The 57,260-nt window shown below is 36.0% G+C and carries 64 protein-coding genes, 11 tRNA genes and 2 pseudogenes (1 of these 77 running past the window's edge); 16 read left to right on the top strand and 61 right to left on the bottom strand.

All coding sequences use genetic code 11. The annotated features are described in order from the left end of the window. The 4 genes from IEX29_RS24015 to IEX29_RS24000 form a co-directional block, all read right to left on the bottom strand. A protein-coding gene (locus IEX29_RS24015; protein WP_188737993.1) for an ABC transporter substrate-binding protein crosses the window boundary here: on the bottom strand, positions 1-728 show its 5' portion. Its footprint begins 574 nt before the window's first position; the window shows 728 of its 1,302 coding nt (coding positions 1-728); its start codon is at positions 726-728; its stop codon lies off the left edge, out of view. A 234-nt stretch (positions 729-962) separates the two neighbouring features. Next, positions 963-1,340, bottom strand: a complete 378-nt coding sequence (locus IEX29_RS24010; RefSeq protein WP_188737991.1) for a VOC family protein — start codon at positions 1,338-1,340, stop codon at positions 963-965. Positions 1,341-1,405: 65 nt separating this feature from the next. Continuing rightward, positions 1,406-2,509, bottom strand: a complete 1,104-nt coding sequence (locus tag IEX29_RS24005) for a Gfo/Idh/MocA family protein (protein WP_188737989.1) — start codon at positions 2,507-2,509, stop codon at positions 1,406-1,408. Between the two features lie 315 nt (positions 2,510-2,824). After that, positions 2,825-3,022, bottom strand: coding sequence for a substrate-binding domain-containing protein (locus tag IEX29_RS24000; RefSeq protein WP_188737987.1), 198 nt, complete (start codon positions 3,020-3,022; stop codon positions 2,825-2,827). Positions 3,023-3,589: 567 nt separating this feature from the next. Here IEX29_RS24000 and IEX29_RS23995 point away from each other — a divergent pair. Continuing rightward, positions 3,590-3,829 (top strand): helix-turn-helix domain-containing protein, encoded by a 240-nt coding sequence (locus IEX29_RS23995; RefSeq protein ID WP_188737985.1) that lies wholly within the window; start codon positions 3,590-3,592, stop codon positions 3,827-3,829. Between the two features lie 7 nt (positions 3,830-3,836). Here IEX29_RS23995 and IEX29_RS23990 read toward each other — a convergent pair whose 3' ends face one another. Next, positions 3,837-4,022 (bottom strand): CAT RNA binding domain-containing protein, encoded by a 186-nt coding sequence (locus tag IEX29_RS23990; protein ID WP_188737983.1) that lies wholly within the window; start codon positions 4,020-4,022, stop codon positions 3,837-3,839. Between the two features lie 130 nt (positions 4,023-4,152). On the opposite strand from IEX29_RS23990, the gene IEX29_RS23985 reads away from it, so the two are divergent. Together IEX29_RS23985 and IEX29_RS23980 are read left to right on the top strand one after the other, a co-directional pair. Next, positions 4,153-4,386, top strand: a complete 234-nt coding sequence (locus IEX29_RS23985) for a helix-turn-helix domain-containing protein (RefSeq protein ID WP_188737981.1) — start codon at positions 4,153-4,155, stop codon at positions 4,384-4,386. Between the two features lie 127 nt (positions 4,387-4,513). Then, positions 4,514-5,026, top strand: coding sequence for an MATE family efflux transporter (locus IEX29_RS23980; RefSeq protein WP_229720365.1), 513 nt, complete (start codon positions 4,514-4,516; stop codon positions 5,024-5,026). Between the two features lie 211 nt (positions 5,027-5,237). Here the strand turns inward: IEX29_RS23980 and IEX29_RS26915 are convergent, their stop codons facing one another. From IEX29_RS26915 to IEX29_RS23960, 4 genes and pseudogenes are all read right to left on the bottom strand, one after another. After that, positions 5,238-5,396, bottom strand: a complete 159-nt coding sequence (locus IEX29_RS26915; protein WP_229720364.1) for a hypothetical protein — start codon at positions 5,394-5,396, stop codon at positions 5,238-5,240. Then, entirely contained in the window at positions 5,359-5,838 is a 480-nt protein-coding gene (locus IEX29_RS26910; protein WP_229720363.1) for a phosphoglycerate mutase family protein, read from the bottom strand. Before IEX29_RS26910 ends, IEX29_RS26915 begins: the two co-directional genes overlap by 38 nt. Before the next feature lie 26 nt (positions 5,839-5,864). Further along, positions 5,865-5,981 (bottom strand): annotated as a pseudogene (locus tag IEX29_RS23965) (helix-turn-helix domain-containing protein); the annotation flags it as partial. Between the two features lie 7 nt (positions 5,982-5,988). Next, positions 5,989-6,465, bottom strand: coding sequence for a DUF2975 domain-containing protein (locus IEX29_RS23960; RefSeq protein ID WP_188737977.1), 477 nt, complete (start codon positions 6,463-6,465; stop codon positions 5,989-5,991). A 368-nt stretch (positions 6,466-6,833) separates the two neighbouring features. Between IEX29_RS23960 and IEX29_RS23955 the strand changes: the two genes are divergently transcribed. The 4 genes from IEX29_RS23955 (at position 6,834) to IEX29_RS23940 (ending at position 10,286) form a co-directional block, all read left to right on the top strand. Continuing rightward, positions 6,834-7,547, top strand: a complete 714-nt coding sequence (locus IEX29_RS23955; RefSeq protein WP_188737975.1) for a response regulator transcription factor — start codon at positions 6,834-6,836, stop codon at positions 7,545-7,547. Beyond that, positions 7,537-8,568: a sensor histidine kinase gene (locus IEX29_RS23950; RefSeq protein WP_188737973.1), complete on the top strand. Its 1,032-nt coding sequence runs from the start codon at positions 7,537-7,539 to the stop codon at positions 8,566-8,568. Before IEX29_RS23955 ends, IEX29_RS23950 begins: the two co-directional genes overlap by 11 nt. An 85-nt stretch (positions 8,569-8,653) precedes the next feature. Next, on the top strand, positions 8,654-9,574 hold the full coding sequence (locus IEX29_RS23945; protein WP_188738033.1) for an ABC transporter ATP-binding protein: 921 nt from the start codon (positions 8,654-8,656) through the stop codon (positions 9,572-9,574). Continuing rightward, positions 9,567-10,286 (top strand): ABC transporter permease, encoded by a 720-nt coding sequence (locus tag IEX29_RS23940; protein ID WP_188737970.1) that lies wholly within the window; start codon positions 9,567-9,569, stop codon positions 10,284-10,286. The genes IEX29_RS23945 and IEX29_RS23940 overlap by 8 nt, the downstream gene beginning before the upstream one ends. A gap of 218 nt (positions 10,287-10,504) precedes the next feature. Here IEX29_RS23940 and IEX29_RS23935 read toward each other — a convergent pair whose 3' ends face one another. From IEX29_RS23935 to IEX29_RS23900, 8 genes are all read right to left on the bottom strand, one after another. Further along, entirely contained in the window at positions 10,505-10,714 is a 210-nt protein-coding gene (locus IEX29_RS23935; RefSeq protein WP_188737968.1) for a hypothetical protein, read from the bottom strand. Positions 10,715-11,195: 481 nt separating this feature from the next. After that, positions 11,196-12,203, bottom strand: coding sequence for a ketoacyl-ACP synthase III (locus tag IEX29_RS23930; protein WP_188737966.1), 1,008 nt, complete (start codon positions 12,201-12,203; stop codon positions 11,196-11,198). 240 nt (positions 12,204-12,443) lie between these two features. Beyond that, the gene (locus IEX29_RS23925) at positions 12,444-13,085 is read right to left on the bottom strand and encodes a DUF2306 domain-containing protein (protein ID WP_188737964.1); all 642 of its coding nucleotides are present in this window, start codon (positions 13,083-13,085) and stop codon (positions 12,444-12,446) included. 58 nt (positions 13,086-13,143) lie between these two features. Beyond that, complete coding sequence (locus tag IEX29_RS23920; RefSeq protein WP_188737963.1) at positions 13,144-13,908, bottom strand: SDR family NAD(P)-dependent oxidoreductase; 765 nt, start codon at positions 13,906-13,908, stop codon at positions 13,144-13,146. 44 nt (positions 13,909-13,952) lie between these two features. Further along, positions 13,953-14,795, bottom strand: coding sequence for an SGNH/GDSL hydrolase family protein (locus IEX29_RS23915; protein ID WP_188737961.1), 843 nt, complete (start codon positions 14,793-14,795; stop codon positions 13,953-13,955). Positions 14,796-15,185: 390 nt separating this feature from the next. Beyond that, positions 15,186-15,914, bottom strand: a complete 729-nt coding sequence (locus IEX29_RS23910) for an ABC transporter ATP-binding protein (protein WP_188737959.1) — start codon at positions 15,912-15,914, stop codon at positions 15,186-15,188. Continuing rightward, the gene (locus IEX29_RS23905; protein WP_188737957.1) at positions 15,904-16,299 is read right to left on the bottom strand and encodes a GntR family transcriptional regulator; all 396 of its coding nucleotides are present in this window, start codon (positions 16,297-16,299) and stop codon (positions 15,904-15,906) included. Before IEX29_RS23905 ends, IEX29_RS23910 begins: the two co-directional genes overlap by 11 nt. A 4-nt stretch (positions 16,300-16,303) precedes the next feature. After that, positions 16,304-17,119, bottom strand: coding sequence for a hypothetical protein (locus IEX29_RS23900; RefSeq protein ID WP_188737956.1), 816 nt, complete (start codon positions 17,117-17,119; stop codon positions 16,304-16,306). Between the two features lie 243 nt (positions 17,120-17,362). On the opposite strand from IEX29_RS23900, the gene IEX29_RS23895 reads away from it, so the two are divergent. Then, entirely contained in the window at positions 17,363-18,046 is a 684-nt protein-coding gene (locus IEX29_RS23895; protein ID WP_188737954.1) for a nucleoside/nucleotide kinase family protein, read from the top strand. Positions 18,047-18,089: 43 nt separating this feature from the next. Here IEX29_RS23895 and IEX29_RS23890 read toward each other — a convergent pair whose 3' ends face one another. From IEX29_RS23890 to IEX29_RS23855, 8 genes are all read right to left on the bottom strand, one after another. Next, positions 18,090-18,785, bottom strand: coding sequence for an ABC transporter ATP-binding protein (locus IEX29_RS23890; RefSeq protein WP_188737952.1), 696 nt, complete (start codon positions 18,783-18,785; stop codon positions 18,090-18,092). A gap of 35 nt (positions 18,786-18,820) precedes the next feature. Continuing rightward, positions 18,821-21,331, bottom strand: coding sequence for an ABC transporter permease (locus IEX29_RS23885; RefSeq protein WP_188737950.1), 2,511 nt, complete (start codon positions 21,329-21,331; stop codon positions 18,821-18,823). A gap of 538 nt (positions 21,332-21,869) precedes the next feature. Continuing rightward, the gene (locus tag IEX29_RS23880; protein ID WP_188737948.1) at positions 21,870-23,315 is read right to left on the bottom strand and encodes an MDR family MFS transporter; all 1,446 of its coding nucleotides are present in this window, start codon (positions 23,313-23,315) and stop codon (positions 21,870-21,872) included. Positions 23,316-23,535: 220 nt separating this feature from the next. Continuing rightward, the gene (locus tag IEX29_RS23875) at positions 23,536-23,772 is read right to left on the bottom strand and encodes a hypothetical protein (protein ID WP_188737946.1); all 237 of its coding nucleotides are present in this window, start codon (positions 23,770-23,772) and stop codon (positions 23,536-23,538) included. Positions 23,773-24,410: 638 nt separating this feature from the next. Next, positions 24,411-25,427 carry a C45 family autoproteolytic acyltransferase/hydrolase gene (locus IEX29_RS23870; protein WP_188737944.1) on the bottom strand — a complete coding sequence of 339 codons (1,017 nt, stop codon included), beginning with the start codon at positions 25,425-25,427 and terminating at the stop codon, positions 24,411-24,413. Further along, positions 25,424-26,188 (bottom strand): MerR family transcriptional regulator, encoded by a 765-nt coding sequence (locus IEX29_RS23865; protein ID WP_204799069.1) that lies wholly within the window; start codon positions 26,186-26,188, stop codon positions 25,424-25,426. Before IEX29_RS23865 ends, IEX29_RS23870 begins: the two co-directional genes overlap by 4 nt. A 150-nt stretch (positions 26,189-26,338) precedes the next feature. Further along, the gene (locus IEX29_RS23860) at positions 26,339-26,854 is read right to left on the bottom strand and encodes a ClbS/DfsB family four-helix bundle protein (RefSeq protein ID WP_188737941.1); all 516 of its coding nucleotides are present in this window, start codon (positions 26,852-26,854) and stop codon (positions 26,339-26,341) included. A gap of 36 nt (positions 26,855-26,890) precedes the next feature. After that, the gene (locus IEX29_RS23855) at positions 26,891-27,844 is read right to left on the bottom strand and encodes a phosphotransferase enzyme family protein (RefSeq protein WP_188737939.1); all 954 of its coding nucleotides are present in this window, start codon (positions 27,842-27,844) and stop codon (positions 26,891-26,893) included. A gap of 200 nt (positions 27,845-28,044) precedes the next feature. Between IEX29_RS23855 and IEX29_RS23850 the strand changes: the two genes are divergently transcribed. Continuing rightward, complete coding sequence (locus IEX29_RS23850) at positions 28,045-28,620, top strand: nucleotidyltransferase family protein (protein ID WP_188737937.1); 576 nt, start codon at positions 28,045-28,047, stop codon at positions 28,618-28,620. Positions 28,621-28,786: 166 nt separating this feature from the next. Here the strand turns inward: IEX29_RS23850 and IEX29_RS23845 are convergent, their stop codons facing one another. From IEX29_RS23845 to IEX29_RS23835, 3 genes are read right to left on the bottom strand one after another with little or no spacing between them, the layout of a single operon-like run. Then, positions 28,787-29,002: a DUF3923 family protein gene (locus IEX29_RS23845; protein WP_188737935.1), complete on the bottom strand. Its 216-nt coding sequence runs from the start codon at positions 29,000-29,002 to the stop codon at positions 28,787-28,789. Between the two features lie 5 nt (positions 29,003-29,007). Then, positions 29,008-30,483 (bottom strand): ATP-binding cassette domain-containing protein, encoded by a 1,476-nt coding sequence (locus IEX29_RS23840; protein ID WP_188737933.1) that lies wholly within the window; start codon positions 30,481-30,483, stop codon positions 29,008-29,010. 27 nt (positions 30,484-30,510) lie between these two features. Beyond that, positions 30,511-31,179, bottom strand: coding sequence for a Pr6Pr family membrane protein (locus IEX29_RS23835; RefSeq protein ID WP_188737932.1), 669 nt, complete (start codon positions 31,177-31,179; stop codon positions 30,511-30,513). A gap of 583 nt (positions 31,180-31,762) precedes the next feature. On the opposite strand from IEX29_RS23835, the gene IEX29_RS23830 reads away from it, so the two are divergent. Beyond that, positions 31,763-33,031: an aspartate aminotransferase type Ic gene (locus tag IEX29_RS23830; protein ID WP_188737930.1), complete on the top strand. Its 1,269-nt coding sequence runs from the start codon at positions 31,763-31,765 to the stop codon at positions 33,029-33,031. A gap of 177 nt (positions 33,032-33,208) precedes the next feature. On the opposite strand, the gene IEX29_RS23825 is transcribed toward IEX29_RS23830, so the two are convergent. Continuing rightward, a complete protein-coding gene (locus IEX29_RS23825) occupies positions 33,209-33,844 on the bottom strand; it encodes a TetR/AcrR family transcriptional regulator (RefSeq protein WP_188737928.1) in 636 nt (211 codons plus the stop codon). Positions 33,845-34,018: 174 nt separating this feature from the next. Here IEX29_RS23825 and IEX29_RS23820 point away from each other — a divergent pair, with 174 nt between their 5' ends. Beyond that, complete coding sequence (locus IEX29_RS23820) at positions 34,019-35,191, top strand: YhgE/Pip domain-containing protein (protein ID WP_188737926.1); 1,173 nt, start codon at positions 34,019-34,021, stop codon at positions 35,189-35,191. 203 nt (positions 35,192-35,394) lie between these two features. Here the strand turns inward: IEX29_RS23820 and IEX29_RS23815 are convergent, their stop codons facing one another. From IEX29_RS23815 to IEX29_RS23760, 12 genes are all read right to left on the bottom strand, one after another. Continuing rightward, positions 35,395-35,562 carry a hypothetical protein gene (locus IEX29_RS23815; protein WP_188737924.1) on the bottom strand — a complete coding sequence of 56 codons (168 nt, stop codon included), beginning with the start codon at positions 35,560-35,562 and terminating at the stop codon, positions 35,395-35,397. Positions 35,563-35,616: 54 nt separating this feature from the next. Then, on the bottom strand, positions 35,617-36,489 hold the full coding sequence (locus IEX29_RS23810; protein WP_188737922.1) for a DNA-3-methyladenine glycosylase family protein: 873 nt from the start codon (positions 36,487-36,489) through the stop codon (positions 35,617-35,619). Positions 36,490-36,518: 29 nt separating this feature from the next. Beyond that, positions 36,519-36,962, bottom strand: a complete 444-nt coding sequence (locus IEX29_RS23805) for a GNAT family N-acetyltransferase (RefSeq protein ID WP_229720362.1) — start codon at positions 36,960-36,962, stop codon at positions 36,519-36,521. Between the two features lie 32 nt (positions 36,963-36,994). Beyond that, positions 36,995-37,444 (bottom strand): GNAT family N-acetyltransferase, encoded by a 450-nt coding sequence (locus IEX29_RS23800; RefSeq protein WP_268239117.1) that lies wholly within the window; start codon positions 37,442-37,444, stop codon positions 36,995-36,997. Positions 37,445-37,532: 88 nt separating this feature from the next. After that, complete coding sequence (locus tag IEX29_RS23795) at positions 37,533-38,432, bottom strand: PhzF family phenazine biosynthesis protein (RefSeq protein ID WP_188737917.1); 900 nt, start codon at positions 38,430-38,432, stop codon at positions 37,533-37,535. A gap of 78 nt (positions 38,433-38,510) precedes the next feature. Further along, complete coding sequence (locus IEX29_RS23790; RefSeq protein ID WP_188737915.1) at positions 38,511-39,764, bottom strand: MFS transporter; 1,254 nt, start codon at positions 39,762-39,764, stop codon at positions 38,511-38,513. Between the two features lie 376 nt (positions 39,765-40,140). Further along, a complete protein-coding gene (locus IEX29_RS23785; RefSeq protein WP_188737913.1) occupies positions 40,141-40,368 on the bottom strand; it encodes an acyl-CoA thioester hydrolase/BAAT C-terminal domain-containing protein in 228 nt (75 codons plus the stop codon). A 4-nt stretch (positions 40,369-40,372) separates the two neighbouring features. Next, a complete protein-coding gene (locus tag IEX29_RS23780; RefSeq protein ID WP_188737911.1) occupies positions 40,373-40,702 on the bottom strand; it encodes an acyl-CoA thioesterase/BAAT N-terminal domain-containing protein in 330 nt (109 codons plus the stop codon). Positions 40,703-40,935: 233 nt separating this feature from the next. Further along, complete coding sequence (locus tag IEX29_RS23775; RefSeq protein ID WP_188737904.1) at positions 40,936-41,379, bottom strand: hypothetical protein; 444 nt, start codon at positions 41,377-41,379, stop codon at positions 40,936-40,938. A 55-nt stretch (positions 41,380-41,434) separates the two neighbouring features. Further along, positions 41,435-41,845: a hypothetical protein gene (locus IEX29_RS23770; RefSeq protein WP_188737902.1), complete on the bottom strand. Its 411-nt coding sequence runs from the start codon at positions 41,843-41,845 to the stop codon at positions 41,435-41,437. Positions 41,846-41,930: 85 nt separating this feature from the next. Then, the gene (locus IEX29_RS23765) at positions 41,931-43,163 is read right to left on the bottom strand and encodes an MFS transporter (RefSeq protein ID WP_188737899.1); all 1,233 of its coding nucleotides are present in this window, start codon (positions 43,161-43,163) and stop codon (positions 41,931-41,933) included. 5 nt (positions 43,164-43,168) lie between these two features. Further along, entirely contained in the window at positions 43,169-44,212 is a 1,044-nt protein-coding gene (locus IEX29_RS23760; protein WP_188737898.1) for an ArsR/SmtB family transcription factor, read from the bottom strand. 593 nt (positions 44,213-44,805) lie between these two features. Here IEX29_RS23760 and IEX29_RS23755 point away from each other — a divergent pair. From IEX29_RS23755 to IEX29_RS27285, 3 genes and pseudogenes are all read left to right on the top strand, one after another. Continuing rightward, entirely contained in the window at positions 44,806-45,573 is a 768-nt protein-coding gene (locus IEX29_RS23755; protein ID WP_188737895.1) for a DUF2087 domain-containing protein, read from the top strand. Positions 45,574-45,585: 12 nt separating this feature from the next. Further along, the gene (locus IEX29_RS23750) at positions 45,586-46,116 is read left to right on the top strand and encodes a DinB family protein (RefSeq protein ID WP_188737893.1); all 531 of its coding nucleotides are present in this window, start codon (positions 45,586-45,588) and stop codon (positions 46,114-46,116) included. Between the two features lie 313 nt (positions 46,117-46,429). Next, a pseudogene (locus IEX29_RS27285) lies at positions 46,430-46,879 on the top strand (GNAT family N-acetyltransferase); the annotation flags it as partial. Positions 46,880-47,350: 471 nt separating this feature from the next. Here the strand turns inward: IEX29_RS27285 and IEX29_RS23740 are convergent. The 8 genes from IEX29_RS23740 to cidR all read right to left on the bottom strand — a co-directional run bounded on the left by IEX29_RS23740 (position 47,351) and on the right by cidR (position 53,364). Continuing rightward, positions 47,351-47,860 (bottom strand): YolC/YozM family protein, encoded by a 510-nt coding sequence (locus IEX29_RS23740; protein WP_188737891.1) that lies wholly within the window; start codon positions 47,858-47,860, stop codon positions 47,351-47,353. Positions 47,861-47,929: 69 nt separating this feature from the next. After that, positions 47,930-48,844: a serine hydrolase domain-containing protein gene (locus IEX29_RS23735; RefSeq protein WP_229720360.1), complete on the bottom strand. Its 915-nt coding sequence runs from the start codon at positions 48,842-48,844 to the stop codon at positions 47,930-47,932. Positions 48,845-48,872: 28 nt separating this feature from the next. Beyond that, on the bottom strand, positions 48,873-49,619 hold the full coding sequence (locus IEX29_RS23730; protein ID WP_188737890.1) for a GNAT family N-acetyltransferase: 747 nt from the start codon (positions 49,617-49,619) through the stop codon (positions 48,873-48,875). A 130-nt stretch (positions 49,620-49,749) separates the two neighbouring features. Then, positions 49,750-50,277, bottom strand: a complete 528-nt coding sequence (locus tag IEX29_RS23725) for a P-loop NTPase family protein (protein WP_188737889.1) — start codon at positions 50,275-50,277, stop codon at positions 49,750-49,752. A 365-nt stretch (positions 50,278-50,642) separates the two neighbouring features. Next, positions 50,643-51,290 (bottom strand): SDR family oxidoreductase, encoded by a 648-nt coding sequence (locus tag IEX29_RS23720; RefSeq protein WP_188737887.1) that lies wholly within the window; start codon positions 51,288-51,290, stop codon positions 50,643-50,645. A gap of 151 nt (positions 51,291-51,441) precedes the next feature. Further along, positions 51,442-51,804 (bottom strand): hypothetical protein, encoded by a 363-nt coding sequence (locus tag IEX29_RS23715; RefSeq protein WP_188737885.1) that lies wholly within the window; start codon positions 51,802-51,804, stop codon positions 51,442-51,444. Further along, positions 51,785-52,333, bottom strand: coding sequence for an acyl-CoA thioesterase (locus IEX29_RS23710; RefSeq protein WP_188737883.1), 549 nt, complete (start codon positions 52,331-52,333; stop codon positions 51,785-51,787). Before IEX29_RS23710 ends, IEX29_RS23715 begins: the two co-directional genes overlap by 20 nt. 131 nt (positions 52,334-52,464) lie before the next feature. Continuing rightward, the gene (cidR, locus tag IEX29_RS23705) at positions 52,465-53,364 is read right to left on the bottom strand and encodes a cidABC operon transcriptional activator CidR (RefSeq protein WP_188737882.1); all 900 of its coding nucleotides are present in this window, start codon (positions 53,362-53,364) and stop codon (positions 52,465-52,467) included. A 1,157-nt stretch (positions 53,365-54,521) separates the two neighbouring features. On the opposite strand from cidR, the gene IEX29_RS23700 reads away from it, so the two are divergent. Both IEX29_RS23700 and IEX29_RS23695 read left to right on the top strand, forming a co-directional pair. Then, complete coding sequence (locus IEX29_RS23700; protein ID WP_188737880.1) at positions 54,522-54,992, top strand: MarR family transcriptional regulator; 471 nt, start codon at positions 54,522-54,524, stop codon at positions 54,990-54,992. 17 nt (positions 54,993-55,009) lie between these two features. Next, positions 55,010-55,414: a nuclear transport factor 2 family protein gene (locus IEX29_RS23695; protein WP_188737878.1), complete on the top strand. Its 405-nt coding sequence runs from the start codon at positions 55,010-55,012 to the stop codon at positions 55,412-55,414. A 271-nt stretch (positions 55,415-55,685) separates the two neighbouring features. Here the strand turns inward: IEX29_RS23695 and IEX29_RS23690 are convergent, their stop codons facing one another. From IEX29_RS23690 to IEX29_RS23635, 12 genes are all read right to left on the bottom strand, one after another. After that, entirely contained in the window at positions 55,686-55,871 is a 186-nt protein-coding gene (locus IEX29_RS23690) for a hypothetical protein (protein ID WP_188737876.1), read from the bottom strand. A gap of 392 nt (positions 55,872-56,263) precedes the next feature. Next, positions 56,264-56,346, bottom strand: a tRNA-Leu gene (locus tag IEX29_RS23685). An 8-nt stretch (positions 56,347-56,354) separates the two neighbouring features. Continuing rightward, a tRNA-Cys gene (locus IEX29_RS23680) sits at positions 56,355-56,428 on the bottom strand. A gap of 8 nt (positions 56,429-56,436) precedes the next feature. Further along, a tRNA-Gly gene (locus IEX29_RS23675) sits at positions 56,437-56,511 on the bottom strand. A gap of 5 nt (positions 56,512-56,516) precedes the next feature. Further along, positions 56,517-56,591: transfer RNA gene (locus tag IEX29_RS23670), tRNA-Gln, on the bottom strand. Positions 56,592-56,628: 37 nt separating this feature from the next. Then, positions 56,629-56,701, bottom strand: a tRNA-His gene (locus IEX29_RS23665). A 5-nt stretch (positions 56,702-56,706) separates the two neighbouring features. Next, positions 56,707-56,780: transfer RNA gene (locus tag IEX29_RS23660), tRNA-Trp, on the bottom strand. A 15-nt stretch (positions 56,781-56,795) separates the two neighbouring features. Next, positions 56,796-56,880: transfer RNA gene (locus IEX29_RS23655), tRNA-Tyr, on the bottom strand. Between the two features lie 19 nt (positions 56,881-56,899). After that, a tRNA-Phe gene (locus IEX29_RS23650) sits at positions 56,900-56,972 on the bottom strand. 23 nt (positions 56,973-56,995) lie between these two features. Beyond that, a tRNA-Asp gene (locus IEX29_RS23645) sits at positions 56,996-57,072 on the bottom strand. A gap of 4 nt (positions 57,073-57,076) precedes the next feature. Further along, a tRNA-Met gene (locus IEX29_RS23640) sits at positions 57,077-57,153 on the bottom strand. Between the two features lie 22 nt (positions 57,154-57,175). Next, positions 57,176-57,251: transfer RNA gene (locus IEX29_RS23635), tRNA-Val, on the bottom strand. Between the last annotated feature and the right edge of the window lie 9 nt (positions 57,252-57,260).

Raw genomic sequence — 57,260 nt, 5'->3', positions numbered from 1 at the left:
TTAATATATTCTCCTGCTTTAACAAAAGCTTCATTTTCAAAACTCTCATTCCCTTCTATTGCCTCTTTAAATAGGTCCTCTCCGGCAATTCGATCTACAAGGTACATATAATAAAAACTTCCCGGCCAACTTGTCTGATTAGCAAATGCATACGGAATATACTCATTTTCTTTCAAGACGTCTATAGTATTTAAGAGATCACTATATGTCTCAGGAGCTTCCAAATGCAGTTTTTCAAATATATCTTTATTATAGAAAGTCAGATGTAAAGTTAAACCCAGTGGTAAACCATATTGACCGCCATTAAATTGAGAGCTCTCTAAAGTCATTTCTAAGAAACGTTCAGTATCAACACCATCTTCAGATAAATCGATTATCTTGTCTCCATCAACAAATTCTCCTAACCAATCCCCACCATAATTAAGGAAGACATCAGGTGGATCCCCTCCAGTCATTGCAACAGTCATTTGTTGTTTAAAATTATCATTTCTTGTGGTAGTGGACTTCACTTTCACACCAGGGTTATCAGCCTCAAAACGCTCTATCGCATTATTTATTACATCTAATTTAGTACCACCAGTATAAGTATGCCAGAGTTCTAAAATAATTTCGTCATCTTTATTATCTGACGATTTTTCTACCTTTTCATTCGTTATAGCTCCACCCCCACAAGCTGTTGTTAAGAATAAAGTAACAATCGAACAAACTAAAAGTAATGATTTTTTCACTTAAAATCCCTCCATTTTTTTGAAGATTATAGTTATAACAAAAACAATACAAAACTATTACCACAACTATCTAATTCTTCTAAGAACTTACATATATTATCCATAACTTACATCAAAACACTAATGTAATCGATTTCTGGCAAAGATCAAAAACTTCAATTTATAACTATTTAAATATTTAAAAATTAGATAAATTTGTTAAAAACCTCTATTTACTTAAATTTCTAGCAACCTTTATTCTGAGCCCTTAAACTCAATTAAATTACCATCTGGATCATTAACATAAACACGTTGACCGCCTACATTCTCCGCTTGAACGATTAATAGCGGAACACCGTACCTATCCATACGCTCAATTAATGCGTCAATATCGTCAACTTGAACAGCAAAATGACCGTCATCTTTATCCAATTTAGACGTTCCGCGGAGCGTCTTTCCTTCTGGATAAACGATTAAATGTACCTGGGTACTGCCTACTTGATACCATGCACCATCCGTGTCAAAATCCGGGCGCTCGATATTTTTAAAACCAAGAATGTCTCCGTAAAAGTATTTTGAACGATCCAGTTGCATTACCACTAAAGAAACGTGATGAATACCGGTATATAACATATTAAATCCCCCTTATCTGCTGTACCTTGTTTAAAATACCTCTTAATATTTCTAAAGTTAAAAAATTATATTTCCAATGAATTTTTCAAAAAATTCATTGGCAAGGATGCAGGTTTTTCACATGTACTTTTTACTTCATAATATTTGCTCTCATTTGATGCTATATGGAATCCATGCATCAGTTCCAAAACATGATAACCTATTTGCCCATTTGCACGGTGCGCTCTATTATTTAGAATGGCATACACCATATCCAGGAGTCCCAGTCCTCTGCTATTCTCGGAGAAACCATGAGTTAGTGGTATGTTCACAAAATCCTCATAATCCTGCCTTTTTACACTTACTGGACCACCGAAGGCATTTGGATCGGGTACAATTAACGTCCCAGTTGTTCCATAAATTTCAATATGCGGTGTTTTGGTTCCCCATACATCAAAGCTTGTGATGATTGTCCCAATAGCACCATTTTGGAATTCGAACACACCCGCGATATGGGTAGGTGTTTCAACTGGAATCTTTTTGCCGTAATCAAGCTCATTTGTAATAGTCCTCTCCGGGAATGTTGCTCTCACTGACCCGGAAAGACGTTGTACCGGTCCAATTAGATTGATTAGCGCCGTCAAATAATATGGACCCATATCAAACATAGGCCCAGCGCCTTTTTTATACAGGAAACCGGGGTTTGGATGCCAACTTTCTGGACCATAAGACATCATAAATGCTGTTGCGGCAATTGGTTCACCAATCCACCCATCATCAATCAACTTTCTACACGTTTGTATCCCCCCTCCTAAAAAGGTGTCTGGAGCCGTGCCAACCAACAATCCCTTCTCCTTCGCCAAAGAAAGGATCTTTTCAGCATCCTCCAGTTCAGTTGCTAAAGGTTTTTCTCCATAAGTATGTTTACCAGCTTCCAAGGTCTTTAAATGCACCTCTGAATGAGCTTCCGGATTTGTTAAGTTGACCACCATCTCTATTTCAGGATCTGATAAGAGTTCATCAACGGTACATGCTCTTGGAACATTAAATTCCTCAGATCTCTTCTTTGCCTTTGACAAAGTCAAATCTGCACAAGCAACAATATCAAGAATGTCAAACTTTTCCCCTGCTTGAAAATAGATTGGACTAATATTTCCACAACCAATAATTCCAACTTTTACTTTTCTCATATTCATTCTTCTCCTCCATGAAATCACTAATACTTACTTCCACACCTGTCATATAAAAATCCTGGATTAATAAGAAGCAATATAAAATAGTCTTGTTTAAATTTTTCACATATCTTTGCGTGGTGCTAGCAAATAGTTTGAATACACAACAGGCATGCTTACTGTTACATTTGAAAGTGTATCGGTTAACCCTTTCCCGGTGGATTTACTACCAATCATGAAAACTCTCTCATGTATGTACATGTTTTTTTTTAGTTTGACCATACTGAAATTGAAGTCAAGAACATAATTCTTTTGAAACTTTAATGTAATCGATTACATTTTTTTGCAAAGCTTTTTCTCCACAAGACAAGATTGACGTACAATTAATTCTCTTTCAAGAACAAGCTGTTTCTTTGTCATTTTCCGATTTCTTATCAAACTCAAACTAAGAAACAGCTCCATGGCAATTCTACCAATTTCTGGTGTTGGTTGAGGCACTGTTGTAAGTTCTGGTTCAAATATGGAAGACATTTGAATATTATTTGGTGTACTTTTTTTGAAAACACGATGAAAATAACAACCTACCCGACAGATTCCACTGAAGTTTTGGAAATTCGGATGATTTCACTTAAGTAATTCCGAGAGCTTATGATTTTTACAACATAACAGAATTATCCATAATTTTTCTTTCTATTTATCACATTCCGAACACCTCCTTCATTTTGAAGAACTATTTCTGGGTATGAATCGGTTTCATACTTAAATCAATAAAGAAAGAAAGAATACAATTAAAGATTCTAAATTGTGGATTCTCTTATCTTTAAAGTTACTGGCAGTATAATTTCTTCAGGAACTTTATGAAAATTATAGAGCCACTTCCGCCTCATAAAAAATTGACAAACAAGAAAACCCAAACCTTTCTCCAACCAAAGCTGAAGAAAAATTTGGGTTAAGCCTATAAAACTAGTTACTCCCCATTATTCAATTCTCGTAAACAATACAAATTCAAAATAAAAAACAATACAATCAAATTTTGTTTGCTAAATAAGTAACACTTCGTATCAAGTTGTATCATATGCTATTCATATACACAACACCATGAAAGGTCTGATCAACTTGTTCACTGAGAAAAAACTGGTTATCCATATCCATGAACTAACTCAAAAACACAATATGTCTTTGCGAGAACTTTCCAGACAAGCAGACATCGATATCGCCAGATTAAGCGAACTTGCTAGTGGAAAACGCCAACGTGTCAATATTGAATACATCGTTCGTATTGCCGAGACCCTAAACATCACTGATATTAGAGAAATCCTCACAATTGAAGAAAAGTAAGTAGTTTCTATCCTTTCTCTACAACTCGCTGTCTCTCACTTTCTACAAAAACTCTTGAGGCAACGTTTCTATTTATCCAATCCCCCTTTCGTTTATTAAAGCCGATTCCCTTTCCAACTAAAATCTCTGTTTCCCCATCAACACTTTCCACAGCAACCGCATTATGACTAAAAACCTGCAGAATCTTCCTCATGAACTCCTTTCAGTTATTAGAAATAACGCTACTATTTTACGAATTGTTGACCACAGAGGCAACGATTCTGGTTTTATTATAGCCTACGATACTTATATACGCAACACTTTTTTCGAAAGGATCTGATTATTTGTATAAAGAAAGAAAACTAGTTATCCATATCCATGAACTATTAGAAAAAAAAGGGTGGTCGCTATCAAAACTTGCTCTTAAGGCTGACATTGACAAAGGTAAGTTAAGTCTTCTCGCAAACGGTAGACGTGAATATATATATATCGACTATATAATAAAAATTGCCGAAACTTTAGATATCGATGATATAAATGAAATCGTCTCAATTGAACGAGTCAATGAAAAAGAGTAACTATTCAGGTGGAGTGTTGTTATAAAAGCAACACAAGTAAGAGGTGCTCATGCACCCTTATAAGCGTAAATTTCTTTGGTTATTAGTTGTTTTTATCGGGAAGGAAAGGTTTCCCTGTCATCACTGAATGCAAAGCATCAATTACAGAATGGGATTCCTTTTTCAACGTGGAAATGTAATCCCAAATCCTGCCAAAAAGCTCAGCTTCCTTTGGGTCGCGGAATGTGCCGGATATTTTCTGCAACACCTTGACCATGTGCACACCCCTTTGCTTTTTTGCATCTTTATGTTCCTGTTCATTGAGATTTTTGGCAGCTATATTATTTCGGCATTTGGCGGGAGCACCGATCCTAAATTCTTAGAGACTGCAACGTTTGGTATGCGAATCTTCTGTTGTATGGTGTCAATCGTTGGTGTTCAAATGATAGGAGCCAACTTCTTTCAGTATATTGGAAATGCTCGGAAAGCTATTTTCCTAAGCCTATTAAGACAGCTAATCCTGCTGGTTCCGCTTGTTTATATTCTGCCGAAGTTCCTTGGTTTATTAGGAGTATGGCTGGCTACTCCGATTGCTGACTTTATATCGTTTTACAGTAGTTACATTGTATTTATGGATTCAATACAGAAAATTCAAGCCTGAAGTAGATTTGAAAATCGACAACCAATCATTATAATATGCGCAAAAAAAAATTGAAATTATTAAATAAAATTGTTCTGTTATTACTGGAGCATTTTTAGGAACAGGTACCTTCCTTACGAATAACTTTGTTACAAAGAAAATATGGAATATACCTTTTTTTGCTTTAGATAATCAAAATTACACTAAACGCTCTCTAAATTGTTCCTTCTTCCTAACCAAGATTTTTTTGCAGTTTGAATCGATCCCATACAGAGAATACAATTTGTACAGCAATAGCAATCACTAGCAGTACACCAATAATTATCCCTAAGTGTTTCAAGTCGGAAGCGAGGTCACCGCCGCCATAAATTAAACTCAGATAACTGTTCACACCATAAGTCGCAAGCAATAGATTCCCGATATTCTGATAATAATTCGCGAGGAACAATCGCTCTGGAACTAATCATTTGCGTTGCTGTTAACGCAATATTAAAAACCATACCAGGATTGCTGAATAGCATAACAAAAACTTGCGATAACGCAGCAAGATGGCCTGAATGCTCATTGACTTGTTCATTCAGCTTATTTGCTGTGCTTATCTCCTTAAGTTCTTCCATTATCAATACTTTTTGCCCCAGCTGATCTGCTAATCCTTGAGCAGTTTGTACGGAACGTTTATATGGACTGGAGATAACCGCATTAATCTCTTCCTCTTTTAAGACATCAGCTACCCGGAAGGCATCTATAATACCTTTATTTGTTAGCTCTCTTGTCCGTTCATCTCCTTCTTTTGGTGAATAACCGTGCCTCACCATAAATATATAAGTTTTCATATCTTTCTCCTTCATTTCTGTATTTATTATGCTCTGTTATCTGCAGCATCCCTATATTCTAAAATATCCCCAGGCGGGTATTCCAATGCTTTACATATTGCCTCTAAAGCTGAAAAACGAATGGCTTTTGCTTTGCCAATTTTATTCAGCTCAGACCGTTAAATCATTTTCTGATTTCATATCTATAGCATTTCTTAATAATCTCTGAAGAACCTCAGCGAAAACTGCAATAACAGCAGATGCAAGAATAATTGTTAATCCAATAAGTGCAATCCCCGGGTGCAGAGCATTTACTATTAGTAAAAAGACCGCCCCAATTATATATATAAAACTGATAATCATTGCATCATATTTTATATTGTTTAAAGCCTTTACGGAGAATTCAGAGAAGGCAGTGTTATTATCAATCCTGTTTAAGAGTCTAAAAGCCTGATACAGAGCGATGAAAAATGGAATTGCAGTCACATACAAGCCGATTAAAACAGGATATTTTAAATAAGCATATTCAGGAAACATTTTCGCTGTATCATTTGCCAGCCAAGGCAATAAAAAAATGCATAAAGTAAGTACCGTAAGCCCTATAAGAATAACAATAGCCTTCAAAAAAATTGTTGTTCCCCTTTTCATAAGAAACACCCCACTTATTTATTGATAATTTTATATTAATACATTATTTATCGTTTTTCAATAAAATATTATTATTTATCATTAAATTATTGTTGTTAATAACATAACCTAGTATTTTCAGATACTTTAGAAACATCCCTTATTATATTGGAATGGTCTATCTAAAAATGCTGGCCAAAAGAAATTATATACGGGAGGATTTATTTAATGTTACACGTTCATAAACTTGTAGATCTTCTACAGGAGAAATATAATGAATACGTCAAAAGCTATAATAAAGAATGTAGATAAAATCTAGAAAAAACACATTTATAAATTATAAAACAGCAGAATCATTTACCATTTAACTTTAAAAAGCAGGTGAATACATGGAGAACATTCAAATTCTGATTGCTGATGATGAAAAAGAAATTAGAGATTTATTAAAAAAATATTTAGAAAGAGAGCATTATCAAATAGATTTGGCCATAGATGGTGAAGAAGCTCTTCAATTATTTGATAGAAAACAATATCATCTTGTCATTTTAGATCTGATGATGCCTAGGCTGGACGGAATAGAAGCGTGCAGGAGACTTAGAACAAAAACAAATGTCCCTATCATGATGCTTACTGCGAAGGATCAGGAGATGGATAAACTTTTAGGCTTAGGAATTGGTGCAGACGACTATATTACAAAGCCTTTCAGTATTCATGAAGTGGTCGCCAGAGTCAAGGCTCTGTTACGGAGATCTTTTATACGGGAGATTGATGGCAGCTTCCTTAAAAAAACATCGATCACCTTTAAAAACCTGACAATTAATCTTAAAACCTATACACTCACCATTGCTGGCAGGGAAATCCCGCTGACTGCAAAAGAATTTGAACTTCTTAAATTTTTTGCCTCCCAGCCCGAACAGGTTTTCACTAAAACACAATTATTTCGTAATGTCTGGGGAAGCGATTATATAGAAGATGATAATACGGTAATGGTACATATCCGAAAGCTCAGAAAGAAAATAGAAACAGATCCCTCTCATCCTAAATTCATTCAAACGGTATGGGGAATCGGCTATAAATTTGTTGGTGAACAGAATGAAGAATGACAAGGTTCTCCTTCTTATTATTTTCCAGTTTTTCATCTTGACGGGAACATTTATTGTAGATATTAACAGCCATTCAGGAGACGCATTAAAATGGTCTTTATATATTATCCTATTTCTCATATCCACTATTTTTTTTATTTTGAGATTTCGTTATCTTACACAATTAAAACGGGTGAATATAGAACTAAGACGTGCAGTTGACGGGAATGTAAGAACAAGATTATTGACTAAACACGATAAGGTGTTAGATGAATTTGTTTTTTCTATCAACGAGTTAGTAGAGCAATTGGAAAAGGTACAAGTTCAGTCAATAAAATCAGAAAAAGCAAGAAAAGGAATCCTCTCAGGAATTTCTCACGATATCCGTACACCCCTTACCTCGATTATCGGCTATGTCGATGCTCTAAAAGATGATATCGCAGTTTCAGAAGCAGAAAAGAAAGCGTACCTTGAAATTATATCCAGAAAAGCAAACGGTCTGAAGCAATTAATAGATGAACTCTTCCATATGGCAAAAATCGATGCAGATGAAATCACATTAAAGAAAGAACAACTCGACTTTGCTGAAATTACAAGAGAGTGCTTAATTGAGTTCCTGCCAGATTTAGAAAAAAAGAATATGGCGTTAAAAACGATTATTCCAGAAGAGAAGTATATTATCACAGCAGATTGCCTGAGTCTAAAACGAATCATAGGCAATTTAATCAAAAATGCCGTACATTATGGCAGCGAAGGAAAAATATTAGGGGTAGAACTTATAGAAACCTCTAAAGACTATCAATTGTTGATATGGGATCAGGGACCCGGAATTGCCGGTGAGGATATGATGCATGTGTTTGAAAAAATGTACCGTGGGGACCAGTCAAGAAATCTTCTATCTGGAGGAAGCGGGCTCGGTCTATCAATTGCGAAAACGCTGGTAGAAAAACATCATGGGAAGATTTGGGTTGAAAGTATTCCTTGGAAAAGAACTACATTTGGATTTTCTATTCCTAAAAATAATTCATCAAGCTTTAGTTAAGAAACAATTAAGAAATGCTTAAGCCCGAATTAAAATCTGCTCTCTATAATGTAACTATATACTTCATTGAAAGCAGGTGTCTAAAATAAGTGAAATCATTAAAACCACAAATCTGACGAAAATTTATGGACAGCAAAAATCGGTAGATCATCTGAATATTACTGTGAATCAGGGAGAGATTTACGGTTTTCTCGGTCGAAACGGCGCCGGGAAAACAACTACGATTCGAATGTTACTAGGGCTGATCAAACCAACATCCGGTCAAATTGAATTATTTGGTGAGGATCTATTTAAGAATAAAAAAGAAATTTTAAGAAGAATCGGATCAATGGTGGAAGTTCCTGGATTTTATGAAAATCTTACTGCAAGAGAAAATCTGTTAGTGAATGCAAAGATCATTGGCGTCCATAAGAAAAATGCAATTGAAGAGGCTCTGGAGATTGTTGATTTACATCATGAAACAAGGAAGCTTGTCGGCAAATATTCTTTAGGTATGAAGCAAAGATTAGGCATCGCCCGAGCACTGCTTCATTATCCGGAGCTGTTAATTTTAGACGAGCCTACCAATGGTTTAGATCCAATCGGAATTAAGGAAATGCGGAGTCTTATCCAATCACTGGCAAAAGAAAGAAATATAACCATTTTTGTATCGAGCCACATATTATCGGAAATCGAACAGCTGGCAGATCATATGGGGATTATCCATGAAGGAAAGCTCCTGGAAGAAATCGGCTTTGAAAGTCTTCGAAAACGAAACCGTAAGTATTTAGAATTTCAAGTTTCTAATGACAATAAAGCAGCTATGCTTTTGGAAAGCCACTTTGGTATTTTGGATTATGAAGTCCATGATGAAGGAAATATTCGAGTATATTCCCATTTAGGAAATCAAGGTAAGCTTAATAAGGTTTTTGTTGAGAATGATATTGAAGTGCTCAAAATAAAAGTAAGTGAGGATAATTTAGAGGATTACTTTACAAAATTAGTCGGGGGTGGAGCAATTGGCTGATTTATTATTCACGGAATTTTTAAAACTTAAACGCTCCAGTATGTTTCTTATAAGTATACTTGGAGCAGCTGTCGCCCCTTTTGTAGTAGTAATAGCTACATTTATTCATGAACCTGCCACTCCTTTTAATGACCTGTTTTACAACGTTAACCTGTATACCGTTCTCATCATAGGGGCCCCCTTATATGGTGTGGTGACAACGTATCTTTTCAATCGGGAATATGCGGAAAATACATTGAGAAATTTATTAACGATTCCTGTGTCACGAGCAGGTTTTATTATTAGTAAAATGCTTCTGCTGTTTATGTGGATCATGATGCTATCGATAATAGCCTGGGTACTCACATTAACTTTAGGTTTATTAACACAGTTTGATGGTTTAGACACTTCTTTATTGCGGAATTCATTGAAACAATTTAGTACAGGGGGGTTATTATTATTTGTCCTCTCTACTCCCATTATACTGGTGACATTAGTGCTGAAAAATTATGTGCCGACCATTATTTTTACGGTTGTAATTACGCTGATTAATGTAATGGCTGGAAATTCAGAACATAGAGGGTTATTTCCATGGGCAGCTGCAGGAGATATTTCTAATCATACACTCCCCTCGACTTATCCGGCGGAATATTCGTATATTATTATTGCAGGTACGGCAATTATAGGGTTTATCAGTATGGTTGTTTATTTTACGAAGGCGGATATTCATTAATAATGATTTCTTTTACAAAATAAACGAGATTCCATCTGATTCGATAACAGAGTATTGATAATGGTGATATTTCAAAAAATTTAAAAATCCAATCAGCTTGCTACATTACAAACTTTATTATAATTTACACAACTCTTTCACGAAAATTATTTTAACAATAGTTGATATAGTAATAAAAAAAAGAACTTCACAAACTTTTTATTATTCGTGAAGTTCTTCTAAATATCTACTTTCTTCAATATCTCTTTTGCGTACCAATTCAGTCCCTTGTGGGCGAATACAGGATCATTCAAATCAACATTTCGTAATGCAACATTTGCAATGTTCAGAGCTTCTTGTTTAGATATTTTGCTATCTGAAAATCGCAACAGTGCCTCAGATAATTGTTCAGTCAGCAGGTTGGCGTCTTGTTCCGTTAATGTAGTCATTAATATCCAGCTCCTTTCCATTATGAATGATATATGCCTTACTTGGTTTTCAAATACTTTTGTATATTATTCCCCATCCTTATATCCATCCAAACATTATATTATTTTAGTATTTATGAGAAAATAAAGTCCAGTTTGCAAATTATTGAACAAATTTTAACTTGTTCCATCAAAATTATAAATTCTATATCTAAGTCCTTTAAATTGATTTATAGTCAGTTGAAGTACCCTTAAACTTTTTCTTTAGTTAGTTATTACTATTTGATCTATACTTCTGAAAGCAGACAATTATACTTACTCTATTTCAATATTTCATATTTAAGCACTGTCAATCCTGTTGTATAAATCAGATCATTTGTTCCCATATATATATATTACAAAATATCCGTCTATTTTACAAGCTATTTCAAACAAAAATAAGAAAGGATTTCCGCAAAAAGATCTATCACGAAAATCCTTTCCTCTTCTTACATCAATCATTTTACAGCGGTGTCGGATCATTAACCTGCTCATCAAAATCTATCTTTAACAGCTGGCCTGCATGCACCAAACCAGAGCCAAATCCGTACATAAGCACCTTATCTCCATTGTTCACTTTTCCTTCCCGAATTCCAAGATCAAGCGCCAAAGGAATAGTTGCTGCTGAAGTGTTTCCAAATTTCACGAGGCTATAAAGTGTTTTTTCGATTGGATGTCCAATTTTCTCACAAATCGGTTCGATCAATCTCAGGTTTGCACTATGTGGAATAAACCAATCCACTTCATCCAGGCTGGTTTCTGTTTTCTCTAAAAGCTCTTTGATACTCTTTGGCACATTCCTTACTACCCATTTAAAAACTTCTCTTCCATTTTGGACAAGGTATTGTGTATCAACCAGTTCTACTCCATTAACTGTTTTGGATAAGCTTGTTCGATAGACATGCTGTGCTCCACTTCCATCACTGCCTAAATGGAACCCAATAAAATCTTCTGATTCTTCATCTTTTTCCACCAGTACTGCTCCGGCAGCATCTCCAAAAAGTATACAGGTACTTCTGTCCGTATAATCGGTTATTTTGGAGAGTGCATCTACTCCAATCACAAGCACTTTTTTATGAAGTCCGGATCGAATTAAACTATGAGCTGTATGCAAGCCATAAACAAATCCTGCACATGCTGCACTTAGGTCAATTGCTCCTGCCTGTTTGATATTCAATCGATTCTGTATGATGCTGGAAACGGACGGAAAAGGAAAATCCGGTGTGCTTGTTGCCACAATAATCATATCAACATCTTCTATTGTTTTATTATATCTGTGCATTAAATCCTTTACAGCGGAAACACATAAATCACTTGTAAATTCATCGGAACGCGCTATTCGGCGTTCATGAATGCCCGTTCTCTGCACAATCCACTCATTCGTTGTCTCGACCATTTCTTCAAGATCAAAATTGGTTAATTTTTTCTCAGGTACATAGCTTCCGATTGCAGTCACCCTTGTTCCTATCATCAAACCCCTCCAATATAATTAGAAGTTAGTATTATTACTTGGTACTAATTATAGCACAAAAAATATCTGACGGCTTATGATAATATATAATTTCTCTTTTTTATATGAGTAATACTGAAATTTTCAAGGAGTTAGAAATAGTAAAGGGAAAGTGCAGATTCTAAAAATGGTATGGATTTCTCGACTCAGGATTGAAAAGGATGCTGGAGAGCAAGTATTGCTCACCGCATCCTTTCAAAATTAGTGCTTTTTCAATTTACGATTTAAAATGAACCACTCCACAATAGCAAAATTTAAAACAATACCCGCCCAAATATTTACCCTTAGAGCTTCTTCAATCATTTCATCTATGCCGCCCGGAAGTGTAAATCCATTAAAGGTAACATAGCATAACAGAATAACAGGCATGATCAGCCGGGCAACGACAGCCACTAGTGTCAGGCCAAAGCTGCGTATCATCCACATACGGTGTTCCTCAAAATTTCTTTTCACAGCTTTACGGTAAGCCTTCCAGGTTGTGAACAGCCAGACAATAGCCAATACGAAAAAGGCTAATGATTTTGTGAAATCTTCTGCGTAAAAATATAGTACGAACGCAAGCATACCGCTGATAAGAACACTTATAACATATATTTTTCCAATAGTGCGGTGGATCTTTGGATTATTTAAACGAATGCGGCTTATAAATTGAAGAAAACCTGCCACTAAAGCAACAAAAGCCAAAAAAATATGTGTGACCAATACCGGATATTGAATAGTTGTCGATGTAATCACTACCCGGCTTTTGGACGGATCAAAAGTCAGATAAGGATACATAAAAGGAAGCATCACTCCAATTGACACAATGACTAAAATCCACCAGCTCTTTTTCGGTTTATCCATTTTACCGCACCTCGTTTCCATCGTTATTACTTATTGCATTACAGTAAATTCCATCCTTTTACAGGAGGCCTCCTCCTGCTGCATCGACAAGTTGACCTGTAATCCAGCGACTATCAGAGGAGGCAATAAAAGCGGCAATATCTGCAATATCTTCCACCTGTCCTAATCGTCTAAATACCGACGTTTGCGCTGCATGCTTTTTAGCTTCCGGGTTGTTTAACATACCCCGATTTATTTCTGTCTCTACGACTCCCGGCATAAGAGCATTCACTGTAATATTACGAGGACCCAACTGCTTTGCTAAATTTTGGGTCAGTATATTTAATCCTGCTTTGCTAAGGTTGTAAGTGATTGTTCCCGGATAAATAACCTTTACTGAGACAGAAGAAATATTAATAATTCTTCCTCCATCACGTATTCTGTCCAGTGCCTGCTGGATTAAGAAAAATGGTGACTTCAGGTTAACAGCCATAACTTTATCAAATACATCCTCTGTCACTTCTTCGATCAACCCCATGCCAGAAATACCAGCATTATTGACTAAAATATCAAATTGAGTATCTCCTGTAACATGTTGCAATTTTGTATCCAATTTTTTGAAAAAAGACTGGATATCTGTCTCCACTCCAAATTGATGCTGAATCGCAAAAGCCTGACTGCCTAATGATTCAATTTCGCGAACAGTTTCATTTGCCGCACCTTCATTTTGGGAATAATGGACGGCCACTATTGCGCCCTCTTTCCCAAACCGCAGTGCAATGGCGCGTCCAATCCCCCTGCTTGCTCCTGTAACAATCGCAATTTTACCTTTTAGTGTTTTCATTTTATCGGCCTCCCGTTTTGTAAAATGAAACTTGATAAAGTTATTTACATATCTAAATCCTCAGTAAATGCTTCAACTAAGCGGGTCACAATTTCTTTATGTCCAGAAATCGATGGGTGAAGTCCATCCATTTGCATCCATTCCGGTAAAGCTGGCATTCCGAAATTTTTTTGTATATCGATAACAGAATCGGGCTGGTCCCGGATAATATTACCAACAACACGAATGTCTTCATTACGCCAGTTTAACTGTCCCTGTTTAAAAGGAGGAAAAGCAGCGATTCTTTCATCATTAACAGGCGGAGGTGTAATCCATATCCAGCGAGCCTCACTATTCACTGCAGCTATCCGTCTGATTTCTGAAATATTCCTGGCGCTTTCCTCTGCACTGACCTGTGTTTTAGCTGGCTCCGCCCCAAGACGAAGAACATCATTTCCGCCAATCATGCAAATAATCCAATCTGGTTTCTGAGCCACAATACTGCCAAACCGCCCGAGAAGCTGTGTGGAGGTGTTTCCTGATATGCCTTCATTGATGAAAGAAATATTATCTTGGGATCTGACCTTTTTCAGTAAATGGCGTAAAATTTCAAACCATGAAAGCAGGTCATCCGTTGTGCTTTCTCCAGCTCCAATTACAGTTTCTCCTGCTTTAAAGGGTAGATTCTTCACCTTGCCAGCAAATCCTGGCTTTGCAAGTAATTGATCAGCAGCTTCCTCAGCCTGATGCTCTAATTGCCTTCTTAAATCTAAATATGTTTCTACATCCATACCATAAATTGCTGCTAATGTTTTTCCATCCAGCTGACGGGCGAATTTCAGCAATTTTTCCGGATGCTGCATTTGAATCATCTTTTTCCATTGCTCACGCATATTGTTTCCTTTCATCTCATCATCTCCCAGTTATATTTCCCTTGAATTCCTACCACAGCCGTAGTAATTATTATCCTTTTGCCAGTAGTATTACTTCACTTCATCCCCCGAAAATCCCTCCACCCTGTTGAGTTCATAACTATTACAGGTATCCGTATATAGTTTATATTATATCCCCTCCCTGTATTAGTGTGATATCTGTATAGTACACTAATACACAAAGTAAAGTCAACCTCTTTTATGAATCGATAAGAAGATTTTTATTTTTATGCCGAAGCTCCAGTTAGAATGGTTTTATGTTTCTCTGCACTACAAAAATAACGCCTGAGCGTAGTTACGTCAGGCGTTATTTTGTGTTTTTTATAAGTAGTGATAAATATTCTATTTTTTAAAGAAGATTTAACTTTATTCTGTTTTCAAAGAGGAAGAGTTTGGCCCCAGCACTTCTTTCATCCACTCAATTAGACTATCTCCATACATTCCTCTTATATTTTCAACATCATCCAGCTTAACTATCTTCCCATTTTTTAAAGCAATAACCATATCCAATGCTGGTTCAATTTCTGATACCTCATGTGTTGTTATCACGACAGTCTGTTCAGATGGATCAACGAAAGCAACCAATCCTTTGATAATGGAATCTCTAATCATTGGATCTAATCCAGCCAAAGGTTCATCCAGCAATATTAACGGCGCACGCCTTGACATGGCCAAAACCATTTTAAGACGCACCTTTCCCCCCTTTGACAAATTATTTACTTCCTGATTCCTGCTTAATTCATTAAAATCCAGCATTTCTTTTGCTTTACCTTCATCAAAATCAGTGTATATGCTGTTATAATATTTAATTGCTTCAGTAACGGTATAAAAAGGATAGCATCCATCCTGCTCTGGCATATAAGAAACTTCTGAGGATATACGTCTTTTTGCAGGCTTTCCATTCACAATCACTTTGCCTTGCGTTGGACGTAGTAACCCTGCAGTAAGCTTAAGCAGCGTAGACTTTCCGGACCCGTTTGGCCCTATAACACCAATCACTTTCCCTGGAGGAAGTTGAAAGCTGACATCATCAAGTGCTATTTCCTTCATATAATTTTTTGAAACGTGATCAAATTGCACCAAATTATGATTCATCCTGCTTTTCCCCTCCTTCTATACCATCATTAAAATATAGCTGTATTCCCATTGCAATTTCATCCGGAGTGAATCCCATTTCTTTCATATCCAATACAAAGCTCCTAATTTTATCCTGTTTAAGCCGTTCCCGAAGTTCGTCCAAATGCTGCTGATTTTCTGTCACGAATGTTCCCTGACCCCGGTGCACTTCTGATACATCCATTTGATCAAGCTCCATATAGACTCTTTTCACTGTATTTGGATTTACCCCATATTGGACAGCCAATTCCCGGACGGATGGCAGTTTATCTCCCGGTTTGATCTCACCGCGAACAATTTGATTACATATTTTTTGTGCAATCTGATAATATATCGGAGCTTTTCCTGTAAATTTATCTGCCACAGCGTTACACCTCTACTTTCCGGTCTAAAAGCCAGGTTGAAATGAAGAAGCAAACCGCAGCAAGTAAAAATTTGAATATAATGTCCCCGGCATATGACGGGAAAAAACTCCGAAAAATAGTAACAATTGGAGGACCTTGAAATGTCCCTGAGGAGGACAGTGTTGAAAAATCGGAAAGATCTAACTTGCCCCAATGAAACATGAAAGCAAATAACTCCGTATTACTAAACCAAATCGTTATAAAAACACCGGCTATAAACAATCCAAACCCTAATAGCCACCGCCAGCCTTTAAGAGTGTACTTCAATAAATCCACACTGAAATAAAGAAGAACTCCAAGTCCTGCCAGAAAGAGTCCTCGTTGAGCAAATACAACAAATGATAAAATCCAATGTTCCTTTATTAAATCTTCTATTGCAGTTAATGATTGAAAATAGGCTCCTCCTTGGTACAGACTGGTTTGAATATCCAGATTCACAACCCAAAGCCAAAGCAGCAAACTCAAAACCAACGATCCTAACATGAGCAAAAATCCAGCTCCAAACTTTACAGAAAGCAATAATATACCTGATTGTGGAGACTGCATCCAAATTGGTAAGTTTCTTGTTTCTTTCCGCAGACTAACGAGCAAATATAACAGCAGATAAAAAGAATGAAAAAACATCAGCATGAATAATATCAAACTTGGGACACCAGAATGGAATCTGGTTGCTAAATAACCCCCCATCATACTAATTAAAAGGATAACCAGACCTGCTGTCATCCAAAACGAACGCATCAGCCGAATTTCTTTTTTAAATAAAAAGCCCCACACATTCATCGCATTAATCCTTTCTATATGTTAGTGTAATATTTGAATAGTACACTAACTCACTTAACAAAGTCAATCACAACATAGTTTATAGGTAGAATATAAAATAAAACTTCATTCAGCGGGGAGTTTTGATGCGCAATTGTTTCCAGATTAGACGGGAAATCGCTGCTGCCCCGCCCCAGAATGTCACATATTCGTTCATTTACTTCACTAACTTTTCATGGAAATATACTTTCAGGAGGGGAAAATATGTCTAACATACCAAATAGTTCGAGACGTACTGTAATCACTGCTCTTGCTAATGAAATTGCCTCAATAAACTTAGATCACCCAACAAGGGTTGCGGTAGATGGTCGATCTGCTGCAGGGAAGACTACATTTTCCGATGAGCTGGCTAAGGAGGTTCGCGAGCTGACACGTGGAGTTCTTCGTGCTTCCATAGACGATTTCCATTATCCAGGGCATAAATATCGTTCGCAGCAAGGAGAATGGACTCCACAATCTTATTATGATTTTGGATTTGATTATACATCGTTTGCCGACTTTGTATTGCAGCCTCTAGGCCCTGAAGGAAACAGGAGGTGCCGGACAGCTCTTTGGGATTCATTTCACGACAAGGAGATCCCAGAGCAATGGCACACTGCAGGAGATAAAGATATTGCGATTATTGATGGTGTATTTCTTCTTCACCCGGAGCTCGCAGATCACTGGGATTACGTAATATGGCTGGATATTGATAATGAAACCATGGTGAATCGGGCTTTACAAAGAGATGTAGCCTGGGTTGGATCGTCTCAGATTGTTGAAGAGAGGTACCGGCGATTTTGGAATCCCGTGCACAAGCTTTATGAACAGCTCACGTCAGCTCCCTCTCGTGCTCATGCCTTTATTGATAATAAAGTCTTTACAGAACCCAGACTTTTACGCTCATAAAAGTAATAACTGCAGACCGCCATTATTCCGGCAGTCTGTTAACTTACATAATTTGTTTCTTCAAATCTGATTCAATCAGACCATCCAACATGCGGATCGTCCTGTTTCCATACTCTGCCGATTCCTGAGAATGGGTCACCTGGAGAATTGTAATGTTTTTTTCCTGATTAATCTTTTCGAACAGCTCCATAATTTCTGTTCCAGATTTACTATCTAAATTTCCAATTGGTTCATCTGCTAAAATAATTTTAGGATTCATGATTAAAGCACGGGCGATAGCCACTCTTTGCTGTTGCCCTCCTGACAGCTCTCTCGGCGTAAAGTTTTTTCTTTCTGTTAATCCGACAATCTGCAAAATATCATTTAGTTCCTGTTGGTAATGACGGGCTTTTTTTCCGTCCATTGTCAGCGGTAATAATATATTTTCAGCTACCGTCAGATTTTGTACTAAATTATAAAATTGGAATACAAAGCCAATATTCTTACGTCTCAATCTACTTTTCTGCTTATCTTTCATTTTGTTTATATCTTCGTTATGAATAAATACTTTTCCAGATGTAGGAGTATCGATACCGCCCAGCATATAAAGCAGTGTACTTTTCCCACATCCGGACGGCCCCATAATCGAAACAAATTCTCCTTCAAGAACCTCCAAATCAATTTCCTTAATCACTTCAATTTCTTTTCCGCCATTCTGAAAGCTTTTCCGCAGATCTTCTGTTTTAATTACGTATTCCATATAGATCCCCCCTTATAATAAGTTTGACATTCCTTTTATTCAAAACGCAGACTCTCGACAATATTCATTCGATAAATTTTTCTAATAATCGAGAGGTTGGAAAGCAGCAACAATACAAGTACGACCACAGATAAAATCAGGAACAGGCCGGTGTTAAATTGAAAATCGATTCTTAATCCAATGGCATACAAGAGCTTTGCCATAATTACATTCATGGCTAAACTGCCCGCAAATCCTGCCACTGTTACAGCAATAAATGTTAAGATTGTTTCAACAAGCAGCACTTTAACCAGTTGTCCTCTGCTCATACAAACAGAATATAAAACAGCGTATTCTTTCTTTCTTTGAATAAAGGAAACAAGCAGATTATTAGAAATGCCGAGAACTCCTATTAATAATCCCAATAAGACAATAATAGTCATTCCAAGAATCAATGTATCAATAGTACTTTTTTGTGTTTGCAAAATTTCATCGAACGTATTGACAGTCATATCTGCATTTGAATAATGATCATTAATTTCTTTTTTGACCTTTTCTAAATCAGCTCCCGGGGCAGCTTTGATATTAATCTGACCTAATGTATCTTCAAAATCCTTCTTGAAAAAACTTAGATTAATCAATGCAGTTGCTCTATTCTGAGAGAATCCTAAGCTTTCCATAGAACCAACTACTGTAGCTGTCACTGTCGAATCTTCTCCCTCTAATGGTTCATAGTTTGCATCAAGAGGCTGTAACTCTATCTTATCTCCCAGCTGTAAACCGAATCTTTCCAGTTGATATTCATCCAGAACAATTCCATCCTCAGCGCTATTTAATTGTTCTTTTGCATCATCGAGAAAGGTTATTCCCGAAAAGAATGAATCAAATGATTCCAGATTATCAATACCGAGAACTCCTAAGGTCTCTCCTTGACCATCTATTTCGACCTCTGCAGTATCTACATACTGTGTATATGTATCGGATACACTATCTATTTCTTGTACATCTTCAAAATTTTCCGGATCGTCCTGTATTTCTGTAATAGCAATATCATAATCTCTAATTAATGATTTATTCAAGTATTGATCAATCCCGCTTGCAATCATTCCAACAAGCATAAGCAGTAAAAAAACCACTATAATCATATTCGAATTATTTGATGCCATTTTATTATTCCCTAAGTTCTTCACCCCGAGCAAAAGCTCTCCTGAACCAATGCGGTTAAATGTAAAATTCAAACCTGCTGACACAGCATTAAGAAAGCCCGGCATTAATAAAACAATGGAAATAAATAAACAGAGAATAGAAAGAATACTTATCAAAAGGTCATCTGTCCGATTGATATAATACAAGCCAAATGCGCCTATCAGCAGAAGAATACCCATGATAAATGGTACAGCTGAACGCTTTTGGGCGGTATGTGCCGTATTAAGAATGATTTCCTTCAATGGCTTTTTATTCATCCTGATAATTTGAAAATAGCTGATAATCGGCGGGAATAACGTACCAAATAAGAAAGCGATGCTTAAGTAAACCATATTATAATTAACTTCTGTTTCGACACCAAGTTCCTTATATTCATTAAATACATCTGCGACATACGGTAATATGGCCATTCCCAGAGCCAGGCCTATAATAGAACCAATCAATCCATAAAATAAAAATTCCAAAGTCAGAATAAAATTGGTTAATTTCTTACTTGCTCCAATACTTCTAAAGGTGCCGATAACCGGCATCCGTTCCACAGCAATTAATTTTGCCAAGGAAATAATGATGTAAGAGCTAATCATAACAATTGTGATAATAGCCAGCAGCATTGTTGTTTCAAATGTAGCTTCATCACGTGTACTGGCAGCAGTAGATTGATTTTGAATCTGAAAATCAGGATTCTGCTCTTTTAGCGCTTCCATAGAGGCGCTAACTTTATTTTCGGGCACAGATAGATAGGAAGTATTTACCTTGTCTTTTGTGTCAAATATGGTGTTGACCTGCGCCTCGGTAACAGCAAGGGTAATCGTATCGAGTTCAGAGAAAAAAATACCTCTCTCCTTGCCAATTATCCCAATCTCGTACTCATATGTATCCTCCCCTGCTTCGACAGATATCTTATCTCCTATATCCAGACCGTATTCTGAAGCAGCATGATTACTGATAACTGCCATATCCTTTTCAAGCTTCCCCTCTTCTCTCTGAGTAATTTTTTCTACTAATCCGCTCTCTTCTGCTTTCAAAATATTCATCCCAATTAAGGTGACGTTAACGTCTTCGTTCATCAGCCTCGTTTCTCCCTGAGCAACGAGCATGTCATTTCGATTTTCAATAGATACATTGGTTGTGACTAAATCTCCCTTTTCATACAATGGTTCTTCATCAGATTTCGAGACAATAATATTCGTATCTCCATAAGCACCTTTTAACATGGAAGTATATGTGTTATTAATAATCTCATTAAGACTTAACCCAATAAATACAACCAATGTTGTCAATAGGACGGTTAATAAGACAATCAATGTCCGGAATTTTTTTTCAAACAAATTGATCATGATATGCTTTATCACACTTCTCATAGGATCCTCCTAGCCCGCTTAACCCCAATCGGTAAACTGTTTTTCTAGACAGCGAATGATATAAATTTAAATGGTGCATCCTCATACAATTGCCTGCAAACAAATATTATCTAATGTGGTGAATTATTGTATGCTCAATACCAAAATAGAAAGCGCCATCATTTTTTTGACAACAAATGAATAACTGAATATATCTCCTCTACTATATATGCTGTGGGGGTGACATGTATTTCGGGAGATTTTATATGGGGCCTTGGAATGACGGGTCTTGATGTAATGCCTAATTTTCTTTCTTAGCTAACTTATCAAATAAAAAATATTGTAAATATTCCCTTAAACAAAATAATATGATTAGTTTATCATTAATTCACAATCTATTCAATAAAATGTAAATATATTCCTCGGTAAATCATTAGAATCACCTAAAAAAGGAATTAGATATACTCACTTATATACAATTTCAATTCAAAAATCTATCCATTATAAAACAGCGCCAAGGATACCCTTGACGCCATTCCAAATTTCAACTCATTGTATTTTATCTTGATTCATGGGCTGTCCGCTCTTCACTTTCATCACGCTGCACATGAGTTTGTTCTTCTTCAGGTGCATTGCCATTCTTGATAAAGAAGCTAATGACAACCCCAGCCAGTGATAGTACTGTAATGACCATAAAGGCAACATTAATACCATGAATCATCGGATAGGCTATTTCGGGATTATGCTCCGCTGATACTTCCGCCGTTGTCATGACAGTGATAACGATAGCTGTTCCAATGGATGCTGAGACCTGACGCATGGTGTTCGTCATCGCCGTACCATGTGAAATCAACTCTCTCGGAAGCTGATTTAAGCCTGCCGTTGTTACAGGCATCATAACCATGGAAAGGCCGAACATCCGAACCGCATACAAAATCATAATCATTGTCATCGATGTAGAAGGGCCCAGATTGGAAAGTGCGAAAGTTGAAGCTGTAATAATGACAAGCCCGGTAACTGCAAGCCATCTTGCACCAAAACGGTCAAAGATACGCCCCGTAATCGGAGACATCATTCCATTCACAAGCGCACCGGGAAGAAGAGCAATTCCCGCTTCTGTCGCTGTAAAACCACGTGCATTTTGCATATATAGCGGAATTAGTGTCTCTGCACCAATCAACCCCATAAATGCGATCATAGGAATAATCGTCGACAAGGTGAAAATTGGATTTTTAAATACCCTGAATTCCAGCATAGGTGTTTCGATACGAAGCTGTCTAATAATGAAACTCAACAAGGATACGGCACCAACAAGCAATGTTGCAATCGTGATGATACTGTCCCAGCCATTGTTGCCCACACTTGTAAATCCATATAACAATCCTCCAAAACCGAAGGAAGACAGGATAATCGATAACATATCCATTTTCGGATTAGTTAATTCTGTAACATTTTTCATTACCTTAGCGGCAAGCAGAATGACGATAATCGCGATAGGCAATATGATAAGGAATACAGCACGCCAGGAATAATTGGTGATAATCCATCCGGACAAAGCAGGACCAATCGCCGGAGCGAATGATATCACAAGTCCCACCAGTCCCATCGCCATCCCGCGGTTTTTAACAGGAAAAATTAATAAAAACACAGTCTGCATCAACGGCATAATTACGCCTGCTCCACTGGATTGAATAATTCTTCCCAAAATCAGCATACCAAAGTTAGGGGCAACAGCAGAAAATGCTGTTCCAACTGCAAATACTGTCATCGCAGTAATAAACAGCTGTCTTGTTGTAAATCGCGCCATTAAAAATGCTGTGATTGGAATCATTACTCCATTCACAAGCATAAAAACAGTCGTCAGCCATTGCCCTGTATTGGCGCTCACACTCATTTCTTCCATAATTGGCGGAATTGCAGTAATCATCGTTGTCTGATTTAAAATGGAAATGAATCCGCCAATAAGAAGAACTATAATGATAGGTTTTTTATTAAATGATTGCACGTTTCAGTGATTACCTCCTTCTGTATAATAGATTGCAATAGTGGATATATTACAGGAATCATTACGTTTTGTCGATGATTGTGCTTTTTATCCTATTTTTCATCATAAGCAATTATCCATATAAAAGAACTTCACAGATTTTGTTACCATTAGTGAAGTTCTTTCTATTTTTCTTTTGTGTATTCATTTTATAGGTCAACACCAGACTATAAAATCATCATTAGATACATAAATAGACCCCGAAGCTGAGGAAAGCTGTTCCTGTAATAATTACTGTACTCTTGATTATTGATGCCGGCAGCTTTTGTAAAAAGGTTGTAATAAATTCCAGTTCAAAAAAGATATTTGCAAAAAATCTGCTCTTAGCCTTAAAATCATTTTCATTCATTCTGAAAACACCATTAATGAGAACAATAACACCCCAAATACAGAAAAGTCCTCCTATTATATAGCTCAACCTGCACACCCGCCTTTTCTGCACATGTTTAAGATAAAATGAGAGCCTCTTCTTAGATGACCTTTTTTCACAAATCAATACCTTTTGATTTTTTATCCTTATTCAGTAATTACCATGTTATCCTATTATTATATATTGCCTTTTTAAATATTCTAAAACCGAATTTGCTTTAAACTTATTGTAAAAGTCGTGTTTTTAAATGGTAGTATTAGTAATTGGCTAATACGCTTTTTAACCTTGTAATTATTATTCAGCTAAACCATTCTATTTTAACCGGCATTGAGCTGTCATCGAATTGCTATCTTTCATAAAAGGGCATTTTTTTCAGGAACCATATAAGCTTATTAATTCAAAACCGTGTGACTCTAGCAGGCGATACAGTTCCATTGGATAAACACATCGCAGTGAAATGGGATCACTTACCGTATAAACCAATTGCTCTCTTTCAAAAATTTGCTCCTCCTTGTGTGTCGAAGCAAAATTTGTATGGCTTATTTATTTTGCTTCACCTGCATATATTTGATGGAAGTTATTCATATTTTTCATTCGTACCACACCTTCAAAGTAATATACTTATTATATCAGATATTGAAAATTCAAGATGTAACATGATTGATTTTTAGCGTCTTCAGGAAATTTCAGCTTATTATCTCTCCTTCAAGCATGACAGGCAGCTTTCCCTTTCCTTTAAGCCATTCAGCAAAGAACAATTCATAAGGAGCACAATCTCCGCCAACACCAATCATTACACTTAAATCTTTGGGACAATAAACAACTGTATGCAATGTACCAAAATATTCTTTATAGTGTTTGAAAAACAAGGGGGAGTGTTCCCTGTTAAAAATAGGATAGACAGAATCTGACGTCAATTTTTCTTTTTCCAGTGCTGATAAATATTTTTTCCGATTCAATGATCCATTAATGACTGCTCTATTTTTCCCGTTTAACTGCTCCGTTTCAAAATGATTTGTACAAATAAGCTGGGCATTTTTACGAACAATCTGTTTTTCAGGTGATGCTTCCACAATGGCATTATTTCCTTCCTTATCCATTATCGAAAAGTTAACACAATATTGGTGAGGAATTTGTTTAATAAGCGATACTGCTTCATCTGTAACAGCGCATTGCTCCAGAACAAGGCGGCAAACTGCTGTTGCCAAAAAACCTTCTTGGCTAATTTTTTCATTTACCAAATGTAGCCCAATAATAAGCCCCTTTTCATTCATACCATCCAGTCTGCCTGTAATCTGCTGGCTGAATCCGATGCTCGCATACCCGTTATCCGGTTTGATTAAGACAAGTCTGGCGTCATATAATTCATCGTTGAAATCATAATTTCTCACATAAAAGGAATCAGTGGCCAGTGTCGTACAGCCCATGGAAGGCATCTGTATATTATAGCCTCCAAACAGTTGTATTGCAGCATTTATATTGATTTTCATTCCTGCAGCCAGCCCCTCAGTCTCTTTCAAAAGATTTGAGGAAATTCTCTCTATCTGCATCCTTGCTTCTATCGTGTCTTCATTTGTCTGTGATTCTGTCTGTTGTCTCCATTTTGGATGTGATTTTAATGCAGCACCCTGTCTCACCCCTATATCATAAGCAGAACCTTTTAATTCAACAACTTCCACCTGCAGATTTTTTCTTTGACTCATAGCTTACCTCCTATATGTGTGACGGGTATAATGATATCCGCTTCGTTCATTTGATCACCGCGGTACCATTCAAGAATAGAGCCGGCAGGAACCCAGTTGTTTGTCACACAATATTGAATTAATTTGCGATAAGCAGCTTCAATTTTGGCAAAATCCTCTTTGAATGCAAGACCAATACAGAAACTGCTCCTCATTTTTTCTGAAAAAGCTTCTGGAACAGAGGAAGTATTTATACTAGCTGGTACGCCAAAACCAATCTCTGCGTTGACCTGTTTGCTATTTCCGGATATATACCGCAAATACATATTCTTAATCGGAATGTGATTCTGTTTCATCTGTTTACGCCTTAACTTAAACTCATCGCTAAACATCCCTGGAGAGGCTTCTGCCTCAAACCAAATGACATTCTCCGCCGTTTTTTCAAACATATATATGTTTTCTTCTCCATAATCACTTTCTAAGAAGCGAAGACTGATTTCCAGCTGTCTCTGATTTTCTTTTATTGCCTGAATCCATTTCTGCTTCATCTGCTTCTGTCTGTCTTTATCTGCTTTTAGGTAAAGCTGAATATCAGGAATAGGAATCTTCGCTGTCCGCAAGCTTGCAATCATTTTGGCAAGCGGGACCTGATCCTCTGCATACATGCGATAGTTACTATCCTTCTGCCGCATTGATATCAGCAGATGCTTTTCCTCATAAAAGCGAAGCGTGCTTTTGGAAATCCCGGTTTTCATTGAAAATACCTGTATCGTCATCAACATGCTCTCCCCCTGTCTCCCTTTCTATCTATAAGCATAAACGTTCATGTAACTTGAATGTCAAGAATAATTTTTTGCATATTAAAACACATTTAAAGCTAGCTTTTAAATGTGTTTTAATTGTCTATTTTATAATTTATATAATCAATAAAACTATATCCCCCGAACCTTTTTCCATTTTCTAATTTTTGTACGGAATGACTTGAACGGCGCGACTGTATTAATATGGATCCATTTCCAAATCGGCCAGCTGGAAGGTGTAGTCGTTGCCCATTGTCTGCCTCCCTGCTCAAATAATTCTTTATCATGATAGCTTTCTATTAATTGGATGATGCGATCAACATCATGGTTAAATTTCTCAATCAGCATTTCCAGCGCATCATCACCATACTGATCATAAAAGCTTTGATAGAGACCTCCGAGGTTATTCCATTTATATTCTGGAGTCGGTGTAATAACATCCTTTCCTTCCTGGTTATCCTGCTCCCAGGATAAGATTAAATTCATCCAGCCCAGTTGATAGGCAATCATTTGTGCAGGTGTTCTATCGACTTCGCTTACGGTATCATCTTTATCTGCGTTATTAATTGCATCGAATTCACTGATAAATAGATCGGCTCTTTTTGTAATTTCATCAATTAGAGCCTGTTTATTCTCGTACGCCTTCATTTTAAATCACCCTTTTTCTTATATGTATTGTTAAAGTTATCTCTTATCTCCAGGAATAAAAGGCACATCATTTTCAATTCGAAACCGCATTTTTTCCAAATGATTTTTAACTTTTGTGTCCATTTCTTTTCCCTGAAAAGAATTCTTAAAAAATAAATACGAATATAAAAGTCTGTATTCCAAAAAACGGGGAATTAAATGCAATTGCTCCTCAGACAAAGCTGTTTTCTCTGTATAACCTTCCAAAAATAACTTTGTAAAATGTCGATAGAGTTCCAATTGTTCTAATTTGCCAAGCAGCCTGTTATTTTCCATAAAATGAAAGATTGGAATCGCAGTATCATAAGCATACCAGCTCTTGCGGACGTCACCAAAATCTAAAACATACATCGCTTTATTTGCAATCATAATATTTTCATTATGGAGATCATGTTGTACAATTCCATAATTGTTTTTATCCTTCGGGAGAGCAATAAACTCGTCCATATATTTCTGCCACTTCTCTTCTATTATTTTACCGTGGCCTTTTGCAAAGTCTTCCCTTTTTATATCGTGGTCCCACTCTAAATAATTCTGCTCCATTTTATGACTATTTAATTTGGTTATTTCATGCATTTTACCAAGCAGTTTCCCCCAGGCTTTTATTACATGATTTTCTTTCAAATTAGGAGACAGAACCTCTCCATCAATGTATGCATATGCCATCACATAGAATTTTTTCTCTTCCCCATTGATTTGTTCTATAAGCGTGCCGTTTTTTGAAGGGATAAGACTGGGGGTTTTTATTCCATGCAGAAGCATTAATTCTATTATTTCCTGTTCATTGAGTAAATTGATTTTTTTATATGCTTCCACATCCAATAGTTTTATAACCATATTTTGATTACGGCTGAGAAATACATTATTATGAAAGCCTCCCAGTAATTCAAGAGGCTCTATATTTTCTGTATATAATGCTTTTATGTGTTCCAAAATAATTGGTTTCATCATTATCCTTCACTTCCTTTCACAAATAAAGTCTATTATTTCTTTAATCTAATAACTGCTTCTTTTGATTAGGCTCTTTCATATGTTTTGTTGCTTTTAGATATTAAGTTTGATTGACAATCTTAATGGAATATTCCCCCTTTTCACTTTGATATGTTAAAATAAGAATATACGTTCTTTTTTTTTAAGGAGGTAACTTAAAGATGTTAAAAAATAAAAAAGATGTAATAAAGCTAATCCAAAGCGATGAAAAGATGATGGAGATTATAAAGACTGCAAGTACATTGCATTTACCTGATTGGTGGATATGTGCAGGGTTTGTACGTTCAAAAATTTGGGACACATTGCATGGGTTTAATGAAAGAACGGAGACCCCAGATGTTGATGTTATCTACTTTGATAACACAAACATTGATGAGAATTTTGAAAAGGAATTAGAGAATAAGTTGATAAGCATCATTCCTAATATACCCTGGTCTGTTAAAAATGAAGCAAGAATGCACGTCATTAATAATCTTCCTCCCTACACTTCTTCGGAGGATGCTATTTCAAAGTTTCCTGAAACTGCTACTGCTCTAGGGGTTAAGTTAGACAAGGTTAATAATTTGGTTCTTACTTCTCCTTGTGGAATAGATGATGTCATTAATTTAGAATTGAAACCGACTCCCTTCTTTATAGAAACAAAGGAACTTGCTGCAATTTACGAGGAGCGGATTATCAAAAAGAATTGGAAGGCTATTTGGGATAAAATTAAAGTTCACCACATAATAAATAGCTGATTATGGAAGACACAATTCGATATAGTTTAAAATGATTTAAGCGGGTCATTTTTTCCTACAATAGTTGATATATAAAAGGTACAGGCCGGATTCTTTATTGAAATTCAGCCTGTACTTCTTCTTGAAAAATTTCATAGAAATAATATTCAGCATAAAAACACAATAACTAAACTGCTTTTCGTTTTCTGGCAAAATAGAGGAATAACAGCTGCCCCACCAGAACAACGACGAAAAAACCTCCCAAAATAATATACGCCAGCATTTTTAATTCTGGAGTCTGCACTACTCCTGCTCCATCTACATTTCGAACTCCAATAACAACCGAAGCCCCAGTGAAAAATATTACCCAAAATACACTTGTTGCCCACCATATTTTCATCATCTGCATCACCTGTTCCTTTTCTTAATCAGCTCCAGCGTCTTCGTTGCAGCAGAGCTTACAAAATGTTCATTATGATCTACGCCGATCATTGTAGGTTTATATTTATTTATCGCTGCAATTAATTGATCAATCACCATCATATCTAAATAGTTTGTCACTTCATCCCATACAAATAAGGAATGATTGCCTAGCAATGCATTTGCCAAAAATACTTTCTTCTGCTCTCCCGAACTCCAATGGTCACTTGAACGATCAGCAAAACTGGAACGTTTAGAGCCTAGCTGCCGCAGCAAATGCAGATAAGACTGCTTTTCCTCTGCTGTCAGCTGTTGAAGAATAGAAGCATGATCCTCGTCCAGCTGATTTTGCTGCTGTAAGAGAGAGATTTTATCCGGCAGTCTAATTTGATAATCCCCAGTAACCTCAAACTGACCATTTCCAAGGATAAAATTCAGCAGGGTTGTTTTTCCTGCCCCATTTTTTCCGGTAATAAATAAACGTTCAGAGGGATAAACATCTATATTGACCGGTTCAAACAAGCACCTGCCATTTTGTAAAATAGAAAAATCCCGAAGTAAGAGTACTTGTTTATGGGGCTGATCAACCCGCATTTTTAAAGCTTCTACGGTCTCTACATTATGAATCAGAGCCTGTTTTTCCACTATCTTTTCTTCCGTTCTTTTTTTAATTGCTTTGGAACGCTTCATCTGTTTCGCCGCTAGCCTTCGCTCGGCGGCATCCTTGGAGCTGTTTTCTCTCATCTGTCCCCATGTGCCGACTCTTTTTGAAACAGTTTCCAGTCTATTAATCTCATGATGAAGTTTTTGATTTTTTTCTTCAGCAAGTTCATCAGCATTCTTTTTCTCATAGGCCCATGTATCGATATCACCTTTTACGACATCAATGCTTTCTTTATTAATTGCCATCGTGTGGTCAACAAACTGATTGAGAAAATGCTGATCATGACTGACAACGATAAAGCCCTTCTTCCGATTCAAATAATCTCCTACAACCTTTCTGCCATGAACATCTAAATTATTTGTCGGTTCATCTATCAGCGGGAATGCGCCCTCATTCAGAAATAACTCTACTAATAGAATTTTTGTCTGTTCACCGCCGCTTAAGACATAGAAATCCCTGTCCAGCACTTCCGCAGGTAAATCCATATAGGATAATTCCATCTCCAATTCCCAGCGTTCAACCATCGGATTTTTTTGAAGCAATACCTCTTCCGCAGTAAGATGATTATCCGGAGCAGGAAATATCGGGAAGTACTTAAATATAAGTGAGGATTGAACATTTCCATCATAATCCAGATCTCCTAAAAGGATTTTAAAGAAACTCGTTTTGCCGCGGCCATTCCTGCCAAGTAGCCCCAGCTTCCAATTCTCATCAATATTTACTGTTATGTTTTCAAATAAAGGATGAATCATGGATGGATATTTAAATGACAAATTACTAATAAGTATATTACCGGCCATCTACGTGACCCCCTTTCCTTATTTTTATTAACTATCAAATACATCTTTTCTATTATCCTCACGCATGAATATTCGATTTAATATGATCAGTAAAAAACCAAGAATAATATAAACGAATAAAAAAACGGCAATAAAGAATGCGACATTGGAATAACTGCCAACACCTGACGGGATTTCCCCATTTGGATTTAAAAAGAAGTAAGGATAAAAACCATCGAACATCCCCCTGACAATTGAAATAATACAATAAAGAACTGGATAGATCATCCAATAAAAAATAAACTTATAGCTGTATTTTTTATTCGGTTCAAAAAGAAGCCAATTAATAAAAACGGCTATAGGAATGAAATAATGCAGTGTAAAATTCGTGATAACCCGGATTCCGATATATTCCCCGCCGCTGGCAAGAAGAAAATGATATGTAAAAATACAGACAAACATATAAATAACAGAAGCATTTTTGAAAAAATCCAAAAACTTCGTCTGTTTCTTCCTAAATAATATGGCATGGCTGCTGCATAGGAAGGTTATTGAAACCATCAAATTCGTTTGAAAGGTGAATTTAGTTAAAGAAACCAAAGGATCAGGGGAGTACAGAACATGTAAAATCACACTGATAAAGCCTGTGACTGTGATTAGAAGATGCAATGCCAGTTTTAATTTAAACCTCCATGATGTTCCTGTTATATTTTCCATAAGACGGCTCCTGTTTTTATTTTCTAATATTAATAGTGCTTCAAAAATCATATTGTTACTCGTGTAAATCTGAATACCTTCCTATATACATAATTCTCCATATTTAATGTTTATCCTGCTTTTATAACTGTATTTTCAATATATTTACCAAACAAGCTTTTATTTTTTAGAAAAGTAAAGAATTCCCTCTGCACGTTAGAACACTTCCGTTATCCATCTAAATAAACCTCGGAAAGACCAAAAAAGAAGACGAATCGGAAATATGATAATTTCTGGAATCCATAAGAAAATATCGAACAGGAAATCTTTTATTGTATAATTTCCCTTATTTTTTCTGCTTCTTCTTGTTTTTGACTTTTTCTTTTTCCACCATTCGTTCATATATTTCAGTTCTCCTTTTTGTATTGTTATATTAGCTTACGAAATAGCACCTGTAAACGTTTCAATTATCCAATTATTTGAAAGAAAAAATATCTTATCAGACAAATTTGTGACTTCCCGCATTTCCTCTTTGCAATTCCCATTGAATGCAATAGAATAATAACAAGAGACAAAATCAAGTTACGTACTGCGGAGGGATAAAATGAACGAGTTAAAACAGATGGATCATTCCAGTCTGCAACATCTTTATGATAAAGCAAAGGAAGAATTTGAATCTATAAAAAAACAAAACCTGGCATTAAATATGGCCAGAGGAAAACCCAGTGCCGAACAGCTGAAATTATCATTAAAACTATTAGACAGTGTGAATTCTGAAAATATCGGTGATGATCTTTCTATACTAAATTATGGGCTGGTTGATGGGATACCGGAAGCAAAAGCGTTATTTAAGGATATGCTTGGAGTAGATACAGAAGAGATATTAATCGGAGGCAATGCCAGTCTGAATATCATGCATGACCTTATATCAAAGGCATTGATTAAAGGCGTTATCGATAGTGAAATTCCTTGGGGCAAAGAGGATAAAATTAAATTTATCTGTCCGGTTCCCGGTTATGACAGACATTTTACAATTTGTGAGCAATACGATATCGAAATGATTTCCGTTGATATGCTGGACAATGGTCCGGATATGGATAAAGTGGAGGAACTCGTTCGAAACGATGCATCTATCAAAGGTATGTGGAGTGTTCCAAAATACAGTAACCCTGATGGCGTTACATACAGTGATGATGTTGTGGAACGTTTAGCTAAAATGGAAACCAAAGCAAAGGATTTTAAAATTTTCTGGGATAATGCTTATGTTGTACATGACTTAACCGATCATTCTCCAGCATTAAAAAATATTTTGGAAGCATGTAAGAAGCATGGAAACCCAAACAGAGTGTTTATGTTTGCGTCCACTTCAAAAATTACTTTTCCTGGTGCTGGTGTCGCAGTAGTAGCTGCAAGCAAGGAAAATATTAATTATATTAAGGAGCAGCTAAGCGTGCAGACAATCGGTCCTGATAAAGTGAATCAGCTGCGCCATGTCCGCTTCTTTAAAAACTATGAAAATTTGCTGGAGCATATGAAGAAGCATGCAGCTATTATGAAGCCTAAATTCGATGCGGTGTTAAATATACTTCATTCCAAATTAGATTCCTATGGCATTGCTTCATGGACAGAGCCTGCGGGCGGTTATTTTATCAGTCTGAACACGATGGATGACTGTGCTTCTGAAGTGATTAAGCTTGCGAAAGAAGCCGGAGTAACATTAACAGGAGCCGGGGCAGCCTTTCCATATGGAAAAGATCCGCGGGATAGAAATATTCGCATTGCACCATCCTTCCCTACTTTAGATGAAGTAGAGCAGGCAATCGAAGTTTTATGTATTTGTATTATCCTTGTGAGCACGAATAAGCTTTTATAAAAATAGGTTAAAAACCATTTGACGTTAAATCGTTAAATGGTTTTTTACTTACGAGATTTAAATGTCCTGCTTCACTTCGGATGAAACTTTCTATCCTGTTCCAATTAAAATAAATCATCACTTGCCATTTTAATTAAAGTAAGTGATGATTATCCATTCCCCTCAAAAATTGAATTATTAATCATTACCTAAGTGATACGTATCTTTTAATCCTGCGGCAAAAAAAGGACCATTTGTTGTCATTGTAGATAAGATTTGAGCCATTTCTTGAGGCGATTCTTTCCTTCCTCCGCTTAACCATTGTTGAAGCACTCCTAAGTGAGCCGATACAATATAAGAAACGAGGTATTGCTCTGGAACAAGTATATTTTCTTCTTTAATAAGTCCATGAGAATGATTAAATAGTGTTTTCCATATAAAATCTTTTAGCTTTATTTGGAAAGTGATATCTCCTTTGGGACTTAAAACTGCGGTTAAAAACGCATTATGCTCATTTATATTTTCAAAGATGGCTGTAAAGAGCGTTAACGGTGCCGTAACTTTAGATTGGGTATTTAGTTCATCTTCCACATACGGGAAGCTCCGTTTAACAAATTCCGATATTTCCTGCATGAATTCCTGTTGACATTTTTCCATTAAATCATATTTGTCCTTATAATGTGCATAAAAAGTGCCTCTATTAATATTAGCTTTTGTCGTTAAATCTTTCACTGTGATTGCTTCAAAACCTTTTTCTTCAATAAGTTCAATTAATGCCTCTTGTATAAGCTCTCTTGTACGGGCAACTCTAGGATCAATGTATTTATTCTTCATGTTTTCCTCCTCCATTTTTCAAAAATATTCTGAACACATTTATAAAATGCGTCGTGTAACCAACACATTCACTACTTTTATTTATTGTAAAGAATAATGGAAACTTTATACTTGAGATAAAGAACACTATGTTGTTCTTTTATTCTAAATTAATTAAAGGAGGAAAGCAATACAATGAATAAAAAGCTAATAATTTTGCCTGTTTTGTCATTTATTATTGTTTTTATTTTTTCATTAACGCTATTTCCAACAGTTCAGCCTGAGCCCAAAGATTTACCAATTGCAATCGTAAATGATGATCAAGGTGCTGAATTACCTGATGAATCCCAATTGGATTTAGGAGATGTAATTGTTGATATGATTCAAAGTTTTACGGAAGATGATGGGGATTCACCGATTGAATGGATAGCTGTAAATAGCGAAAATGAAGTTCTGAAAGGGATGGATGATCAAGAGTATTATGCAGCATTAGTAATTCCTGAAGACTTTAGTTCAAAACAAATATCATTCTTACAGTCAGATGAATATGATCCTTTAGAGTTAAAAGTTTATATTAATGAAGGAATGAATATGACTGCTTCTGCCATGACCAGTAATTTATTAGATGGTATCGCTGAAAATGTAAACGATAATTCTAGAAATGAACTATTAGAACTAAGCGAAGAAATGGGAATTCCTCTATCAGCAGAACAGATATCTAATCTTGCAGAACCTGTTACGAAAACAGAAATTATTGTTAATGAGATTGGTGAGAATAGTATGAATGGTAATGCTCCAATGTCCTTATTCCAACCTCTGTGGATTGCAAGTTTATTAACAGCAATCTTAAGTTTCTTTGCTTTGAGAGGAAAATCATTCAGTAGTACCAAGGAACATCTTATAGCACGTGTTTGGCAAATTACTTCGGTAGTCGTTGCCTCCATTTTTATTGGGTTTGGTCTTACTTGGTTAGCTAGTGGAATGGTAGGATTAAATATTCCTAATTTTATGGATACAGCACTTTTCCTCTCATTAACTTCTTTTAGTTATATTTCAATGATACTAGTCGTGCTAACTTTGATTGGCGTAGCAGGTATTCCAATTTTTATTTTACTGCTTTTCTTCGCCATCCCATTGTTGAATTTAGTACCTGAGATGATGTCTTCTTTCTATCACGATTGGGTTTATTCATGGTTACCGATGAGATTTATGGTTGAAGGCGTTAGAAAGCTATTGTATTTTGGCGAGAGTTTTACTTGGAATTTTGAAGTTTCGGTTCTTTTTTGGATTGGTTTAGTAAGTGTGGCGATTCTACTAGGTATATCTTTCAAACGTAATTCAGAAAAAAACATTGAAGTAAAAGAATAAAGAAAGATAAGCAAAGAGCATGTTGACATTTACTGGAATGGATATATAGAGATACCTTTGAGCTAAAGAAGTATCTTGAAGCACTGTAAGATCTTATCGCAATTGCATTAACAGTTGGAAAAGTTATGTTCAATAAAATGAAACCTCATTCAGTGGGAGTTATTGTTCTTCTCCCATTGAATGAGCCTAAATGATTTAGAGAATTAGCGTCCATTTATAAACAAAAATGTCATTAACATAGATCCACTTGCTTCCATACTTGAAGAAGCAGGTATAGCAATTTCTGTTTTAAACAAATCTGCCATAAAGGCAAGCACTGCCAAAGAAATAATTATAATTCCTTGAAATAAAGTCCAGCGCGAAAAAAACATAATAGATTAAACTCCTTGCTCCATTTTTGCTCCATCGTTCCCTGAATATGAAGATTACCTGTCAAACCAATAAGCTAAAAATTTATACTCTCCCCATTCTTTATATAACTGATGCAGCTGTGATTTAGGAGGAAGTTCACCTGCGAAATATTTATTTTTTACATGCTTCTTAAATTCACTGTCTACAGGCAGATAGTCATACCTTCCTAACAGCATTAGAATGTTGCTGAGTGCATATGGTCCTACACCTTTAATTTCTTTCATTTTATGAACAACTTCTTCTGTTGAAATTTCCGGATTTTTGAGTACGTCTAAATCATATACGCCATTTACTATATTTAATGCAAGCTCATAAATATAATCGCTTCTGTATCCTAATTTGATAGTTTGGTTTAGAAATTCCCTATCTTTTTTTAAAACTGCTTCAGGTGCAGGAAAAGTAAATAATCCTGAATCGTCTGAATATCTTTCTCCCAAAAGTGTTACAAAATTTGTTGTCATAGAAATAGTCCGACTCCAGGTAGTATTGGTTGTAAGAATTGTCTTTACAATATCTTCAAATATACTTGGTGATCGCAGCAATCTTCCCCTGTTCTCTGTTACGATTTTCTGCATGTCCTGATTATCACTGCACATTTTATAAAAAGCACTATAATCTTCATCCAGCCGGAGCATCCAGTTGATTTTACGAATTACCTCATCACTTTCTTTATCTGTTAATGTTTTCTTATCGCCTATTTCAATAATCAGATTATCATTTTCCTGCTTTATGTGAAGCATAACAATTTTACCAGTTGATAATTCCTCCAGCCTGCTCAGCGTATTCATATCATCATTAGTGTGAAAGGGATGCAGCATATACCAGCCATGATCTGTAGCTGCTGCTTTGAAATTAAATTTTTCTGGCAGTTCAATGACCTTTTTCAAGATAATCTCCTCCTGATCAAAGGGTGGCTTTAAAGTAATGATTTCACCATCATGCAGTAACTGCTCCCAGGCGGGTATCCTTCTACTTCACCGACAACCTGATATCCATTCCTCTCATAAAAGGAACGGGCCTGAAATTCAAAAGTTGTTAACAAAGCCTTCGTTGCCCCTTTTTCTGTACCAACCATTTCTGCCTCAGCAAGAATTCTTCTTCCTAATCCTTTACCTCTCTTCTGTTCACAAATCCAAAAATAATCAATCTCCAGCCAACCCCAGTAAACCTCTGCACTTAAACCACCAATCCAATTATTATCGTTATCAGAAACAATAATATTTATTGGACGTATTGCTTCTTTTTCTCTTATCCTCCTATGGTGAGGGGAGTGCTTATTATTATAATCTCTAATCTTCCCATGTAAAAAATCGGTGAATTTGTTGTCTTTTTCTAAATAAATATCAATTTTGTGTTCCACCTTTTCACTCCCTATCCTATAATGACAGCTTTTTAAATCAACCATTTAGACAAAAGAATTTCATCACGAATCGGAATTCCGTCGCTCCCCAATTGTGGTATTTCCGGCTTTTGTTCTCTTGCTCTGTCCACTGCTCCTTTGAATAGAGCGCTTAAACGATATCCACGCTTCTGATAAAATTTAAAGGCATGTAAATTATCATTTGTAGTAATAAGTTTGATTTTCTGACAGCTTCTTTCCTTCGCCACATGCTCTACTTCCTGAATTAGAGCAGTTCCAATTCCTTTGCTCTCTTCTATGCTGTCTAAAGAGATTATTTCACACTCACTATCCTTTATAACATAGGAGATATAACCGATGATCTCCCTGTTTTTATTTAACACTGCATATCCTTCCAGGGCTGTACAATCAAAAATACCGCTGGAAATAACCATTTCCGGGCTTCCCCATTGTTTTATAAAAAAATCATTAATTTTGTTAATTGTTGAGCTACTTTAATTTGCACGATATTTCTCCTTTGGTTGCAATCATTTCTGAATCATTTATTGAGCCGTTATTCACTGAGATTCCTTAATCTTCTATCATAATATTTAACTCATTAACAAAAACAGCACTTCCTGTAATTTGAACATCATATGACTCACCATTCTCAGAAACCTGAACTCCTACCCTGCCATCCTTACCAATTTCGTTACCCTGTTCAACCACAAGCTTCAAAGCTTCTTTGCTATCTTTTCTTATATATTGAGCATAATAAGCACCCATAACCCCTGACGCAGTGCCAGTTACTGCATCCTCAACAGTTCCTGAATACGGAGAAGAAAAGTGCCGGGCATGCATATCAGTCTCCTCATCATACGTTTCTAAGCAAAATGGATGAACAGATGACTTAGGCATTTCTTTTAATATAGCAGGAAAATCTTCGTTCTTGGGTTTCATTCTATGAAAAGCCTCCAGGTGTTTTATTGGGATTAACAGTGTCCAAGTCCCTGTATTTCCGTATAAAATTGGTAAGGTATCATGGATATCGTCTTCTTCCAACCCTATGGAATGAGCTAAATCCCTTTTTGAACCATGAAATGCCTCAAATATCGGCACTGCCTGGTTCATTGTTATTATTATTTCTTTTTTAGCAGTTGAATGAAGCTTTACAGGTAAAATGCCTGCTCTTGTTTCAATCGTCAGCTCTGTTATTTCTCCTAACAATCCTCTTGTTTTTAACGCATACACGGTTGCCATAGTCGCATGTCCGCATAAGTTCATTTCATGTCCTGGTGTAAAAAAACGGATGCCAAGGTCCGCTGCTTCAGACTTAACTGGAAAGGCTGTTTCATTAAATCCTACCTTAAACGCAATTTCCTGCATTTGACCCTCTGTTAATTTATCTCCATCTAGAATTACTCCAGCCGGATTTCCTTTATTAGGTTCTTTACTGAACGCATCATAATGATATACTTTTACGGATTTCATGATATATTCCTCCGATGATTATATTAAAATTCCCGATGAAATAATCAATAGAACCACCGGGAATTTTATATGTTTCACTTACACTTTTTTATTTCTATAAATGGGCACAACTTTGCTTAATTCCACACCAAATTTCCCAAAACGAAGCATGATGAAAGCAGGAATTAATAGGATAAAAGCTCCTATAATCAATGCCGTTTTTCCAGTAAATAATTCAGGAAGCGCCCCCGCTAAAAAAGTCCCCAGCATCGAGAAGATACCGCCAATAACATAGGTAGAGCTTCTAACTCTAGTTAAAAATTCATCTGGAGTAATCCCTTGATGAACAGCTCCTTGTACAATAAACGCCATCGAAAGAGCACAGTCAAAAACAGCCATTCCTAAGCACATAATGAAAAACGCATTTGTAGCTATAATCATTAATATACCTATTCCAGAGATAATCATTAAGACTGTAAGCAGAGTAATCCAATTTTTATTTTTCAATTTATTAATTAAAAAAATACCTGCAATATTACCAACGCCAGCGCTTGATAATAAAATACCGATTAATCCTTCTGATAATTGCATTGTTATTTGCGCATAAAATATAATTGTCAATGTGATAAATACCGTTGTAAAACCCAACATACACATTACTAATGTGCTAATTAGCTGCTGCGGGTTATCTAATAAAATTTTCATGCCATCTAATGCTTTCCCTAAAAACGCCTTCCATTTATGCTTTGCTGAAGTTTCCTTCTCAACTTTTAAAGCTCCCTCTTCCCTGCGAATAAAAACAATTAAGAGAGTGGATAAAAGGGATAAAGCTGCACAAATAAACAATGTCCATACGGAACCAGTTTCAGCCAGTACTATTCCGCCCAACGCCGGGCCAATAACCGTAGCAATCGCATCTGCCGCTTCGATACTGGTATGTGCTTTTAACAGGTTCTCCCTGCCGGCAATTCCAGGAATCATTGAAGTAAACGCTGTCCGGCTAATTAAGGCAATTAATCCCATGACAAACAGCAAAGAAGCAATGATAACTGCATTCGCGTTATTTGTAGCTAAGAGGAAGGCAAGAATAAAAATGCCTATACCATATAGAAAATGGCAAGAAGCCGCGATCTTGACTTTATGCTTATTTTCTATCCAAGTTCCAATCGGTATAGCAAAAAGAATTGTACCTGCTTGTTGAGATAAAGCAACGAGCGCTGTAACTAAAGGGGAACTGGTTAAGGCTAATACAACTAAAGGGATCACTAACTCTCTAAATCTGCCATTTAAGATAGACAGAAACTGAGACCCCCACATATACTTAAAATTTCTATTAATCAATAATGTCTTCAATTTGATTCTCTCCTTAAAATAAGGGAGATATACTACTTGAAGGAAATGTCTAAAAATGAGCTGTTTCTCTGCCAGCAAAAATTCTTATTCTATTTTATAGTTATCTCCCTGTTCAGAATTAATTTTTTTGAACGGAGAGAATTCTAAATTGGATTCATTTTTATTTAGCTCCTTATCCAAATGAGAAATCCTTAAAGTTAACTCATTTTTCAGATTTGATTATTAAAACTATTAAATAGTAATTCACCTCCTTCAATAGTTCGCTTATGAAACAACCCAAGAATTTCCCGTTCAGAAATTCAGGAGGAATTGCTGTTAAATGGAGGCGCATAAAATCATTTATTATTCAAAAAGTTGTAAATAATTCTCACTACATTCAATTTAAGTAATCAGTCGTATTAGCACTTCTCGAATAAAAATCTATTGTTTTCTTCCATGAATCTAGACTTGCATAAGCTGTTTCTTTTTTCTTTCCCTGATTACAATACACGTATGGTATGCCCAATGAATGTCCTGCCCCATCATAAATAAGGTGTTTATACTCATTTTGAAAGTTATGTTTTTCCAATCTTTCAATAGCCCTTCTTGAAAAATCAACTGTCATATCTTCATTTCCTGAAATAAGTAGAGGAATTCTTCTTCCACTCTTCCATTTTATTAATTTCTAATGACCAAAACAGCCCCATTCCATCTATCCCTGAGTAACTGCCATTGATGGGTGCTTGATTATTTAAATCCACCTTACCATCACTATCGGCGATAAATGTAGCAAATGAAGATAAATAAAGATAATTTTTACTTCCTGTTACTCTTTCCGCTCTAATTGTAATCTCTTGTCCCGGCTTTACTCCCGATATAGCTATATCCACGGGAACATCTACTAACGATTTAACAGCGCTTACACTTATTTGCGGTTTCTCAACCTTTGACGGTAACATAAGTAACACCTCATTATTATTTACAAACCAATGGAGTCACTAATTCTATAAGGAGCTCCGAGAGCACATTCTTTTCCTTTTAATACCTTTATGATAAATTAGCGGGGATAATTATTCAATATAAAACATTAGCATTGATTATTTTTTACTATATTCCCACTTACAGTTAAGACAAAATAGAAAGCATTTGCCTCCCTTTATGTACCTTATCTGGAATCTGAAATGTTTTCAATTTACTCCTCATCTACTTCTTCAATCACAAAATACGGAGAGGCTTCCGCATCAAAGATAATTATATTAGACGGTCCTCCGTCACCCTTCAGAGTAATCTCAGCTTTATTGTCTCTTATCCAGCGAACATTCGCATTGGATTCATTCAATGATTTCAAACCGTTATTTACTTCGGTATCTACGTGTTCACCCTCATACTTTACTCGAATAGTATGCTGCTTTAAAAAGAAAGCCTCTCCTTTTTCAACAATTTCAATCGTATTTGTTTGTTTTGGGGAAGTACTGGTTAGAAGTGTATCCTCTTTAAAATTTATTTGATAAAATAATACAGCAGCAACCAAAATAAAAGGTCCGAATATTAACAAATATCCCCATGCCAGGCAGCCTAACTTCTTTAAAAATTTCTTCTTTTCTAACTCCACTTCCAGCTCAACATTTTGATCCATGGTTTCACCAGCTTTTTGACTGTAATAAAGGAAATTTTTTCATTTCATTCATGCCCTATTCTAAACCATATTTCTTCCAGTTTACAATGCTAGAGGTAATCTGGACTATAAATAAAACCCATAAAAGAATCCCTATTGAAAATAAGGCTATATATCCGCTAAACAATAAAAGGCCGGCAGACATAATTTGACCCGGAATATGTTTTTTGATGAATGCTGCAAGACCTGCCAGTACCCCTGCAGCTATAAGAGACCGATAAATCCATGGTGATACAAAAGTTATTTTACCCGGTAAAAGGTAGCTAAGAAATATAACAAGTATTAAAAGAAAAAGTACTCCGTTTAAAATAAGGAAAATGGTTGAGATGAAACTCTTTTTCTTTCTAGCATTATGAATTGCTGCCCAGACAGATACACATAACAGTAATAATGACAATATCGGCAATACATCTAACGGAAAAGTCATGCTTTATTTCCTCCCTGATAGATATTAAGCCTATTATACCACAGTACAATTCATAATATTCAGAACAAAATATCTATATATTTAGTTATCGCGCACCTCTTTCAATAACTGCGTCCTCCTTACGCTCTACCCTGACTACCCGAATCAGTGATAACGAAGAAATACTCACAATAACTCCAAATGTCATTAAAACCACCGCCATCGAATAATGTTCTATAATCAAGGAACCAAATAATTGTCCCAATGGAACGGAAGCACCTAACATCATAGAAACTAAGCTCAATACTCTTCCCATCATCTCTTTCGGAATCATAGTCTGGTACATTGTATTTAAGCCCACACTGGCAAAGCAGACTCCCAGCCCTAATAAACCTGCCGCAGCAACCGTTGCATAATAATTTAATGCGATCCCCATAATAAGCAGCGCAATACCTTCGAGCAGCAAACCAGCCACTGCCATTCTATATTTATCTTTAAAAACGTTAAACATAATCATCAGTGATCCGCACATGGCACCTACAGCCAGGATGGAATTAATAAATCCTAAACCGGAGGCGCCTACATCAAATACATTATCACTCATATACGTGAAAAATATCGTTAACGGTGCTAAGAAAAAATTAATAATGATGCCGCCAACAATTACCAGAAATAATAATGCCTTATCTTCCACTACATATTGAAAGCCGTCCAGCATTTCGGAAGCAAATGATTGCTTCCCCTCTTTTTCACGACTAATCACACTCGGAACCTTTATCCATGACTCTGTGATTGCTGATATGATAAACGCCACACCACTGATAATTAATAGAAAGCCGATATTTCCAACCAATCCAATCAATATCCCTGAAAGAGCTGGCCCTAAGATATTACTTCCTTGTGTACTAAGCTGGTTTAAGGAATTCGCTTTTGTCAGCTGTTCTTCTTCAACTAGTAAAGGAATACTTGAATTTGCGGAAGGATTGAATAAAGCCATAGAAGCAGCTGAACAGACTAATAAAGCATATAACAAAGGAAGCGTTAGCGAATCATTTATCATCAATACCGCAATAATCAGCATTATACTTCCAGTAAAAAAATCAGAAAAAACCATAATTTTCTTTCGATCAAAGCGGTCTGCTGCAACGCCTGCTAATGGTTCAATAATAATAGTTGGCACTGTAAAGCAAAGCACGGTCATCCCGAGAGATAATGCAGATCCAGTCCCCTGCATTACAAACCAAAGGACAGCTAAATTAAAAAAACGGTATCCAAATCTTGAAACAGATAATCCTGTCCACAGCAGCATATAATTTCGATTAGCAAATAATGCTCTCAATTGCCTTACCTCTCTTTCTGTATCAACATATCGGACATGCTTTTTAACGCTTCTTCAATCAGTTTCTGATTTGCCTGATAAAAAATCTTATTTTCATATCTTTTCGCAGTAATTAAACCTAAATCAGATAATTTTGAGATATGATGCGAAATAGTCGGACTGGATAGATTTAATTGCTTTGCCAGTTCAAAACCATATCGCGGCTGTTGATTTAATTCCTTTATAATTTTAATTTTTGTCCGGTCAGAAAGCGCTTTTGCCAGATCAATCACCTTATCCTCTTCCCTGCTTTCATCCATCGTCTGTTCAATAAGCTCCGTACCAATGAGATAAATAGCTATATCACTCTCGGAGCTGTAAGAAAATAAAGAGCTGTTATGGTAAAAGTAAGACGGAACCAATATAATTTTATCTGGCTCATTTGCTTCAGAAGAATCAAAATGCGGATTCGTTATTTTATATATTTGCTTTCTGTTCATTCCCGATAATTTATGAATACTGTCTTCATGATAAGCATTAATTTTCTTTATGGAAGGCTGGTATATCTTCTCATTGATTTCTTCAACAACCTTTAAAAATCTTTGTTTCGTATTTTCTTTATCAAAATATAAATAAAATAACTTTGCCTGTTCAGAAAAAGGTAATAAAGAGGACTGAATATGTGAAAATACTTCCTGCTCATCCGTATAATCCTCAACCCTTTCCGGGGATGAGTAACCGCTGGTCAAAAACGCTGAAATAATTTCTTCAAATTCTAATTGCTTTAGAAAGTTTAAAAAGGAAGTTATATCATGCCACTTATTATGCTGATAAAGAAGCTGGACGAATGTTAATCCAAAAAAACTATCCTTATGAAAAAAGCAATCCAGTTCTTTTTTTGTTTCATCAGATAGTAAAGAAAGTGAATCCTGCATAACCTGGTTAAAGCTTTCTTTTGTAGGATGCTTTTCTAATTGCATGTATTCATAATTATTTAGACGGAACATGAGCGCGAGTAATTCAAATACATCGGATTGTTCTACATAATAATTATCAGATACGTTTTTCACAACATTTAACCTCCATCAAATATGTTGTTTTAATTATATCTAATATCTAAATAATTACAAGTTATTTTTTTTCCTTAGCTCTTTCCATGACGGAATTTATTTGGACGTTTTCTTATTCTTGTCCAGGTTTTATTCCAAACTTTTATATAAAAATCTCAACTTTCGCACCTAAGAATAACAGCTATACCTTTCTATTCCAGGATGGACATATTCTCTATTATCCTGCTGCATGTTGTTAAATCATCCTTTTATTGAAAGGAAGATTGTGTATAGCGCCTGCAACCAACCACTACGCTTTCCATTGGGACGGCTTCAGCTAACTTGAAAAGAAAACCGCTTTTCAAGTGGATCTTCAGCTCGCCCTGTTCCCATAGGAGTCTACGTGGTTGGTCTGCGCTCAGTTAGGCTTCCACAGCGTATGGAAGGAATCATAGCCTGATGGAGCTTCATGCTTATAATTAGCTGAAACAAGCATTATATTTTGATTTTCTGTTTTATTAATCTCTATTCTTCAATCCAGAAAACATTGAATAATATTGGACATTATTATATAATGTTTTTAAATACATAAACAAATGAAAGGATCGTTTAATATGTCACATGAAAATCATTTCTGGGATGCCACAGTTGATGATCTTTCAAAAGGTTATTCTTTTGATGAGAATACCGACAGCTATGTATGTGTGCTGTGCAATGAACATTTTGAAGATGGAATAATTTATCCGATAGATGGAGTATTATACGAAGCAAAAAAAGCTGTTGTCCAGCATATCGAACAGGAGCATGGTTCTGTCTTTGACTATCTGATTCAACTGGATAAGAAATACACCGGCTTGACAGAACATCAAAAAGAATTACTCACCTTTTTTTATCAGGGATTAACCGATAAAGAAATCGTCAAAGAACAAGGCAGCGGAAGTCCTTCCACTATCCGGAGTCACCGCTTTAATTTAAAGGAAAAGGAAAAACGTGCAAAGGTTTTCCTGACATTAATGAATCTGTTAAATAAAGAATTGCATCAAGAAAACAATCATAAATTTATTCACTTTCACAAGGGGGCAAAAATGGTGGATGAACGTTATGCAATTACAGAGGACGAAAAAAAGAAGGTTTTATCAACTTATTTTAAAGATAGCCTGGATGGTCAGCTGGACAAATTCCCAAGTAAAGAAAAAAGGAAGTTGATTGTTCTTCAGAATATCATGAACCATTTTGAATTAAACAGGATTTATTCGGAGAAGGAAATAAATACTGTACTAAAGCCTGTTTACAGTGATTTTGTTACAATTAGAAGATATTTAATTGAATATGGTTTTATGGAACGCAGTAAAGATGGTATGGAATATTGGGTAAAGAAATAAGGAGGATACCGTATGAACGAAAATAATGCCTTGTTAAATAACATTACATTTCAATTTAGCATCTCTAAACAGCTGCTGGAATATCATCTTACTTCACTGGAACAGGAAGAATATAGATGGTTGTCACCAAATGCCGGGCTTTATCTTAAAGAGAAAAATGGAGAATGGTATGCTGATTTTCCTGAAACGGAAGCTTATCATATTGGAACTCCCAGCATCGCCTGGACATTATGGCATATAACTTTCTGGTGGGAAATGGTATTGGATCATGCTTTCGGAACTGGCACACTGACAAAAGAAGAAATTAAAGTTCATGAAGATGTTAAAGCAGTAAAGACAGTTATCCATTCCCTGATTGCAAGATGGGAAGAGATATTAATGAATTTAAAGGAAGAGGAGCTTTACAGCAAAGCATATACTGCATTTCCATTTAATAATGAAGTAGAATTTCATCAGTTAGCTTCATGGTTAAATCTCGAACTAATGAAAAATGCTGCCGAGATTGGTTATGTCCGTTTTGAATATGCGTCTGTTAAGAAATAGTTTGATGGTAGAGGGAATCTCTAAAATCCCCTCCCTACCTTTTTAACATTCTTCTAATTAAATAAATAACAAGAACAACAACGATAATAGTAATAATCATTCCCGGGATTCCAATGTTCCCCATCATATATATCAATCCCTTCTCTAGTTTACTATGATTTAGGTTGATAAATTATCCATTTTAGTACTTTCATTTTAACCTATCCTTTGGTTTGGAATCAATGAACGCAGTAATAAAAAAGAAAGGATGCTATAAATGTCGCCAATTACCTCAGAAAGACTATTATTTCGCTAATATCATGATAACGATTTTGATTTTCTGATGTCTTTATTATCGGACCCTGAAGTAGTCCGATTTATTGGAAATGGAGAGACACGGGATGAAAATGGAGGAAAGAAATTTTTGGACTGGATATACCGCACCTATGAAGTCGGTGAAAATATAGGTTTAAAGCTTTTAGTCCGCAAAGAAGATAACGCTCTAATCGGACATGCAGGTATCGTTCCTCAAACAATTGATGATACTTTGGAAATGGAAATAGGTTATTGGATATCCCGTAAATATTGGGGCAAAGGATACGCCTCAGAAGCAGCTTAAGCACTGTTAGATTACGGCAACAACCAGCTTGATACTCAAAGATTTATCTCATTGATTCAGCCTGATAATATTTCTTCTCAAAATGTGGCAAGAAAAATAGGAATGGAATTAGATAAAGAAATTGTGCTGGACGGCAGAAATGTAAATCTATATTCTACTAAATAATCAATGCTTCTCCAGTTATATGGTACTCTAATTTAATAAGAAGCAAATAATATTATTTAAACAGGTGAGAGAATGAATAAAACAAGGAACTTTTTACTTATATTCGGATACATCTTGCTTCTCCTTACTGTTTCAACAATTTGGACAGAAGCTTTTTCACGTCCATTACATCCCTCACCCGAGGATGGCCGCTTCCTATTGGTATTTTACATAAAATAGGATTGAGAACAGCATACGCCCTCCTGATAAGTACGATTTGTTTTATCCTGTCTACTGTATTAACTGCGAAAAGAATGAACAATCTCCTCATGTTTATGTCGGTTTCGGGTATGTTTCTATCCACATTTGGCGTTGTGGGAGCACTTCTTTTCGGAGCTTTCTAGCAGATAAAAATAGAGAGCCGGCTCCCTTTGCTTCAGAAGCTGGCTCTTATTATAAAGTCTCTGTTTTTCCTTTTAAAGAGAGTTCATTTTACTTATCTTCATAAATCTCAACATCCAGAAAATCCTCCATCATCTTATTTAACTCTTCTGCACTCATATTGGAATCATCAGATAGATGCAATTTAATGTCTAATTTAGAGTCATCATTAAATTCAACATCAATATTGTTAAGATTATTCTCGTCCAAGTAATCAAAAATCATATCTTCAATATCCATTTTTAATCTTTCAGTTCTTTGCTCGTCAGATGAGGTCTGTTTAATTTCCAGTTCATATTTATCCAACAGGTCATGATTATCTAATCTCTGTGCAATATCTTCTTGAAATCCATGATAATCCTCAGTATCATCAATCTCAAAATATAACCAGTTTTCATCGCCTGTATAAGCATATATTAAATAATTTTCAGAGGCATACTCCATAATTTCAGACACTATCTCAGATTCATCTTTTTCCTTTGTAAAGAATTTCCCGGCGACAAAGATTGCTAATAAAATAGTTAAAATGCCAATAGATAAAAATATTGTTTTCCTATTCATGTCTCTCCCTCTCATAATGCCATTATTAAATCTAATATTATTTATGTGATAATATCTGGTTTTCAGCTTCTACAAATTAACACAAGCATTCGCTAATAGATACTTCTTAAAATAATCAATCGGCCTTGATGAATCATCAGTAATATCACTTGTGAAAACAGCTGTTAATTTATAGCTTGGGACAACAAAAATATACTGCCCATTTTTGCCAAGAGCAAAGAAAGTTTCAGGTATAGGAGACTCTTCATTATCCCTTGTTAAAACCCACCAGTGATAGCCATATGAAAATGTATTGTCTATTTTAAAACTGGCAGCAGTAGATTCTTCAACCCAATCGCTTGGCACAATTTGTTTTGATTTCCATCGACCATTGTTCATATAGAGCATCCCTATTTTTAATAAGTCCTCTGTTTTCATATTCAATCCAAAGCCGCCAATGGCAATTCCTTGCGAGTCACGGTTCCATTTATATTGTGTTATACCCAGCGGACTAAATAAATGCTTTTGCGCAAAGGATACAGTATCTAAACCAGTTGCTTTTTGTAAAATAGCACTTATTAATTGGGAAGAGCCGCAGCTGTAAACTCTCTCTTCCCCCGGTTTATATTCAACCGGCTGACTCAGGACAAATTTAACCCAATTTTTACTCGGTATCATCGCTGTATTCCCTGGCCAATGCAGCCCTGAGGTCATTGTTAATAAATGCTTGATCGTAATTTCATCTCCAGCTGAATCCTTCCTGCTGTCTGGAAAGTATGTAATAATTGGCGTATTTACATGTGGTATATAACCTTTGTCAATTGCAATGCCGACAAGGATTGATAAGATGCTTTTTGTCACAGAATATATCTTATGCTGCCTTCCCTTCATTTTATTATTTCGATAATATTCAAAAACAGTCTTACCATCATGCTGGATGAGACAGCTATCAATTTTATCCTTTGTCACTACTCTTTCAAAATTCTTCATAAGATTTTCATTCATATGGAAGCCCTCCCAAATCTTGTATTCATTATAAATCTATCCAATATCGTCTCTCTTCTTTTATAGTTTCAAAGCCGAGAGACCTGTAAAGTTTTAATGCAGATTTATTCTCCGTTTCAACAAGGAGTTGTACTTTACTCAGATTGCAGCTTTTTAAATAGTGGAGTCCCTCCGTTATCAGGTGACTGGCAAGTCCAAGCTTTCTCCAGCCTGGTTTAACGAACACATTCTCAATGATTCCTATATCCTCCTTTTTTTCTTTCCAAGCCATGATACTCCCAACTATCTCACCATTATAAAAAGCAGTAACCGCTTTCCAAAATGGATTACTTTTATACTCAAGTAATTTTTCTAAACTGGTGGGATCATCCAATTCACGGCGCATCCAATACAAGCTTTTAAAATGCTTGAAGTCTTTGACTTCCAGATAAGCATTTTCTTTAGCTTCTGACCCAAAGTTTCCGGCACATAATTTCACAGGAAACTGAGCTGGCAGCTTCTCCTTCCATAATTTTGCTGTTTCCAGAATTTTTTTGTAAAGGAGGTCCCTCAATTCATTATCATCTTCCCAATTAGTGTACAATTTTATATTAAAGAATAGTAAATGACTTGCATGGGTTGAATGATCCGCCGGAATAATATTAACCGCTTCTATCTGCCCTTTTGCAATCATTACATCTTTATCAAAAGCACAGTATACATTCTTCCAATTACTCTCTGGACCAGGCCGCCAATAAATAATGTCTGAATGGTTTTCAATCAAATTATTATACAATTAAATTTCAGCTGCCTTATCTTCAGCCTGACAGTTTCTAATTATATAATTGCTTTGCATAACACATTCCCCACTTCAGCTGTCTTATCACTCTGTGATTTATATCCATAAAACTATATCTTTATTTTTTTTACGGTATATCAGTCATTTTCAAATAATTTGTGATTTCCATATCACTTTTAAAATGAATTAATTTGTTATCATAAGATCTTAGCTTTTTAAGAATTTCTGGCTTACTATGATATTCAAAAATAGTATCGTATTTATATAAATTCAATATAATTTTTAGTGTCGGCTTATAGTTTGCTGTTTCTAAACCCAATTTCTGCCTTATAAACCTTTTGATGATTCGAAATTTCCTTACAGATAGCTTAGTATCCAAAAAAATAATAACCTCAGCATCTTGAAGGCATGGAGCAATCCATTTATGATGAACTCCTTCAGTAATCCACTTATCCGAATTAATGATACGCTTCAGATATTCATCTCTTTCCTCTGGAGTCCTTTTTATATCTCCTGTATCCAGTCTTTTTCGAACGACGTTATCTAATTCAAAACAGGGAATTTCCAGTTGAGTAGAAAGCTTCTTGGCCAAGGTTGTCTTTCCACTTCCAATTGATCCTATAATATGTATTTTTTTAGGCATGTTCTGCTTCATTTACCCACCTCAAACTATCCAGTAGCTTAACTATGTAAATATTTAATCATTTATTATGGCTGCTGGATAATTCTATTTATACAGCAACCTTATAATCATATACTACCATACTATTTTATACTTTAATTGTAAATTTCTGAAATTATAACAAGTTGCGTATGAGAAAAGTACAGTTTCAAATTATGAGCAGAGTCACTTTAACATATCAATAATTGCAAATCACCATTCTCCTCGCAAAAAAGAAGAAGCACTGCCATTAGTTTATATACTCAAAAAACTATCTATAATTCTATATAAATATCTTTATTTAATGCAATTTTCTCCTATAAAAAACGGGCAGCTTAGCGCATGCCCGTTTTTTATGATTATACCGACTGTATTGCTTCTTCAACAGGTGTTTGTCCACTAACTGCCCGAAATCTTTTACCGATGGTTGCGTCATTTTTCAAGCTGGTATAAATTACTCTAGCGATATCCTCCCGAGGTACCTCTCCCCGTTCTACATTGGCTCCAAGGGTTACCTGATTGGTACCAGGATTATTCGTTAACAGACCTGGATGGATGATGGTGTAGTCTAAATCTGTGTTTAACAGCCACTCGTCTGCATAGTGTTTCGCTACGACATAGGGTGCAAATGACTCAGGGGCAGCTTGGATAGCTTCGCGGCTGGTATCAAACGAACTAATCATGATAAAACGCTTGACGTTCGCTTTTTCAGCTGCTTGAATGGTTTTTACAGCGCCGTCTAAGTCGATCATCAGGGTTTTATCTTTTCCTGTTTTTGGACCTGATCCAGCAGTGAATACAAATGCATCTACACCTTCTGCTGCTTCAGCAATCACATCAATTTCATCCTCTAAATTAGCAATAGCTGTTTCAGCACCTAAATCCTTGAAATAAGCCGCCTGCTCTTGCTTACGGATCATTGCACGGGCCTGATCTCCATTTTCCTGAATCAGCTTGACCAGGTGCTTCCCTATTTGTCCATTTGCTCCTACTACTAAGATATTCAATACGCTCACCCTTTCATTTTGACTTTTTTATATTATTGTAAAGGTTTCAGGGGGAGATGTTAAATGATTAGTTTCTTCATTACGTCTGTTAGACGCTTAACAAAATGCAGGACTTATGCCCCTTAACCAGTAAGGAGATAAGCCTTGTCTGCTACTTAATAATAGTATTGACTTGAATAAGCTCTGGTTTTGCTCCCAACACTAACAGAAATACTTGTGAATAGGAAATCTGTTCTAAATTCCAAAGTAAAGATAATAATTTTTCAAAATCCTTTTGCTCTTTTAATAAATTTACTTCTTTTTGATAAAGCTGTAAAACCGATTCTCGAATAAAAGGTGGTTCTGCCGGCTCTTCTTCTGCTGCTAATAGCTCACCTAAATATTTATAAGGGACTTGCAATTGTCTGGTCAGACTCACCATGTGCTGTAAATGCTCATACAATTCCTTATAATTACATTGGAGTTGGTTAAGTTCTTCCTCTATATGATATAAACTATTTATATTCGCAAACATAGATATCTCCTCTTTCCCATGGTTTTTCCAAACCAATAATTTGCGTCAGCTCTTTACTGTGTTCTCTTCTTTTACGTCGCATTGCTGCCCGCTTCTCACCAGATTCATACAAAAACTTTTCTTCTGCTGATTCTGGTACGATGCTTGGCACTTTAATCGCTTTTTTATTTCTGTCCAAAGCAACAAATGTAAGAAAAGCAGTGGCTGCAATTTTTCTTTCTCCTGTCATCATATCCTCAGCAATCACCTTACAAAAAATCTCCATCGATGTATTTCCTGTATAAGAAACAAATGATTCAATACATACCGAATCAGACTGGCTAATCGGATGAAGAAAATCTATCGAATCAGTGGAAGCTGTTACGCATTCCTTAACTCTGGCGTGCCTTCTAGCAGACAGCGTGGCATTATTATCTAATTTCTTCATCAATACACCTCCAAAGAGGGTATTGTAATTATTTAAATCATTGATTAACACTTGATCCGTACTAACTACTCTGCTATCATTTGGATGTTTATAACTATTCATATTACGTGAGTTCCCTTCTTCAATAAAATTGCTTTATTTTTGCTATATATTTATCTTAAATCTTATAAACTCATAATAAAAATAGTTATTTCTTATTCAACCTATAGATTAAATCTATGAAAACGCCATATCTAATTACTTTTTCCATGTTTAAACATCAATTGTTCTTGCATAAACTTTAGCCACTCTTTTGTTACAAATGAGGTATAGCTATTCTTTTTCCAAATGATTGCTAATTGCCACAAAATCGATGGATCTTCAATTTCAACACTAACTACATCTTCCTTTAACATATCAATGATACTTGCCGGCAGAATGCTTACCCCGAGACTTGCTTCAATCATCTGCTCGATAAAGTACCATTGAGAGCTCTCCGCAATCACTTTAGGAATAAAACCAGCAGTTTTACATGCCTCTGTTATACGATCATTTAATACAAAGTCTTCGCTAAATAGAATAAAATTATCTTCCTTTAATTCGATCAGTCTAATTTTTTCTCTTTTGGCAAATTTGTGAGACCGCGGAATCACCAGCTTTAGCTGCTCCTCAAGCAAAGAAAATTGGTGAAAAGTCTTCGTATCTGTCGGCAGTACTGTAATGCCAACGTCGATTTCATCGTTAATAATACTCTCCTCAATTCTCTTACTGCCATTTTCTAATAATTCAAAGCTGATATCCGGATAACTCTCATGAAACTCTCCTAAGATACGAATAAACAGACTCACATTCATAATCGGAGGCAAGCCTATTTTAATATGTCCTTGTCTGATTCCTAGCAAATTATCCATTTCTGTTGGGAGGTTTTCATATAATCGAACAATTTCTTTTGCTTGCTGTAAAAATGCTTTCCCTGCATCTGTAAGGACCATCTGACGTTTGTGACGGTCAAATAATTCTACACCTAATTCTGCTTCTAAGTCCCGTAAAAGCTTACTAATGGTCGGCTGTGAAATAAACAACTTTTCCGCTGCCTTTGTCATGCTACCAGTCTTAACGATTTCTATAAAATAAATCATATGTTTGATTTCCATTGTTTTTCCTCTTTCCATATCAAGGTAGTTATTTTAAGTTTATCATTCAAAGGGGAAAAATAACCATCCAAGTATTTCATTGACATAGTTGTTGGATTTGTTTGAAGGAATTCTTACTTTTGTTGAGCAGAACATTTTCATGGTTATATTGCTTGTAGCCATTACAACCAGAACAAAAAAGAACGTCCATTCAGACGTTCTTTTTTGTTACTACTTTCTTTTATTTTGGCGTATGCTCCCATTTTGAAGCCAAGTTCTTCACCTAAATCATCGTAATTACCAAATCGGATGGAACAATAATAAATATATTTATTTGAGGTTGATATAGACTAGTTTTCTTACTGAACTTCTTTCTCAATATCCCCTGTCTCGATTCTACATCCTTTATTCTATATTCTACTCAGTAATGATACTCCCGAACATACCAAGCAGGTAAATTAGAATGATTTTGGTTTTCTAATTTGATTGCATAGCACACAAGTTTTGTTCTCTTATAGCCTTCTTAATCTGCTAGTTAATGGTATTGAAAAGTAGAAGAGCTGTCTTCCGCTTTTCACCTCTATCTTTGATACCGCCTCTATCTTACTTTATCTTAATCAAAAAAACTCACAAACACTGCTTTAACAGCGTTTGTGAGTTTTTGTTACCATTCATAGTACCGGTGGTCGAGTTCGAGCATGACCTTTTAACCACTGGTACATCAGTATTTACATATCCTTATGTGTTGCATTTGTGTTGCATTTGTGTTGCGCTTTACATAAACCTATATTTTTCTATAATACACCTAAAAACAAAAATGCTTATAAGCGCTGATTTTTCAACGTTTGTAGGCATTTAGACGGTTAATAAAATCATCTTAAAATGTAAGAATAGTATTATTTGTCGGGTTCGAGTAAACCCGACAAACACTGATATGACAGGGATATTTTTCCTTGTTATTCATTTGTCATCTGAAATTATTATGTCACTTTTTGAGGCAATATAAAAAAGAACTTCCTGTAAATTAAATTCCTCAATAAAAAGGCATCAAATACTATGTTATTCTATTACGCGTCCATTCCTATTGGTAAACTCACTAGTTGACACCAATAATGTTAACTGGTAAACTATAATTATTAACCGGTTAACAAAATAACAATCAAAGGAGATGAAGGTTTGTGGAAAATTCTTCAAAAGAAGAAGCCCTGAAAGCCATTGAACATTTTATTTTGTCTCATGAAAAGAAGATGGCGAAAAAGGATAATCTAGCCAAGGATTTATTAGTTAATCATGGATATACCGAAAATAAATTGTCTTTAACGCAGTTGCATATTATGGCTCTGATAAACGAATACCCAAATGCATCTAATAACACATTTCTTTCTAAGGAACTTAGTATTTCAAAACCTGCGATTACTAAAGCCATTAATTCCTTAATTGAAGAAGGAATGGTTCTGTCTAAAAAAAAGGAGAATGATCAGAAAGCTGTTTATTATACTTTAACAAATTCAGGACAGCAACTTGCAGCGGTTCATGATCGAATGCATCAAATTGCTGAAGATCGTTATATCCAATTGTTGGATCAGTTCTCTGATGATGAATTAGAGCTGATTATTAAATTTTTAGAAGCCTGGTCAAATCAATTATAAAAAGAGGAGCAATTATTATGGATAAAGAACAAGCCATTGAATTTTTAAGTAGGATGTATCAAGAAATCATCGTTGATATGAAAATAGAAAAAATTCCTAATTACTTTAGTAAACACTATGTTCAAACAACTGATGGAGTTAGCACAAATATAGCTGAATTTACAAGTCATGTCCTTGCATTAAAAGGGATTGTAAAGTCCATATCTTTATCCCCCTTTTATGATGTTCTCTTTGATGTTGATAAACAAACGGCAACCCTAAGATATACTGTTACTGCAAATAAAAAGAGTGGCGAAACTGGCGAAATAGAAGTGATAGCAATATTTGAATTAGACAATGATAAAATTGTCCGTTGCAACGAGCAATCTTGCCCATTAAATCAAAAAGAGGAATTTAAAGACTTAGCGAGTGTTAACTACTGACTTTCATTTAAATACCCAAGTCTAATTCGATTAAATTGTTCCATAAAATGATCGAAGAAAGTAAAAGTGGGCGCATATTTCTTATGGTTCTATGTCAAATAACGTTGGTGTAGAATTTTAGCCCAATAATGAAATGATTTATCAAGCTCTCACGTAGCTTTATGCTACGTGAGAAGCAGTTTTCACCAGTATTTGTACTTTCGTATTCTTTGAGATATAACAATACTTTTTGTCAATCTGTGTTTGTGCAGTAAAACTGCCATGACATGCCTTACACATAAAACGCTGTATTCTCAAACACAAATAAGTAGCGTGTACGCCTGTAAATGGCAAAGTGATCCGCGGGATGATAGGTCAATTTCCCTTTTATATATTTACAAACCTTTCCTTGATCATCAAAAATAATATGTGAGCCTTGAATATCGAGTAAAGTTTTAATATGATTAGAATGAGACAAGTGATTTTCCTCCTAGATGTGGTTTTGGTCGACTTATATTCTATAGGGAAATTCACTTGTTTTCTATTTAAAAATAAAAAAAAGACATTAGCGAATTTCCATCCCTGTCTCCTTAGAAAAGGAGACAGGCATTTCTTTCACCAACGTCAAATATTATACAACTCATAAAAATAGCGCCTTAACAAGTCAATAACTCGTCAAGACGCCATCATATCAACGTTTTTCTAGTACCGGTGGTCGGGGTCGAACGTTGCCCTCTAACCCTTGGTATATCAACCTTCTATTTTGCCCTTGTACCAAATTTGTACCAAAGAAATTCTTTACCTTAACCAAAAAGACTCACAAATCTTGTTTTTACAAGGTTTGTGAGTCTTTTTGGTTACTATTCAAAGTACCTGAGGTGGGAGTCGAACCCACATGCTCAGAGAGCACGGCATTTTGAGTGCCGCGTGTATACCAATTCCACCACTCAGGCATATGTTTTGGAGGCGGTAACCGGATTTGAACCGGTGATAAAGGTTTTGCAGACCTCTGCCTTACCACTTGGCTATACCGCCATTTCTTCTGGAGCGGAAGACGGGATTCGAACCCGCGACCCCCACCTTGGCAAGGTGATGTTCTACCACTGAACTACTTCCGCAAAAATGGCTGGGCCACTAGGATTCGAACCTAGGGTACACGGGATCAAAACCCGATGCCTTACCGCTTGGCTATGGCCCAATGATCAAATGTTAATTTATGTATTAAATAAAAAAGGGGCGACCGGTGGGGATCGAACCCACGTGTGCCGGAGCCACAATCCGGTGCGTTAACCACTTCGCCACGACCGCCATATTGGCAGGGGTAGTAGGAATTGAACCCACATCAAAGGTTTTGGAGACCTTCGTTTTACCATTAAACTATACCCCTATAAAATTTTATAAATGGTGGAGGGGGGCAGATTCGAACTGCCGAACCCTGAGGGAGCGGATTTACAGTCCGCCGCGTTTAGCCACTTCGCTACCCCTCCACGAAGATTATTAAAAAGGTGGCTCGGGACGGAATCGAACCGCCGACACAAGGATTTTCAGTCCTCTGCTCTACCGACTGAGCTACCAAGCCATATACTGTTTTAAATTTTTAAATGGCGGTCCGGACGGGACTCGAACCCGCGACCTCCTGCGTGACAGGCAGGCATTCTAACCAGCTGAACTACCGGACCATTTTGGTTGCGGGGGTAGGATTTGAACCTACGACCTTTGGGTTATGAGCCCAACGAGCTGCCAGACTGCTCCACCCCGCGATATGAACTTATGAATCTTATATGGTGGAGGATGCAGGGCTCGAACCTGCGACCCCCTGCTTGTAAGGCAGGTGCTCTCCCAGCTGAGCTAATCCTCCACTTGGACC

The organism is Oceanobacillus neutriphilus, from assembly GCF_014645515.1.
Taxonomy (GTDB): domain Bacteria; phylum Bacillota; class Bacilli; order Bacillales; family Amphibacillaceae; genus Oceanobacillus; species Oceanobacillus neutriphilus.
This window is presented reverse-complemented; position numbering and strand designations above follow the sequence as displayed.

Coding starts and splice junctions, on each gene's coding strand:
- IEX29_RS23865 (WP_204799069.1), bottom strand. CDS start 26,188: ATGTTGATGACGATACAGGTATTTTCAATGAAAACCGGGATTTCCAAA.
- IEX29_RS23990 (WP_188737983.1), bottom strand. CDS start 4,022: ATGAGGAAGATTCTGCAGGTTTTTAGTCATAATGCGGTTGCTGTGGAA.
- IEX29_RS23780 (WP_188737911.1), bottom strand. CDS start 40,702: ATGTTACCGTCAAAGGTTGAGAAACCGCAAATAAGTGTAAGCGCTGTT.
- IEX29_RS23785 (WP_188737913.1), bottom strand. CDS start 40,368: ATGACAGTTGATTTTTCAAGAAGGGCTATTGAAAGATTGGAAAAACAT.
- IEX29_RS23920 (WP_188737963.1), bottom strand. CDS start 13,908: ATGAAAACACTAAAAGGTAAAATTGCGATTGTTACAGGAGCAAGCAGG.
- IEX29_RS23815 (WP_188737924.1), bottom strand. CDS start 35,562: ATGTTTTTTTCGCGCTGGACTTTATTTCAAGGAATTATAATTATTTCT.
- IEX29_RS23915 (WP_188737961.1), bottom strand. CDS start 14,795: ATGAAAGGAAACAATATGCGTGAGCAATGGAAAAAGATGATTCAAATG.
- IEX29_RS23835 (WP_188737932.1), bottom strand. CDS start 31,179: ATGGAAAATATAACAGGAACATCATGGAGGTTTAAATTAAAACTGGCA.
- IEX29_RS23850 (WP_188737937.1), top strand. CDS start 28,045: ATGTTAAAAAATAAAAAAGATGTAATAAAGCTAATCCAAAGCGATGAA.
- IEX29_RS23845 (WP_188737935.1), bottom strand. CDS start 29,002: ATGATGAAAATATGGTGGGCAACAAGTGTATTTTGGGTAATATTTTTC.
- IEX29_RS24010 (WP_188737991.1), bottom strand. CDS start 1,340: ATGTTATATACCGGTATTCATCACGTTTCTTTAGTGGTAATGCAACTG.
- IEX29_RS23885 (WP_188737950.1), bottom strand. CDS start 21,331: ATGAGAAGTGTGATAAAGCATATCATGATCAATTTGTTTGAAAAAAAA.
- IEX29_RS24000 (WP_188737987.1), bottom strand. CDS start 3,022: ATGTCTTCCATATTTGAACCAGAACTTACAACAGTGCCTCAACCAACA.
- IEX29_RS23775 (WP_188737904.1), bottom strand. CDS start 41,379: ATGGATCAAAATGTTGAGCTGGAAGTGGAGTTAGAAAAGAAGAAATTT.
- IEX29_RS23860 (WP_188737941.1), bottom strand. CDS start 26,854: ATGAAGGCGTACGAGAATAAACAGGCTCTAATTGATGAAATTACAAAA.
- IEX29_RS23910 (WP_188737959.1), bottom strand. CDS start 15,914: ATGAATCATAATTTGGTGCAATTTGATCACGTTTCAAAAAATTATATG.
- IEX29_RS23955 (WP_188737975.1), top strand. CDS start 6,834: ATGGAGAACATTCAAATTCTGATTGCTGATGATGAAAAAGAAATTAGA.
- IEX29_RS23830 (WP_188737930.1), top strand. CDS start 31,763: ATGAACGAGTTAAAACAGATGGATCATTCCAGTCTGCAACATCTTTAT.
- IEX29_RS23930 (WP_188737966.1), bottom strand. CDS start 12,203: ATGATAGGAACAAGGGTGACTGCAATCGGAAGCTATGTACCTGAGAAA.
- IEX29_RS23890 (WP_188737952.1), bottom strand. CDS start 18,785: ATGGAATACGTAATTAAAACAGAAGATCTGCGGAAAAGCTTTCAGAAT.
- cidR (WP_188737882.1), bottom strand. CDS start 53,364: ATGGAAATCAAACATATGATTTATTTTATAGAAATCGTTAAGACTGGT.
- IEX29_RS23710 (WP_188737883.1), bottom strand. CDS start 52,333: ATGAATAGTTATAAACATCCAAATGATAGCAGAGTAGTTAGTACGGAT.
- IEX29_RS23995 (WP_188737985.1), top strand. CDS start 3,590: ATGAAAGGTCTGATCAACTTGTTCACTGAGAAAAAACTGGTTATCCAT.
- IEX29_RS23895 (WP_188737954.1), top strand. CDS start 17,363: ATGTCTAACATACCAAATAGTTCGAGACGTACTGTAATCACTGCTCTT.
- IEX29_RS23935 (WP_188737968.1), bottom strand. CDS start 10,714: ATGACTACATTAACGGAACAAGACGCCAACCTGCTGACTGAACAATTA.
- IEX29_RS23840 (WP_188737933.1), bottom strand. CDS start 30,483: ATGGCCGGTAATATACTTATTAGTAATTTGTCATTTAAATATCCATCC.
- IEX29_RS23770 (WP_188737902.1), bottom strand. CDS start 41,845: ATGACTTTTCCGTTAGATGTATTGCCGATATTGTCATTATTACTGTTA.
- IEX29_RS23725 (WP_188737889.1), bottom strand. CDS start 50,277: ATGAAGCAGAACATGCCTAAAAAAATACATATTATAGGATCAATTGGA.
- IEX29_RS23695 (WP_188737878.1), top strand. CDS start 55,010: ATGGATAAAGAACAAGCCATTGAATTTTTAAGTAGGATGTATCAAGAA.
- IEX29_RS23900 (WP_188737956.1), bottom strand. CDS start 17,119: ATGAATGTGTGGGGCTTTTTATTTAAAAAAGAAATTCGGCTGATGCGT.
- IEX29_RS24005 (WP_188737989.1), bottom strand. CDS start 2,509: ATGAGAAAAGTAAAAGTTGGAATTATTGGTTGTGGAAATATTAGTCCA.
- IEX29_RS23820 (WP_188737926.1), top strand. CDS start 34,019: ATGAATAAAAAGCTAATAATTTTGCCTGTTTTGTCATTTATTATTGTT.
- IEX29_RS23870 (WP_188737944.1), bottom strand. CDS start 25,427: ATGAGTCAAAGAAAAAATCTGCAGGTGGAAGTTGTTGAATTAAAAGGT.
- IEX29_RS23855 (WP_188737939.1), bottom strand. CDS start 27,844: ATGATGAAACCAATTATTTTGGAACACATAAAAGCATTATATACAGAA.
- IEX29_RS23925 (WP_188737964.1), bottom strand. CDS start 13,085: ATGGATAAACCGAAAAAGAGCTGGTGGATTTTAGTCATTGTGTCAATT.
- IEX29_RS26910 (WP_229720363.1), bottom strand. CDS start 5,838: ATGAAAACTTATATATTTATGGTGAGGCACGGTTATTCACCAAAAGAA.
- IEX29_RS23755 (WP_188737895.1), top strand. CDS start 44,806: ATGTCACATGAAAATCATTTCTGGGATGCCACAGTTGATGATCTTTCA.
- IEX29_RS23795 (WP_188737917.1), bottom strand. CDS start 38,432: ATGAAATCCGTAAAAGTATATCATTATGATGCGTTCAGTAAAGAACCT.
- IEX29_RS23980 (WP_229720365.1), top strand. CDS start 4,514: ATGCAAAGCATCAATTACAGAATGGGATTCCTTTTTCAACGTGGAAAT.
- IEX29_RS23950 (WP_188737973.1), top strand. CDS start 7,537: ATGAAGAATGACAAGGTTCTCCTTCTTATTATTTTCCAGTTTTTCATC.
- IEX29_RS23715 (WP_188737885.1), bottom strand. CDS start 51,804: ATGTTTGCGAATATAAATAGTTTATATCATATAGAGGAAGAACTTAAC.
- IEX29_RS23740 (WP_188737891.1), bottom strand. CDS start 47,860: ATGAATAGGAAAACAATATTTTTATCTATTGGCATTTTAACTATTTTA.
- IEX29_RS23750 (WP_188737893.1), top strand. CDS start 45,586: ATGAACGAAAATAATGCCTTGTTAAATAACATTACATTTCAATTTAGC.
- IEX29_RS23735 (WP_229720360.1), bottom strand. CDS start 48,844: ATGAATGAAAATCTTATGAAGAATTTTGAAAGAGTAGTGACAAAGGAT.
- IEX29_RS23960 (WP_188737977.1), bottom strand. CDS start 6,465: ATGAAAAGGGGAACAACAATTTTTTTGAAGGCTATTGTTATTCTTATA.
- IEX29_RS23825 (WP_188737928.1), bottom strand. CDS start 33,844: ATGAAGAATAAATACATTGATCCTAGAGTTGCCCGTACAAGAGAGCTT.